This window comes from Thermococcus sp., from assembly GCF_026991495.1.
GTDB lineage: Archaea > Methanobacteriota_B > Thermococci > Thermococcales > Thermococcaceae > Thermococcus.
The window spans coordinates 1-44250 of record NZ_JALXBJ010000066.1; the positions used below are offsets into that span (position 1 = coordinate 1).

Sequence of the window (44250 nt, forward strand, 5' to 3'; positions counted from 1 at the left end):
TACTGTTTGTTTCATTTCAAAGTATGGTATTGTCTTTGGGTTTTAAAATGGTTTGCTTTCTCGCTTGATGGCTTTTGGGTGGTTTATTGCATCCCCGCCCCAAAGGGCAAGGCTTTCAAAAGAAAAATGGAAATGGGCTCACTCCCCTGGCTTGGGGAGGGTGACGTCAACTCCGAGAACCTTCCACATGGCCTTGATCTGCTCGCGCATCTCGTCTATCGCTTCCGGCCTCTTGAAGAGGTGCTTGAACCTGCCCTGTAACTTAAGGTACTCCTCGATGGGCTTCTTGAACTCGATGGCGACGACCTTTCCTCCCTCGCGCTTGACCTTCGCTCCCCCTCCGGGCGGCTGTATCTTTATGTGGAAGAAGTCGCCGTTCTCTATCTCGAAGAGCGGCCAGACACCGGTCTCGATAGCTAAGCGGGCTATCTCAACGCCCTTCTCAAGGGGGCTCTTCCAGCCGGTCGGGCAGGTGCAGTGAACCTGGACGAAGGCCGGGCCCTCGACCTTTGCTGCCTTCTTCATCTTCCTGACGAAGTCGAAGGCGTTCCCTATGCTGGCGGTTGCTGCGTAGGGTATCTGGTGGGCTGCAGCGATCAGAGCAACCCACTTCTTGGGCTTGTCCTCACCGATTGAGTACTTTCCGGGCGGTGAAGTTGTAGTCCAGGCCCCATAGGGCGTTGAACTTGAGCGCTGGATTCCCGTGTTCATGTAGGCCTCGTTGTCGTACATCAAATAGACCACGTTGTGCCTCCTCTCGAGCATTCCCGAGAGGGCCTGCATACCAATATCTGCTGTTCCGCCGTCACCGCCTATAGCCAATATCTTTCCCTTCCTTCCGAGCTTCTTCCACGCTGCCTCAACGCCGCTTGCTGCAGCTGCAGCGTTCTCAAAAGCCACGTGAATCCACGGGGCCCTCCAGGCGGTGTACGGGAAGACCGCCGAGACGACCTCCATGCATCCCGTTGCCTGGGCTATGGCGAAGGCGTTCGGATCACCGTATTTTTCTTCCATGGCCTCGCTGAAGGCCTTGGTAGCTAACTTAAGGGCGGTAGCGCACCCGCAGCCGGCGCAGGCTGCATGTCCAGGCGCCCAGTACTCGCGAGTTGTGATCGGGGGCTTCCTAACGGCCATCTTCATCACCTCACAGTATCTCCTTCCTCAGGCCGATCCAGTTGACCTCATCAAACTCCTCACCGGCGATGGCCTTCTGGGCTATGCCTACCACCTCATCGAGGTTCCCGAAGGTAACGTCCCTGCCGCCGAGTCCGAGGATGAAGTCTATCAGTATGGGCTTCTCCTTCTGGTTCACAAGAGCCCTGCTGAAGTCCTGGAAGAGGGCCCCGCCGACGCTGAAGGTGACGTTCTTCTCAAGGAGCGCTATGACCTTCGCCTTCTTTGCCAGCTTCCTGACCTCCTCCGCCGGGAACGGGCGGTAAACTGTGAGCTTTGCAGCGCCGACCTTCACTCCCTTCTCCCTGAGGTGGTCAACGTACTCCTTCACCGTTCCGGCTAAAGAGCCCATGGTGACGAGCACTATCTCGGCGTCGTCAGTTCTGTACTCCTCCACCTTGCTGTACTTCCTGCCAAAGCGCTTCTCGAACTCCTCAAAGACCTCGTCAATGACCTTCTTGGCGTTCTCGTTGGCCTCCCAGACGGTGTAGCGGGCCTCCATGTAGTGGGCCGGGAACGCTAAGGTGCCCTGGGTTATCGGCTTAGCCGGGTCGAGATAGGCATGTTTAGGCTCGTACTCACCGAGGAACTCGTCCACAGCCTCCTGGTCCGGTATCTCCACGGGCTCGACCGTGTGGGTCAGGATGAATGCGTCGAAGCCTATCATCGCCGGGAGAAGAACCCTCTCGTCTTCGGCAACCTTGAAGGCTATGAGTATGAGATCCAAAGCTTCCTGGTTGTTCTCGGCGTAGAACTGCATCCAGCCAGTGTCGCGCTGGCTTATGCTGTCCTGCCAGTCGTTCCAGATGTTGATCGGTGCCGAGAGAGAGCGGTTTCCAACGGCAACAACGATTGGAAGGCGCATTCCTGCTGCTATGAAGAGAACCTCGTGCATCAGGGCGAGGCCCTGGGAGGCCGTTGCCGTGAAGGTTCTAACGCCGGCCGCTGAAGCTCCAACACAGGCCGAAATCGCTGAGTGCTCGCTCTCGACCTTTATGAACTCGGCGTCGAGTTCGCCGTTGGCGACGAACTCGCTGATCTTCTCGGGAACGAGCGTCGATGGAGTAATCGGGAAAGCCGCTATGACCTTCGGCTTTGCAAGCTTGGCCGCCCAGGCGGCGGCTTCGTTGGCCTTCATAACGGTTCTAATCGGCATCTTCCACCACCTCACTTAGCCTCCCTAACCATAACTATCGCGTTGGTCGGGCACTCGTTGGCGCATATCCCGCAGCCCTTACAGTAGTTGTAGTCGAAGACCGGGTAGTTCTCCTCGTCGAGGTAGATAGCCGGCTCGGGGCAGTAGATGTAGCAGAGGTAGCAGCGGACGCACTTGTCGCGGTTGAACTCGGGCATGAAGACCCTCCACGAGCCCGTTTTGTTTATGACGCTGCTCCCCGGGATACGGGCTATCGCGCCTGGGGTCATCTTTTCGCTGTACTCCCTCTCAACCCTCTCGATGTCGGCCTTAAACGGGCTTTCAGCCATACCTATCACCCCTGTGAGTTTTCATTTGGGACTCAAACACTATCAAACAAGGAAAGGGTCAGCCGAAGACCCCCGCGAGCTTCTTCAGCTTCTCCCACTCGTGGTTGACCCACCGCTGGAGTATCTCAACGTCCTCCTTGGTCATGTACTTGAAGCGGCCCTGGAGCTTGAGGAACTCCTCTATGGGCTTCGGTTCCTTCCTCGTGGAAGGCATGTTTATCCTGTACTTGCCGTTCTCGTACTCGAAGAGCGGGAAGTAGGCGGTCTGAACTGCCAGGCGGGCTATCTCAATGCTCTTGTCTGTCGGGCTTCTCCACCCGGTCGGGCACGGGCTGAAGAGCTGGATGAAGCTCGGTCCGGGTATCTCCTTCGCCTTCCTGAGCTTCCTTATGAAGTCCTCGGGGTAGGCAACGCTCGCGGTTGCCGCGTAGGGAACCTCGTGGGCTATGACTATGTCTATGACCTTCTTCTTGTGCCTCTTCTCCAAAAAGTGCCTCTTTCCTCCGGGGGTGTTGGTCGTCCAGGCACCGTAGGGCGTTGAACCGCTCCTCTGGATCCCGGTGTTCATGTAGGCCTCGTTGTCGTACATTATGTAGACCGCATCGTGCCCCCTCTCAAGGAAGCCGCTTAAAGCTTGGAGGCCTATGTCAGCTGTTCCGCCGTCACCGGCCCAGCCGACCACCATTACTCCATCCTCGCCCTTAACCTTGTATCCCATCGCCTTCAAAGCGGCCTCGATGCCGCTCATAACCGCGCCGGTGGTCTCAAAAGCGGTGTGGAAGAGGTTGGCGTCGAGGGTGTTGTAGGGCCAGGCACCGGCTATGATCGTCGAACAGCAGGCCGGGATGACGACTATCGTTTTCCTCCCGTAGGCCTTGAGGACGTACCTAAGGCCGAGGGAAGCGCCGCAGCCCTGGCAGGCCGTATGACCGGCGTAGAAGTGCTCCTCCGCGGGGAGGGTCAGCCTCTTCTTAACGCTCTCGGGAATCTCCATCTCCCTCACCTCTTGAGGTGGAACCACTCAACCTCTCTATCGAGCTTTCCGCTCTCTATTATCTCCTTCATGTTCTCGGCTATGGCCCTGACGTCTCTGACCGTGAAGTCCCTTCCGCCGAGCCCGACGATGTAGTTCTTCATTATCGGCCTCGCACCGGTGCCGTAGAGCGCTCCTTTGGCCTCGTTGAAGAGTATGCCCTCCTGTCCGAAGGAGAAGTTCCTGTCCAAGACCGCTATCCCCTTGACCTTCTCGGCTATCTCGAGAAGCTCTTCCCGCGGGAACGGGCGGAACCACCTCACCTTCGCGTAGCCGACCTTGTAGCCCTCGCTCCTCAAAAGGTCAACTGCCTCCTTAACGGTTCCCATGAGCGAGCCCAGGCCCATGAAGACGAAGTCGGCATCGTCCACGTGGCCCTTCTCTATCATGTCGCTGTAGTCCCTTCCAAAGCGCTCTCCGAACTCCTTTCCGACCTCCTTGATGACCTTTTTAGCGTCTTCGTGGGCCTTGGCTAACTTGTAGCGGAACTCGTAGTAGTCCGCTGGAGTCGCCAAAGCACCAACCGATATCGGGTTGTCGAAGTCAGTGAGCGTGTAGAGGGGCTTCCTCGGCGGAAGGAACTCGTCAACAAGCTCCTGGGGGATCATCTCGACAACGTCGTAGGTGTGGCTTAGGATGAAGGCGCTCTCGACGACCATTACCGGAACGTTGACTGTCTCGGCCACCTTGAATGCCATCAGAACACCGTCGTAAACCTCCTGGTTGTTCTCGGCGTAGAACTGCATCCAGCCAGTGTCGCGCTGGGCCAAGCTGTCGGTCTGGTCGTCCCAGACGCTCCATGGGGGGGCCATGGCCCTGTTGACGTCTACCATGACTATCGGCAGCCTCGCACCGCTCGCCCAGTGGAGCATCTCGTGCATTAAAGCGAGTCCCTGGGCGGCGGTGGCTGTGAAGGCCCTCGCCCCTGTTGCCGAAGCTCCGATTGTGGCGGCCATTGCCGAGTGCTCGCTCTCAACCGGGACGTACTGGATGTCGGTCTCGCCGTTGGCTATGAACTCGGCTATCTTCTCTATGATGCTCGTCTGGGGCGTGATCGGGTAAGCGGCGACGACCTGAACGCGCGCGTGCTTGACCGCGTATGCAGCGGCGTAGTTGCCGCTCACAACTTTTCTAATCGGCTTGTACTCGACCATTTCACTTCTCCTCCTTCTCCATCGTTATCGCGTTGGTCGGGCACTCGTTGGCGCATATCCCGCAGCCCTTACAGTAGTCGTAGTCCACAGCTACATAACCGTCGGGCTTGATGTAGATTGCAGGCTCCGGGCAGAACTTCCAGCAGATATAGCACTTGACGCACTTACTCTCATCTATAACGGGCATGAAAGTTCTCCAGTCCCCTGTGAAGTTGCTCAAAGTAGTGCCGAGGCTTACCGGGGCCTCCGGATACTGCTCGATAGACCGGAAGGTCAGCTTCCTCGCCTCGGCTTTCTTCTCCCCGAACAGGGTGTTCTCCAATCCCATCACCACCTTTGAGTTAAGGAAGGGAAGAGAAGATCAGAGCTCGTAGACGACTGTCTTGTTGTAGGCCTCTTCGGCGGCCTTGGCGTTCTTCTCGCCGAGTGCCCCGGAGAAGGTCTCCTTTATGGCCTCCTTAACGTAGTCAAGGCCGACTATACCCGTGGCCTTTGCGACGGCACCGAGGATCGCGGTGTTGGTTATCGGCAAACCGAGGACTTCGAGGGCTATTGTCGTCGCATCTACGAGTGCTAACTTCGCCGGCTTCTTCTTGAGCTCCTTCAGAACCTCGTCCTTGCTCTTCTCAGTGTTTACTATGACTGTCCCGCCGTCCTTGAGTCCGGCCGTAACGTCAACGGTTTCCAAGAGGCTCGGGTCGAGAACCACAACTATATCCGGCTCGTAGATCTGGGTCTTTATCCTTATGGGCTTGTCGTCTATCCTTGTGAAAGCGGTAACCGGCGCCCCACGCCTTTCAACTCCGAAGAACGGGAACGCCTGGACGTATTTTCCTTCCTTAAACGCTGAAGAGGCCAAGATGTTGGCGGCCGTAACGGCGCCCTGTCCACCCCTACCGTGAAAACGTACCTCAATCATCTTCCTGCCTCCTTGGAGTTTTCACCTGAAGTTGGCCGGGGGCATTTATTTATGTTTCGGTATCGGTTTAAGCTCCTTCGGATGAAAGATGGGTAGAAGTGAACAGGAAGCGGCATCAGCGCTTTTTAGATGGAGGATTCTAAGGGAACCTCCAGCAAAATCTTTTAAAGGGCGGTTAAATAGTCTATGAACCGCAATATAATCTATATAGCCGGGGTGATCGAATGGAAGCAGTGGGCATCGCCCTCATCGCAACCGCCTTTTACATCGCCTGGAACATAGGCTCCAACGATTCGGCCAACGCTATGGGAACTGCCGTGGGTGCGGGCATCCTGAGCTTCAGGCAGGCCACACTGACGATAGCCATCTTCACGCTGATGGGGGCTTACCTGAGGGGTTATAAAGTCATGAAAACCGTCGGGAAGGGTATAATCCCCCCCGGATACCTTACACTTGAGCTCGCGGTTATAGCCCTTCTCTCCGCCGGCGTCTGGGTTACTATAGCCACCATAAAGGGCCTCCCCGTTTCAACGACCCAAGCGATAGTTGGCGGTGTCCTCGGGGTCGGACTGAGCATAAACGCCCCCATAAACTGGAAAACGATGGAGGAGATAGCGGCCGCGTGGGTCATCTCCCCGATCCTCGCCGGGGTTCTCGCCGCTGTTCTCTACAGGTTCTACGGGGCTGTTGTGTCAAGGATGAAGAGCGTCTCAATGATAGAACTGTTCTACAAAACGTTAGCGATCCTCGGAGGGGCCTACATGGCCTTCAACTTCGGGACGAACGAAGTTGCAAACGCCTCGGGCCCCGTGGTGGGGGCGGGCTTCTTAGAGCCGAGGGCGGCCGGGGTCATCGTAGCCTTAAGCCTCGCCACGGGTTCACTCACCTTCAGCTACGCCGTCATACACACCGTTGGGAAGAAGATAACCGCCCTCGGCCCTATCTCGGCCTTCGCGGCCCAGTTTGGCTCGGCGATAGCGGTCAGCATGGCCAACATGGTCGGCCTCCCCGTGAGCTCAAGCCAGGCGATAGTGGGCGGTGTGGTGGGGGTCGGACTGACGACGGGAGGGGGCGTTGACAGGAAGGTAATCTGGGACATCCTCTTCGGCTGGGTGGCCACCCCGACAATAGCCATAATCATCTCATTCATCGTTTACCGGCTCTTCGCCGTGGTCGGCCTCGTTTAGGGCCTCGACCTTGATGCCGAACTTCCCCAGCTCCTTCAGTGCCCCGAGGGGGAGGAGGGCCTTCACCCTAACAGGATCCGAGTAGTCCACGCCTAAAACCTCCCCCACGGACTCGATGAAGCTGACAACCCTCGCAGGATCCGTCCCGTTGGGCACGACTACCTCAAGGGGCCGGTATTTTGGAAGGTGGGGTATCAGATCCTCAAGGGCTTTGTAGAGCCCTTCCAGCTCCCCCTCCTTTGCCGATGCCGCGACAACACCCCTCACGCTCGGGGCGTAGAGCTCGCATAACTCAACCACCCTGCGCCTTTTCTCCTCGGCCTCCTCCCTACCCAAGAGGTCAACCTTGTTCATCACTATGAGGGTGGGCTTTTGGAGGGCCTTCAGCTCCTTTAGAATCCTCAGGGAGGCGAGGAGCTTCCTCTTGACTTCCCCCCACGGTTCGCTCGCATCGAGAACGAGCAGAACAACGTCCGCCCTGACTATCTCCTCAAGCGTTGAGTGGAAGGCCTCGACTATGAAGGGGGGAAGGTTGTCTATGAACCCAACCGTATCTGTAACCAAGACCCTCCTGCGCCCGAGGCCGAAGCGCCTCGTCGTTGTGTCGAGCGTTGTGAACATCTGGTTCCCGGCTTCGAGTCTTTCCCCGGCGAGGGCGTTGAGGAGGGTGGACTTCCCCGCGTTCGTGTAGCCCGCGAGCGCGACGAGCAGGAACCCTAACTCCTCCCTCCTCTTCCTCCTTATCTCCCTGTCCTCCCTTATCTTCTCAAGCCTCTTCCTGATCCTTCCCATCCTCCTGCGGACGTGCCTGAGGTACTGCCTGGTCTGGTACTCGCCCATGCCCTTGAAGCCCGCCCTGTCTCCGAGGCGTATCCTCCTTATGGCCTCCTTGACGAAGGGGATCTCGTAGTGCAGGGAAGCGAGCTCGACTTGAAGCTTCGCCTCCTTAGAGTGCGCCCTCTTCTCAAATATCTCAAGGACCAGCTGCCATCTGTCTATCACGTCAACCCTGAGCTCCTTCCAGAGGTTGTAGGCCTGACTTGGTGTGAGCCTGTTGGCAAAGACCACCCTATCCGGCCTGAGCTCCCTCACAAGCCGCCTAAGCTCTTCAAGCTTTCCCCTCCCTATGTTGTAGCCGGGATGCTCCTCCCGTTTCTGCTCCACCACGGCTAAAACATCGTAGCCCGCGCTCCTCAGGAGCTCCTCGAACTCCTCCCTGCTGGGGGATTCTCCCCTTGAATACCTGATGACGCCTATTGCTTTCATCCCCTTCACACCCACTCGGGGAGTGCTCAAAGGGCTTCCCAGCTTTCCCTTCCGGTCTATCCTTATAATTATTTCAGCCCCAAACCTTTTTAACGGGGCTTGCCATCAGCCGTTTGTATGATGGCGCTGGGTATAGAGGGAACCGCGCACACACTCGGCATAGGCATCGTCACAGAGAGGAAGGTTCTCGCCAACGTGTTCGACACCCTTACTACCGAGAAGGGCGGCATACACCCCAAGGAGGCCGCGGAGCACCACGCCAAGCTTTTGAAGCCCCTCCTCAGGAAGGCCTTCGAAGAGGCCGGCGTGGGCATGGACGAGGTAGATATCGTGGCGTTCTCCCAGGGGCCGGGCCTCGGTCCATGCCTCCGCGTTGCCGCCACAGCCGCGAGGGCCTTGGCCATAAGGTACGGCAAGCCGATAGTTGGGGTTAACCACTGCATAGCCCACGTCGAGATCACCAAGATGTTCGGGGTTAAGGATCCGGTCGGCCTCTACGTTAGCGGCGGCAACACACAGGTTCTCGCTTTAGAGGGCGGCCGCTACCGCGTCTTCGGTGAGACCCTCGACATAGGCATAGGGAACGCCATAGACACCTTCGCGAGGGAACTCGGCCTCGGCTTTCCGGGCGGGCCGAAGATAGAGAGGCTCGCTCAGAAGGGAGAGAGATACATAGAGCTCCCCTACGCGGTCAAGGGGATGGATCTCAGCTTCTCAGGGGTTCTGACCGAGGCTGTGAGGAAGTACCGCACCGGAAAGTACCGCGTCGAGGACTTGGCATATTCTTTCCAGGAGACCGCTTTCGCTGCCCTGGTGGAGGTCACGGAGAGGGCCGTTGCCCACACCGGCAAGGAAGAGGTAGTCCTCGTTGGGGGCGTTGCGGCAAACAACAGACTCCGCGAGATGCTCAAGGCGATGACTTCTGAAAGGGGAGTTGAGTTCTTCGTCCCGCCCTACGACCTCTGCAGGGACAACGGGGCGATGATAGCTTACACCGGTTTAAGGATGTACCTCGGGGGCGTAAGGTTTAAGATTGAGGAGACCGTAGTAAAACAGAAGTTCCGCACCGATGAGGTTAAAGTAACGTGGGGTTAAGGTGGCCTCGATGAAATTGATAGTGCCCCTCTATCAGCTGGTCTACGACGTTGCCGTCTTAACGGCACTCGTTTACGTGTGGTACTTCTTCCTCAAGAGGTGGAACCGCTACGCCGCCGAACTCAGGACTTTCGTCCGTTATACCGCCTTGTTCATATTCTTTGGGGTTCTCGGAAGGACGATAGACCTTATAAACGACTTCGTTGTGATACCCCACGCCGAGGTTATCTACGCGGTCTGCTATTCGATATCAATAATAGGGGTCATATACACCACCGTTCTGTACGTCCTCCTCTTAGAGCGCTCCTACATCCCAGAGGTCAAGGAGCCCCAAAAGAACATGAAGGAGTCGGAGAAGCTCAAGGGGGCCTTCGTCGTCATGGGCTCCCGGGGGAAGATATTCGAGGTCATAGACCTCATAAGGTCGCTTAAGGTCCCCGCGCTGGTGTTCACGAGGAACCCCTACCTGTACCAGGGACTGGGGGAGTTCGTGGGCGTGGTTTGGATAACCCAGGCCACCGATAAGGGGATCCCACCAACGCACCTGCACGTCATCCAGGATCAGGTCATAAAGTTCATCAAGGGGAAGGAGAGGGCTATAATCGTCCTGGACTGCATAGAGTACCTCCTACTCTACAACGACTTCCCTGCTGTTTTCAAATTCCTGGTGAACCTAAAGGATCACGTCGTTGCCAGCGAAAACGCCCTCGTAATGTTCGTGGAGGAGGGCACCTTAGACGGTAGGCAGAAGGCGCTTATACTGAGGGAGTTTGAACCCCTGTGAGGGTCCGCCATGGGAAGGCCCTACCGGAAGGTCGTCGTCGGGGGAACCTTCGACAGGCTCCACCTCGGTCACAAGGCTCTGCTGAGAAAGGCCTTTGAGATTGGGGAGTACGTCTACGTCGGCTTAACTTCGGACGAGATGATACTCAACAAGCCCTACGCGGAGAAAATCCTCCCCTACGGGCTCCGCCTCCGGGATCTTCTCAAGTTCTTCGAGGTCAACAACTACTCCAACTACCGCGTTATGAAGATCCACAACGCCATAGGTTTTACGGACAGGATAAAAAGTCTGGAGGCCATCGTTGTAAGCGAGGAGACTTACAAAGGAGCCCTAATAGTTAACAGGGCCAGGAGGGAGAAGAACCTCCCGGAACTCGATATAATCACTATAAAACTCGTAAAGAGCAGGATAGGGCCCAAGATAAGCTCATCCCTAATACGGGCCGGCCTCATAGACCCCCTCGGGAACCCGGTAAAAAATTAAAGACCCGTCGGTTCGTCTATGAAGAAGACCTCCAGGCCGAGCTTCTCCCTTAAAAGCTCCATCAGAGCCTTCACCCCGAGGGTTTCAGTCTTGTAGTGGCCGGCAACTAAAACGCTCTGCGGTAGATCCATCGCCGTCAGGTAGTCCGCGTGGCCGAACTCACCGGTTATGAGCAGGTCAATCCCCCTCCTCCACGCCTCTTCAAGGGCGAACGCTCCAGCCCCGCTGACCGCTCCGACGGTTTTAATCTCGCGCTTCCCGAACTCGTAGGTTTTTACCGTTGCATCGAGCTTCTCCGCTATTATCCGAGCGACCTTCTCGATTGGCTGGCTTTCCCCAAACTCTCCCCAGAATCCTATGGAGAGGCCCCTGTAGTCCCCGAAGGAGCCCTTTGGCTCAAGGTCGAGGAGCCTCAAAAGCCCAACGTTGTTCCCGACCTCGGGGTGGGCATCCAGCGGGAGATGAGCGACGTAGAGGTTCAGGCCGCTCTCGAGGAGGGCCTTTAAACGCTTGTAATGTATACCCGTTACGTAGCTCAGCCCACCCCATATCATGCCGTGGTGAACGACGAGCATGTCAGCTTTTCCTTTTGCGGCACGCTCGATAGTTTTCAGCGTTGCATCAACGGCGAAGGCAACGCGTTTAACCTCTTCCTTCCCTTCAACCTGGAGGCCGTTGCTGGACTTGTCTGGATAGGCCGAAACTTGGAGGTAATCGTCCAGGAATGCAACTAACTCGTCGCGGTTCATGGGCATCACCTGTTCACTTTGTGAATAATTCACTAACTGAATGTATCCAGCAAACCCTTTTAAAACCGCACCTTAGAGGTGTCAAGAGGTGTTGGGATGGGCAAGTTTGAGAAGGCCGTTGAGGAGATAGCGAGGGCAGTCTTAGCCGGCGAGATAAAGGGCAGGGAGGAGCTCAACCGCTACAAGATAGTCGTTTCCAGGAAGTATCACCTCTCAAGGATACCGGGCAACTCCGACATCCTAAAGGCCATTCCTGCGGAGGAGCGCGAGCGCTTTAGGGAGCTCCTAAAGAGGAAGCCTACGAGGACGATAAGTGGAGTCGCGGTAGTTGCCATGATGACGAAGCCCTTTCCCTGCCCCCATGGAAGGTGCATCTACTGCCCCGGCGGGCCGAGCGTCGGTTCTCCCCAGAGCTACACCGGGAAGGAACCCTCCGCGCTAAGGGCCGTCCAGAGCGCCTATCATCCTTACATCATCATGATGCGTCGCCTTAAACAGCTCACCGACATAGGCCACGACGTTGACAAGGTTGAAGTGATAATCCAGGGGGGGACTTTTCCGGCCGTTGACCTCGATTACCAGGAGTGGTACGTCAAAGAGGCCTTTAAGGCGATGAACGACTTTCCGTACTTCAGGGAGATAGAGAACCTTGAGGATAAACTTGTCAGGCTGATAGTCAAGGGGGATAAGTCCGTTTTGGAGGAAGACCCCAAGTTCAGGGAAGCCTGGCTTAAAACCCACAGGAAACCCTACTACTACCTTGAGGACGAGCAGAGGAAGAACGAGAAAGCCAGAGCCAGGATGGTGGGTTTAACCATTGAGACGAGACCTGACTGGGCCTTCGAGAGGCAGATAGACAGGATGCTCCGCTTTGGAACGACCAGGGTTGAGCTCGGCGTTCAAACGGTTTTCAACTTCATCCACGAGAGGACCAGGCGGGGACACGGGGTTGAGGAGATAGTCAAGGCCACACAGCTTTTGAGGGACGCTGGTTTGAAAATCAACTACCACATAATGCCCGGTTTGCCGGGGAGCAACTTCGAGAGGGATTTGTACACCTTCAGGACGATATTCGAGGACCCCCGCTTCAGGCCGGATATGCTCAAGATATACCCTACCCTCGTCACCGCAGATGCCCCTCTCTACGCGTGGTATAAGGCCGGCAAATATCGCCCGTACACGACGGAAGAAGCTGTTGAGCTCCTCGTTGAGGCCTACAAGTTCTTCCCCAAGTGGGTTCGCGTCATGAGAATCCAGCGCGACATCCCGGCGAAGCTCATAGTTGCCGGCGTTAAGCACTCGAACCTCGGTCAGTTAGTCTTCAACGAGCTGGTTAAGCGCGGCATAAGGCCGAGGGAGATTCGCTTTAGAGAAGTCGGCCACCAGATGCAGAAGTTTGGGGTTGAGCCCGAGGTGGATCACATAAGGCTCCTCCGCGAGGAGTATGAGGCAGCTGGAGGGAAGGAGATATTCCTCAGCTTTGAAGATGTGAAAAACGACATTCTAATAGGATTTCTCCGCCTGAGGATTCCGAGCGAGAGGGCCCACAGGAAGGAGGTAAACTGCTGCCCCTCAGCTATAGTCAGGGAGCTCCACGTCTACGGCCCCCTCGTGCCAATAGGCGGGAAGCCGAAGTACGAGTGGCAGCACCGCGGCTACGGAAGGGAGCTTTTGAGCGAGGCAGAGAGGATAGCCCGCGAGGAGTTCGAGGTCAAGAAAATGCTCGTCATCAGCGGCGTTGGAGTTAGAGAATATTACAGAAAGTTCGGCTACAGAAAGAACGGTCCCTACGTCGCGAAGAGGCTCGATAGGGGCTACTCAGAATACAAAAAGAGCGGAGAGTTTGACGCGCACCTCAACACCTAAGCCGTTATCATCTCCTCCTGGAGCCTCTTCATCTCGGCTTCCTTTACGGCCTTTTCGTGCTCCATGTCCCCTTTGCTTCCCTTGAGCCTCTTCGAGAGCCTTACCAACGCCTCCTCCGGGCCGTAGCAGATGAGCAAATCGCCGGGAAGGACTACGGTCTCGCCGGTCGGCGCACCGACGTAGACCTCCCCTTTCTCCGTCTTCCTGTATATTCCGAGCACGAGGATCCCTTCCTTATCAAGCTTCAGCTCCTTAAGGCTCTTGTTCGCCAGCCAGCTTCTCCTCCTTACCTTTATCTGGGAGATGGAATAGCCCTTTGTTATGCCCAAGAGCTGGCTGTAGTCGTAAACCCTCAGTTGAGGGAAGGCTTTAGCCAAAAAGCGCTTTATCCAGCGCCTCATCCAGCGCTCAGCCCTCTTGGATGTGAAGATGAGGTAGAGGAGGAGTAAGCTCAGGGTGAGGATTGAGATCGATGTTATGGCCTCGTTCCTGCTCCTTCCTGCGAAGGTCAGGACGAGGGTGGCTACGGCGGAGGTAATTCCCGCGCTCCCCAAGAAGATCAGAACCCTGATTATTTTTCTCCTGACGGGGTGGGAGACAACGTACTCGCTCTCGCTCGTCGTGAATCCCGCACCTGAGAAGGCGGACTGGGCCTGGAACGAGGCGATATCCTTTGAGAGGCCCGTCATTTCGAGGGCTATAGCCCCCACCCTCACGATTGCCATTGAGAGCGTTATGACGAGGATCAACGAGATGAGGGCTATCAAGGAAATCCCCTGCACTATCTCGCGGGGAACGTTTTAAAACTTCTGCCGACTTCGAAAGCCTTTTATGGGGTAAAGGGCTCTGGCCTGAAAGGGGAAGAACTTTTAAGCTGGAGGAAGAGGGATGCGCTTCAAACCGAGGCCCTTCACGGAGCCGGTTTCCTTCAGATGCCTCTACTGCCTCGACTGCTGCAGGGGGAGACACGTCTACCTGACCTTAAAGGACATAGAGAGGCTTATGAGAGCCGGGGAAGACCCCGAGGAGTTCCTCACGATCTTCATAGAGGGGGGCAAGGTCCACTTCGTCCTCAGCGTGAGGGAGTGGGATCTCGGCTGCGTCTTCCACGACCCGGAAACCGGAAAGTGCAGGGTTCACGCCGTTAGGCCAGCGATATGCAGGATTTATCCCTTCATGGTCTCTAAGAGACCCCTCGGGGTTGAGGGCGAGAAGCCTTTCAACTACAGGGGTCAAACGCTGTGGCTCTACTACGACGAGAGCTGCCCGGGGGTAAACGCGGAGGAGCCTGAAACGACGATAGCACCGGAGGAGATAGCCGAACTCGGTATCGAGTTCGAGAGGGAGCTTGAGAGAACTGACGTTGACGGCCTATTGGGGCTTCTCAAATAGAGCGCCTCACTTGAGGTACCCTTCGAGCTCTCCCACTGGCCTCAGCTCCGACGAGAGAATCCCCATGGTCTTTTCGTCCACCGCCTCCCCGTCGGCCACAACGATGAGCATCCCCCTGTTCATGGAGGCTATGTCCTTGAGGTTCATTATGAGCTTGAGGACGGCTTTATCCCCGTTTTCGAGTATCAGGTACTCAAGGCAGTCTATAAGAACGACCTTGTCCATGTTGGTCTCCTCAAAGAACCTCCTGATGTTGTCCCACAGGGGTGCAAGCTTCGTGGGCTCGACCGCGTCCTCATGGTTAACCTTAGAGATCCATATCACGGGCACGAGCTTGAGCCCGAGCCTCCTCCTGAATACGTCCGGGGGATCCCTCGTCACGGCGAGGCCAGGGATCCTCTGCCCCTTGGTCAGCTCAATAAAGAGCCTGTAAGCGGTTTCCCTGTCCCCAAAGTAGCCCCCGTAGGAGAACTTTCCGGTTGGTTCAACGGCGATTGGTACTATGGAGTACCTGTTCTTGGCGAAGGGGATGTAGAGCAGAATCGAGGAAATGAAGAGAAAAAACGCCCCAAAGGTTAGGAGAACGGAACGGACCACCGAAAAAGCAGCGTTCCCGTACAGGACGTCCGTCCTCAGGAGAACCCCTATCACCTGGGCGAGGGCCACGAGGATAAAAGCCCCTAAAAGTGAATTGAAGACGCGGATGAAGTACCTGAAGCGGAGGTTCCTCTTGGTGTTCTTCTCCATCAGAAGGAGGAGGGCGACTATCATGAGCGAGAGGATCAAAACTATCAGGTCCCTCACGAAGTAGCCCCTGGAAACTATGTGCATAATTGAAGTTGGCCCCTCAGGTATTAAACCTTTCGCAGGGTTAAGCTTTTAAGTCCCCCACCGAACTTGGGCGGATGGATGGGCTGAGGTACCGAAGGGCATCGGCATGGGAGTACGAGCTGATACTCCGGGAGGCCGAGAAGTACGGCGAGCTGAGACAGGACACCTTCGCCGTCGTTGAGGGCCGCTTTAGAGACGTTTACGCGGTGAACGATAGGGTGTGGAGGGAGATAGAGGGACTTAAGCTCAAGCCCTACGCCTACGGAACCTTCGTGGGCACGATAAAGGTGGACAACCTCATCGAGAAGTTCTATCCCAACGTCGAGTTCTTCTACTTCGTTAATGTTGAGAGGAACTATGCCGTCCTAACTCCAAAGGCGGGCTTCCTCTTCACCACCGGAAAGGACGTCCCGAGGAGCGGCGTGCGCTCTTACAACTGGCGGGGGACGAAGAAACTCGTAATCTACGACGAGAACGGCGTGATCCTCGGCATAGGCAGAATAAACCCGGAAAGCGGGAAAAAGTTCATCCTCAACGTCGCCGACATCGGGGAGCTCCTCAGGAGGAAGCACTGACTTTTCTTACCCGACGTAACCTTTTTAAGGGGTTGGGGGACAGAACTCAATAGTAACGAAAGGTAACTAAAGGAGGTGGCGCTCATGGTCAGGAGGGTTAAGACGGGCATCCCCGGTATGGACGAGATACTCCACGGAGGGATCCCGGAGAGGAACGTCGTTTTGCTCAGCGGTGGCCCCGGCACTGGAAAAACCATCTTCAGCCAGCAATTCCTCTGGAACGGGCTTCATATGGGCGAACCCGGGGTTTACGTGGCCTTGGAGGAGCACCCCGTTCAGGTGAGGGGGAACATGGCCGGGTTCGGCTGGGACGTCAGGAAGTACGAGGATGAAGGACTGTTCGCTATGGTTGATGCCTTCACCGCTGGCATAGGCAAGAGCAAGGAGTACGAGAGGTACATAGTCCACGACCTCACCGACGTCAGGGAGTTCGTAGACGTCCTGAGGACGGCCATCAAGGACATCAACGCCAAGCGCGTTGTCATTGACTCGGTTACAACCCTCTACATCAACAAACCGGCCCTCGCGAGGGGCATAGTTATGCAGCTGAAGAGGGTCTTAGCAGGTCTCGGCGTTACGAGCATCTTCGTCAGCCAGATAAGCGTCGGCGAACGCGGCTTCGGCGGGCCCGGTGTTGAACACGGCGTCGACGGCATAATCCGCCTCGACCTCGATGAGATAGACGGCGAGCTTAAGCGCTCGCTGATAGTCTGGAAGATGCGCGGGACGAGCCACTCCATGAGGAGGCACCCCTTCGAGATAACGGGAGAGGGGATAGTGGTCTACCCGGACAAGGTGCTCAAGAGAAAAGGGGTTGTCGAGCTCTGACAAAACTGAACGGAGGTGGTGGAGATGGTGGAGGTTCCGCTGAACCCGATCGGGAGGGAGGAGGTACACAGGCTCGAAAGCGTGCTCCTCTTCGCGACCTTGTTTAGGCCAGAGGTCATAGAGCTGATAAAGGATCCATCCGAGAGGCTGACATGGGTTGACAGCTTAGCAGTAGCCGCTGGGGCGATAGCCAGGGAGAAGGCCGGCATGACCGTTCCGGAGATAGCGGAGGAGCTTGGAAGGACGGAGGCAACGATAAGGAAGCACCTCAAGGGAGAGACCAAGGCGGGCCAGCTCGTCAGGGAGACCTACGAGCAGATTAAGCAGGGAAAGCTCGACGAGCTCGTTAAAAACATCGAGGTTCTGGCCAAGGGCGGCGAGTTAGTTCCCGCAGAGGAGTGCGAGAAGCTCAGGCGGGAGAAGGAAGAGCTCGAGAAAGAGAAGAGGCAGCTTGAGGCCAAGGTAGAGAACGTCCGCAGGGCCCTCAGGGATCTCCTTGAGAGAATGGGGTAAATCCCCCTATTTCCCATTTCTTCTGAGAGCCTCCTCCCATGTCATTATCATGTGGGTGTACGTGTCGTCGTCCTCGTAGATGCCGCGCTTTATCTCGGAGACGTGGGCGTACTTGGCCTTTATCTTGTCGAGGATGTAGTCAACGGCACCCTCGGGGTCGGCCTTCGTGCCGCAGGTGTAGACGTCTATCGCGGCGTAGCCCCTCTCCGGCCAGGTGTGTATTGAGAGGTGGCTCTCGGCAACGACTACCATACCACTCACACCGGTTGGGGAGAACTTGAAGAAGTGCGTCATCTTGACCTCCATCTTCCCGAGTCTCGCAGCCTCAAGAAATATCTCCCTCAGCCTGTTGGCATCGCCCAAAATGCCGGGATCGCAGCCAGCAGCTTCAACAACGTAGTGGAACCCGATGGTGTCTACCTCCCCCATGGCCCTCACCCCCCTTCTCTCTCCACCATCCCCTTTTAAACTTAAGCCCGCGAGACTGCAACCTGTCCATCCTCAGGGCACCACTAATTTTAAAACCCGATGGCGTTATTATGTCGGTAGACTGAACTGTGAGGAACGTCCTCAAAAGCACAGCGGGGTGTGATCATGGCATCGAAAAAGAAGGCTCAAAACGTCCCCCCCAGGGACATGACGATCGAGAAGCGAAGGAGGAGGCTGTCCTTTCTTATTAAAATGAACTACAGGAAGATGATAGTCTACCCCCTGTTGGTGTTTTTGGCGGCGGCCCTGATACTCGCCGTCCACCCCCCCGGGATGGGGATAGACCTCAAGGGAGGCGTTGTGGTAACGGTTTACCACGTTGACGCAACCCCCGGTTCCCTTGCCAAATACGTCCAGAGCCAGACTGGCTTTCAGGTACGTGGTGAGGGCTTTTCCGATCCAATAACAAGGGTCAGCGGGATAAGGCTGTACGCACCTGCTAACGCCAACATAGACTCCATAATATCGGCAATAAAGGAGAAGTACCCCAACGCGGACATAACCCCGAGGAAGGTAGATCCGACCTTCGGCCGGATAGCCCAGAGGCAGGGGATAAAGGCGGTGATATACGCTTTCTTAGGTATGGCCGTGGTGGTGCTACTGTTCTTCAGAGACCTCGTTCCCTCGGGCACGATAATCTTCTCGGCCTTCTCGGACATGACTATAGCCCTCGCAACGATGGCCCTCCTCGGAATCGACCTGACGACGGCTACCATAGCGGCGCTCCTGATGCTCATAGGTTACACGGTAGACAGCAACATACTCCTTACGACGAGGCTCCTCAGGAGAAAGGAGGACACCATGGAGGACGCCTACCTGAGCGCGGTTTCAACTGGGTTCGCCATGAGCACGACCACACTGGGCGCCCTGACGGTTCTCTGGCTCATCTCGACGTCGCAGGTGATAGACAACATCAGCATCGTCCTCATCTTCGGCCTCTTGGCGGACTTCATGAACACATGGATACTCAACGCGGGTGTGCTGAGGTGGTACCTCTCAGGGAGCCACAGGTTCACAATAAAGCTCGGGAGGGGTAGGTAATGGCTAAGAGGAGAAGGAAGAGCCTCAAAAAGCTCCTCTTGAACTGGAAGGTTCTCCTGCTTATCACCTTCCTTGTCGGCTCACTGGCGGCATTGGCCGCCAACGGGCTAACCTATGGAATAGACATAGGCGGCGGGGTTGCCTTAGTGGCAAAACCAGAGAAGCCCATAAGCGGGGATACAGTCAACGGCATAATAACCTCCCTCCAGAACAGGCTGAACACCTTCGGCGTGAAGGATATAACGATAGAGGCCCAGCACGACCCGGAGACCGGGCAGAGTTTAATAGTGGTCAAAGTTGCCAACGTGACCCTTGAGGAGGCCAAGCAGATAAAGGAGCTGATAGAGAGTCAGGGTGTTCTTTACATGGAGTTCAACGGGGTGATCTTTGCGACTGGAGCGGAGGTGAGCGTCCCCTCCGGACAGTGGGGGCTCGACCCCCAGAAGTGCCCAACCTGCTGGCACGTTGGCTTTACCCTCTCAGGAAAGGCCCAGGAGAACTTCAAGATGGTGGCGAGCGGCAAATTCGGCTGGCCGGTTGATATATTCCTCGACCCACCAACCAACGCACTCATAGTGGTCTCGGGGAGAGCTTACAGAGAGATGAACTCAGCGGATTTCATGGGCAACGTCGCTCAGGGCCCCCTTCCACTTCCCGAGAGGCTGAAAAAGGCCTTCAACGATACGGTGATTCCGTACACCAACCAGAGCGCTGAAGAGATAGTCTCCAACGCGACCAAGCTTGGAAAGGAGGGGGTAGTCTTGGCGGACGTCCCAAAGGGTCTCTACGATGGGGTCAGGGGCATAACCCTAAAGGACGGCTTAAAGCTCCGCGTCTTATACTTCACCCCCAAGCCAAAGGAGAGCATGAAAAACTTCATTACGAGGATTCTAAACCTCTACGGGCCCTACACTCTGGCCTTCGACCCTGCCCTGAAGTCGCCGGAGCTCTTGGAACTGACGGGATCAGCGGCCACGAAGGAAGCGGCTTTAGCGGAGGCGAGGAGGATACACAGCGTCCTCCGGAGCGGCTCTCTGCCCGTAAAGCTTGAGGTTACCGGGTGGAGGGTTCTCGAAAGCACGCAGTCAACCGAGAGTCAAAGCCCATCTAAAACTTCCCCTGGGACAAAAGCCAAAAGTTCAACAGCGGCCACAGCGTCTAAAGCTGGGAAGACCATCTGCGGACCGGGCTTTTTATTGCCATTGGCTTTGGTTGTCCCATTGCTTAAGCGGCGTTAGTTTTTCAGTGTTTTTACTGCCCTCTCATAGTCCCTCTCCGAGTAAAGCACCAGGTAGATTCTCTCAACGCTCTTCGCTTCCCTCTCGAACTCCTCAACAGTTTCCCTGAAAGTTTTAACGACCTCCTCAAGCGGACAGCCGTAGATTCCAGCGCTTATCGCTGGAAATGCTATGCTCCTAGCCCCAAGCTCCTCCGCCTTGCTCAGTGCGCCGAGGATGGCCTTTTTCAGCTTTTCTTTCTTATCCACACCCCAGACCCCACCGCAGTACGGGCCAACGGTGTGGATGACGTACTTAATCCCAAACTTCTCAAGCCTCATCGCTGGAGTTACGACGACCTCCCCGTGCCCCATTGAGTCCTTCCCGAGCTGCTCGCGCATCGCCTCCTTGCTTATCCTGACGTATTCGTGAACGTTTCCCGCTGCGGCTTTGGCTATGGCGTAGGCGACCCCGCCCCCGTGTTCTAAATAGCGGTTCGCCGCGTTCACTATCGCCTCGGCAGAGAAGCGCGTTATGTCCCCGCGGACGATTTCAAACATCCCCACCACCGGAGCCCTTTCTTCCATCCCCCCTTAACTTTAACCATTGGTGATGAACACATTGAGACATTAGAGTTTCCGTTTCGACAAAAATCTATATATAGCAGTTTTTCCATAGGTCTAAATTGGGGCCTTTTCACGTTAAAATAAGGTCTGGAGGTTATGGTTGTGGCGTCAAAGAGGGCAAAGCGAAAGGAACTCCTTGAACTCGCAAGGGAGATAGGCGGGGACGAGGCCGTTGAGGTAGTCAAGGCCTTGGAGAAGAAAAAGGAGACGACGGACGAGGAGCTCGCCGAGATAACAGGCATCAGGATAAACAACGTCCGGAAGATACTCTACGCCCTCTACGACTTGGGTGTCGCGGACTTCCGGAGGATACGGGACAAGGAGACCGGCTGGTATTACTACTACTGGTTCCTTGAAACGAAGAGGCTCGACGAGATAATACGGAGCAGGAAGCTCAAAGAGCTCGAAAAGCTCAGGAAGATGCTCGAGGAGGAGAAGAGCACGACCTACTACTGGTGCGGTACAGCTGGCCATCCGAGGCTTACGTTTGACGAGGCCATGGAGTACGAGTTCCAGTGCCCAATCTGCGGCGGCATACTGATGGAGTACGACAACAGCGAGATAATAGCCGACCTGAAGCGGAGGATCGAGGAGCTTGAGAGGGAACTCGGCATCCGGAAGAAGCCAAAGAAGAAGGGTTCCTCTAAGTCTTCGAAGAAGAGCGCCCTCGCGGCGGCCTGATGAATGGATCTGAACCTCGGGGATGGGAGAATGAGGGAAGTCGTTATTCTTGAGAAGGTTTACGGTGACAGGAGCGGTTTTCACAAGCTGAATAGAAAGCTCAAGGCGCTTGTTGGAGAGCTCGACGTTGAGTGGAAGCTCTCCGCGGTTGAGAAGAACTGGGTTAAGGTCTCCCTGAAGGGGGAAGACGAGGAGGTAGCCGGCAACCTCGTGAGGGATGAGTTCGGGGAGGTTCCCTACAGTCTGAGGGCCATCGGGGAGGGGATGACGTACGAGGGCCGCCTTATCGACCTCGGAAAAGTTGGGTACGGGGTTTACGCTGACGTCGGGGTCTTTAAACCCAGGCCCAAGGACGCCCTTATCCCCCTCCACTACCTTAAAGAGTGCTTCGGCGACATGCCGGTCAGGGAGATGATAGGGAAGTTCGGCTGGGTTGACAACCTGCCCGTCGAGCTCACGGTTTCCTCAGTTCAGTTTGGTGCCAGGGAGATCGAGGCGAGGTTCAGCGATGCACAGCTGAAGAGGATCAGGTCATGGATCAGTGACGGCTACGACAAGCTGTTCATAGCGGGCACAGTCAGCGAGAACGTCGAGAGGGCCCTTATTGAGACGGGTCACGGCAGGGACGTTAGGAGGATGGAAGAGCTCGGACTCATGGAGACCCTCCTCGTTTTGAAGAAGGGAACGCAGGCCCCGGGCATAATCAGAGAGATAGGCCCCCTGATCCGGGGTGCCGTCATAGGGGCGGTTAAATTCTGATGCCCCTTCTCTCCATGTTCCTCGTGTGGTAGAGCGACCTCGACGCGAGGGCGGCGGCGGTCAGGAGGAGGTAGGGAAAAACGGCGGGCTCGAAGGGCGTGGCCACGAGGTAGGCCAGTGAGAGCAGGAGGAGAAAGGGAGTTGGCCCCTTGGTGTTTCTTATGATCTTTTTCATCCCGGACGAGTACCCGGCGAAGGCGTAAGCTAAAACCAGCACGGGGAGGAGGCTTTGAACGAGGGCCGTCTTGGGGGGGACGTGAAGGGCTGTCCTCGGGAGGAGCAGTCCAAGTTTTCCGACGGCTATTATTCCGAGCGTTACGAGAGTTATATACGTCAAATCCCGTCTCTTCCTCGGGAAGGTGAGTACGAAGGCTATGGGGAGGGCGACGTTCCAGGGCTCGGCCACTATCGCTACGACGGTGAAGAAGGAGAGCGCAAGCGTCTGCAGGAATGACTTCACAGGGTTCACTGAGAAGACGAGTGTGGTGCTTATCGCGAGGGAGAGGGCAAAGGCGGTCACCCCGATCGCGAGAGTTGAGGGCTGGTAGAGGGGGTCCCTGAACGCAGGCATCGTGAAGGTCATCCCCACTGTGAGGAAACCGAACTCCCTTGAGTGCCGGGGGGATGCGTAGAAGAGGGCCGTGATGAGGAGAAGGAGGATGTACAGGTGGGTGTAAAAGAGGGTCTCCTTGGATAACGCGATGCCAAAGTTGGAGAGCGAGGAGTTTATGAAGGAGAGGAAGCCGTTAGGTACCCTGGGGGGAGAGTTCGCCACCCAGAGGGAAAGGGCGGAGACGGCCGTGAGGTAGAGAACGTCGGCGTACTCCCCTTTGCTGCCGAGTTCGTAGGTGACCAGCGTTACCGTCGCTATGAGGGCCGCCAAGAATACCAGGGTTCTGGCGGGCGTGAAGGCTATTCCGGCCCCAGCGGAGGAGCCCGCCTGAAAGGAGGGAGCCTCTATCATGGCCACTGTGCTAACGGCTGCCGTTGTTACCAACGCTATCGAAAGGGTTGTCCTGCCCATCTTCCCCACCGGCGATCGGGCTCATGCCGGGCATCTCATTGATAGGCATCGAGAAAAGCCCTTAAGGGGTTTTCGGGTTAATAAACATTAAAGAAAGGAACCTTCATGATTCGGGTTCTTTGGCCTCTTCCTTGGCCTTTAACTCTTCGAGCTTCTCGACGAGTTTTCCGGCGAGTTCCATGAACGCCTTTGCCGCCACGGTGTCCCCGTAGAGAACTATTGGTATTCCAGCGTCGCTGGCTTCCCTGGCCTTCAGGTCGATGGGTATGCCCCCGAGGAACTCGACGCCCTCCTTCTCGGCAAGTTTCTTTCCGCCGCCCTTTCCAAAGACGTCTATCTCGTTCCCGCAGTACGGGCAGATGAGGTAGCTCATGTTCTCTATCACGGCAACGTACGGAACTTCCATCTCCTTCATCATGTTGACCGCTTTGCCGGTGTCGAGGAGGGCAACCTCCTGGGGGGTCGTGACAACTATGGCCGCGTCGAGCTTGACGGTTTGGACCACCGTAAGTATCTCGTCGCCCGTTCCGGGCGGGAAGTCTATTATCATGAAGTCCAGCTCACCCCACTTGACGTCCCCGAGGAGCTGCTTTATGGCCTTCGTTACGAGGGGGCCGCGCCATATCACCGGCTGATCCTCGGACACAAGGAAGCCCATGCTCATTACTTTGATCGGCGTTATCTGCCCCAAGAAGTCGTTCATAGGGGGGATCATCTCGAAGCGTCCGTCCTCCATTCTCTCGGCCAAAACCTCTGCCTTGTCAACCCCGAGCATCTTGGCGACGTTGGGGCCGTGTATGTCCGCGTCCAGAACCCCGACGTGGTTTCCCATCTTTGCCAGGGCGGCCGCGAGGTTGACCGCGACCGTGCTCTTTCCGACGCCTCCCTTGCCGCTCAGGACCGCTATCTTGTACTTCCACTTCTCCTGTTTGGCCTTTATCCTCTCCTCAAGCGGGTCCGTGCCGAGCCCGCTGATGTTAACGGTGGGTGTTTTTATCGCCATTTTATCACCACCCAAAATAGGTGCCCCATGCTTAAAAGTCTTATCCAGGAAGCGGTATTAGGGGACATATTTGGGTATTGAAGCTAGAACCGCCTGGTGGGCCCGCGGGGATTCGAACCCCGGACCTCCACCTCGTAAGGGTGGCGTCATGACCGTCTAGACCACGGGCCCGCTAAGTTTTGGAAGGCCTGTGGAGATATAAAGGTTTCGCCGGCCCCTAAGCCCGTTCAAGCACCTCCTCGGGGGCGCCGGCGAACTCGACCAGGTACTCCGCCTCGACTATGTGGAGCCTTCCCGGGACTATGAGGACGTGCGGCTGTCCCCCGAAGTCCTCCCCAATCATCTCCCCCACGTAGCCTGCCCTGAGCGTTGGCCTCAGCGATCCCGCCCTCGCGAGAACCACCACGAGGGTCTCGGGCGTGAAGATTCCCGCCCCTTTCACCCCCTCGACCTTTAGGAGCAGTTCCATAGCCTCGTTGGCGGTCATGTATCGCTTTTCCCGGGCTTTTATGTCAAGGAACAGGAGAGTGTGGAGGCCCCGCTCCAAGTTTTCCCTTATCACGTCGTAGTAGCTCGTTGGAAACCAGTTGCCCTCGGGGTACGCAACGGTGGCGCTCTTCCCGAACTTGTATATCTGGAGCCCGGTTACTCCAACGGCCGAGTAGATGCTGGGGGCGTGTATGACGTAGCTCTCGACGCCCGCTTTTTTGGCCCTTATCCTCAGGTCTGCGTGGGTCGTCGCGACCATGGGGTCGCCCGCGGTGAGGAAGGCCACCTCCTTTTCTCGGGCCTCTGGGAGAACCACCTTCTCGAAGTTAAGCTCAACGTCTTCCCTGCTGAGCCTTCTTACCGGTTTCCCTATGAGCTCCTCTATTTTCTCTATTGTAGTCCCGGCCAGGAGGGACGTGTAGAACTCGGCGAAGACCCTGTCGCACCTTCTAACTGCTTCAAGCCCCTTGAGGGTTATATCCTTTTCATCGTGGAGGCCGAGGCCTATGAAGTAGAGGGCCATAGCACCACCTGAGCCCGTTGGAAAAGGCCTTTAAAAATTCTCGGGAACTGCCCCCCTAAGGGAGACTTTCAAAAGAAAATAGGGGGCTCAGACTATCAGGGAGACGAGATCCCAGATGGCCTTCTCCGGGTCCTTGGCCTTCGTAACGCCGCTCGCGAGAAGAACGCCAACGCTTCCCAACTCAAGGGCCTTCTTCACGTCCTCACCGGTGCTTATGCCTGCCCCCGTGAGCACTTTAACGTCTGGGTTCACCCTCTTGACGAGCTCTACCGTATCGGTTATCACCTCAGGCTTTGCCTTGCTGACCGGGATCCCAGTTCCGATGAGCTCAGGAGGTTCCACGGCGACGTAATCCGGGTTGAGGGCGGCTACGGCGGCGCTGACGGCCGGGTTGTTGGAGCAGACCATCGTCATGAGACCTACCTCCTCAGCGCGCCTTATCGCAGCTTCAAGGTTCGCCAGGACCATCCTGTTCTCGGAGTGGTTGAGAAGCGTTCCAACGGCACCGGCCTCTTTAACGGCCTCCGGGAGGACGTGTCCGGTGTGGCTTCCAGGCGTTACCGGGTCTACGTGCTGGGCGAAAACTGGTATCTCGACGTTTTCCGCTATCATCCTTAGGTCAACGGCCTGGGGGGCCACCATTATCGTTATCCCCGTCTCCTTCCAGACCTTCTCGGCTGCCTTGGCTATCCTGAGGGCCCCCTTTCCAGTGGCCTGGGCGTAGGTCTTGAAGTTTATCGCTATTATCGGCTCCTTCATCTTCCCCATGGGTATCACCACTGGTGTTAGGTGCCTTCCCCTATAAACATCTTTTGGAACCTCCCGGATTCTGAGTATAAATCGTAATCACCTACACAAAAGCATTAAGTATCGTTCCGCCGTTATCCAAAGGGGAGGTGTACGGATGAGCAAGGTACTCGCGGCAATGATGGTTGTAGTGGTGGCACTCCTTGCATACGCAATCGAGACCGCCCAGATACCCCCTGCCAGTCTGAGCTACCACGAGGTCTTCTACATAAACAACCAGTCCTCGGTTTTCGTTGAGAAAGATGGTTGGGGGCTCTTTGAGATGGACATCAAACCCAAGGTCAAGGGGTTCGAGCTTACCATCGACTTTCCCCAGGGGAGCTCCTACCTCGTGGAGTTCAACGGGAAGCAGTACAGCGGCACCGGCAGCTTCAAGCTCACGGTCTCCTCGGCGGGAACTATGTACATCCACTTCCGCGTTCCAAATGCCCTCGTGAACGAGCTCTACCACAAGAAGGGGACGGCCGAGATCAGGGTCAACCTTGAGAAAATGCCCTTCTGGAGGGATCACTACACCCTTCACCTCGTTCCGAGGAAGTCGGACTGAGGGCGGCCATCTCCTTTTCAACTTCCTCGGGAGAGAGGATCTTTATGGCCAAATTGAGCTCCCCGGCGTATTTTAGGATCCAGCCGGCTTTGGAGCTTCCAAAGGGTGTCACGACCCAGAGCTTGGGAAAGCCGGCCCTATGAGCTTTCACAACGTCGTAGAGGAGCCTCTGAGGAAACCATTTGAAAGATGCCTCAAGCTCGATGGCGAGGAGCTTTTCTTCTCCGTCGAGGATCGCCACGTCTATCCTCGTCCCGTCCGGCGTTCTGTACTCGGCAACGGCCTTTAGGCCGAGTTCTCCCGCCAGAGAGATGATTTCCCGCGTTAGGCTTTTGACCTTGATTTTAAACACCTCCGCAGAGCCACAGGAAGGCCCCAACACCCATGTCTTCAAGTCTGCTGAATGCGCTCCAGAATGCGAAACAATCCCCAATGGCCCTTATGTAAACGCTGACTTTGCCTGATATGGGGCATTCTAAGAGTTTCTCCCCCACGGGATCCAATACTGCCCCGGCTGTCCGAATAAACTTCCCAACTAGGCATGGGTTGTCAACGTCTCTGAGGGTCATATCGAATACCTCGTAACCCCCGGAGGATCCTGAATATTTCAAAAGAACGTACCTGCCATCGAGAACATCAGAATAGACCATCTCCTTGAGGCAACGCACTGTGTTCGGGTCGTTTGCATAAATGCGCAGTTCAACATCTACCATGGAATCTCCCCGGGGAAATAAAAAGAGGCTCAGCCGAGCCTCCTCTTCACCTCTTCAATGGCTTCCTCCGCTTTCAGCGGGTTCTTTATTCTTCCCTGCGCTAACTCCCTCCTTCCGCCACCGCCGCCGCCTGCAACAGAGGTTATCACCTTCGCCAGCTCTCCCGCTTTGAGGTCAAGGCCATCGCCAACGGCAACGACGAAGTGCCCTTCCCTCGTGATCAGAACCACAACGCGCTTTTCCTTCCTTAACCTGTTCGCCGCCTCGCGGAGGTCGTCGGGGCTGCCTTCAACGACCCTGCCGATGAACTCCACCCCGGTGATCCTCTCGACCTCGTTCTCAAGCTCGTAGACGAGGAGCTTTGCAAGTTCCTTCCTCAGCTTCTCGGCCTCTTTCTTAGCCTGCTTCCACTCGTTGAAGAACCGCTCCGCCGTCTCTGGAACTTTCTCTGGCGGAACGCGGAAGACCCCTGCCGTCTTTTTGAGGAGCTTTTCCGTCTCCTGCATCCAGTTTATAGCAGCTTCTCCAGCGGCGAAGATTATGCGCTCAACGCCGTCCTGTATGCGCTCGGTGCGGAGGATCTTTATCGGCCCGATTAAGCCTGTGTTTGGTAAGTGCGTCCCACCGCAGGCCTGAACGTCCCAGTCCTCTATTTTCAGCACGCGAATAACCCTTCCCGGGACAACTCCGCCCTGGTAAAGCCTGAAGCCGTACCTCATCTCCGCTTCCGTCCTTGGTAGCCACTCCCACGTTACCCTCCTGTTCTCCATGACGACGCGGTTAGCTAAGCGTTCAATCTCCCTCAGCTCCTCCTCGCTTACCCTCTTGTAGTGGCTTATGTCGAGCCTCGCCCAGTCTGTGCTGAGCTGTGAACCTGCCTGCCAGACGTGCTTTCCTAAAACGCGGACGAGGGCACCCATGAGGACGTGGGTTCCGGTGTGGTGGCGCATGTGCTGGATCCTCCTGCCCCAGTTAAGCTTTCCGTGAACCTTCGCGCCGGCTTTGAAGGGCTCTGGCCTCTCGACTCTGTGGAGGATGACCTTCCCGACCTTCTGGACGTTGGTTACTTTAACTTCCTCGCCGTTGAGGATCAAAACACCCGTGTCGTAGGGCTGCCCACCGCCTTCCGGATAGAACGCCGTCTGATCGAGCACGACCCAGCCGTCTATGACCTTGAGTACCTCGGCGTCGAACTCCCTCATGAAGGGGTCTTCGTAGTAGAGCGTTCTCGTGTCGGGTAAATCCTTAACCAGCTCGAAGTCAACGACGTACTTTCCGGCCTCCTCCCTCTCCTTTTCGGCCTCCTTCGCAACGATGGTGTAGAAGTTGTCGGGGATCTCGACCTTTACTCCCTCTTTCTGCGCCACTTCCGCCACTATCTCCGGCGTCAGTCCGTGGCTCTCGTAGAATAGGATGAGCTTGTCCAGCGGGAGTTCGTTAAGCCCTTTCTTCTTTAGCTTCGCTATCTCGCGCTTCACGAGGTCGCTTCCGCGCTTGAGGGTCTCCTGGTAGCGCTTCTCCTCGACGTTGATTATGTCGAGGATTACACCCTCCATCTCCTTGAACTCGGGGTAGGTCGGTGAGAGCTCCTTTATGTGCATGGCGACGATCTCGGCGAGCGGCATCTCAAGGCCGAGCTCTCTAAGATGTCTTATGCTCTTCCTTATCAACAAACGCGCCAGATATCCGGCCTTGACGTTGGACGGGATAACACCATCGGCGAGCATGAAGGTCAGAGCTTTAGTGTGGTCCGCTATCGCGTAGATGAGCTCGTACGGTCTGACGGCTTTTTCGAGCTCCTCAACGGTTATGCCCACCTTGCCGGCGACCTGCTCGCGGAGGTAGCGCAGGTCACCCATGTCCTCGATGTCGAACATTCCAGCTAAGCGGGAGTTCTCCATCAGGATTTTCTCGTCTATCCTCTCTATTCCGGCGAGCTTTTTGAGCGGCTCGACTACGTAGCCTAAGACAGCGTCGTAAGCTGTGGGCGTTCCGTGGCTCATCCACACCAAACGCTCAAGCCCGTAGCCGGTGTCAACAACGCGCGTCTCCATCGGGACGTAGAAGTCGCCCTTTATCTCGACCACCTGGCTTGGGTCGGCGTTTTTCGGCGCTTTCTTGTACTGCATGAAGACGAGGGTAGCAACTTCCAGACCGCGGTAGAGCACCTCGAAGGCCGGTCCAGCGTTCCCACCGCCTGCCCACGGGTTCTCCTTGAAGGTTATGTCCTCGGCCTTCATTCCGAGTTCCTTGGTGAAGAACTCGAAAGCTAATTCAACGGTCTCGTCCATCCAGTAAATCGGCTTGCCCGGGTAGTTGAAGGCATGATGCGCCATCATCTCGAATATCGTGAAGTGTCTGCCGGTTATTCCGACGTTGTCTATGTCAGTGAAGCGGATCGACGGCTGACTTATGGTGAGCGGGTTCGCCGGTGGATCGGCCTCGCCGCTTATGACCCAGGGCTGGAAGTCCATTATTGAAGCCCCTACGAGGAGAACATCGTCGCGCCAGCGGGGCAGGACAGGATAGCGTTTAACGCGGCCGTGGCCGTGCCTTTCAAAGAACCCCAAAAAGGCCTCGCGCATCTCGTCGAGCGTGTACTTCCTCGGTATCCCGGGCTTTCCTATGAACCCGTACTCGTCGCACGGCGGGTCGCCGCAGGTCTCCCTGTCCGGATCGAGCGTCCAGAAGAACTTCCCGCACTTGGGGCACTGCTTTCTCATCCATCCCTCTTCCTTAAACATCCTCGTGGTCATGTCCATGCCCATAATCCTCACCCCTTCGGCTAAACCTAAGAGAAGGGAAGGCCTAATTAAGGTTTTTCCCCGGCCTGCTTGGGGCCCGTGCCAGGCCGCATTTCATTCTTCTTAGTTTCTCCTTCTCCGATTTCATTGCCTTCTATTATCACAAAGGGGAACTTTGCTTTCTTTAGAAAATCCATTATGGCCTTCTCCCTCCGTTCAAGAACCTCTACCCTGTGCCTGAGGCTTGTGTTCTCTATGCTCAGGCTCGTGACCTCTTCAGTTTTCCTCCTCAGCTGAAGCCTCAGCTCGGTTATCTCGTCCTCAAGTTCCATTACCGAGCGTTCGAGCCTCGCTATCTCCTCGATGTACTCCCGGCACAGCCTCTCCCTTATCATACCGGTCAGCCCCGCGAAACCTCCTCACCCATCAGGGGGCTCCAGACTCATCATCCCAGCCCTTTCAACTTACCCCTTAACAGTTATAACGTTTTAGATGTGCTGGACGCGTGAGTTGCCCTTAATAGGATTACAAAAATCAAGTTTAATGCCGGGATATTCTGGATATTTATCCCACTTAACCTTCACAAACCTTAAAACCTGAAATGCACATTAAATAACTTGTAAATACATTGATGTCAGTATACCGCCTTTAACGACGCTCAGAGATCGGCAGTATACATACCTATCCCTGAGGAGGTGTGCGCATGGGTGTAATGGACTTTGTCAACTGGCTTGACGGGCTGGTCTGGGGTCCCCCTATAATGATTTTGCTCCTCGGTACGGGGATTTTCCTGACTATTTTGCTCAAGGGGATCCAGGTCACCCGCCTTGGCTGGGCCCTCAGGTATACTTTCGGTAAAGAGGGGAGAAAAAGACGAGGGGAGGGCGATATCAGCCCCTTCCAGGCGTTGATGGCAACCCTCTCCGGAACCGTTGGCATAGGCAACATAGCCGGTGTGGCAACTGCAATCTACCACGGCGGCCCCGGTGCCCTGTTCTGGATGTGGATGACGGCGCTCTTTGGCATGGCCACGAGGGGCTCTGAGGGTCTCCTTGGTGTCGCTTTCAGGGACAAGCTCCCCGATGGGACAATGATCGGAGGAACGTTCAACGCCCTGGAGAAGGGCCTTGCGGAGGTGAAAATCCCGGCTCTGGCCAGGTACTTGGCCGCAACTTTCATGCTGATATTCGCAGCGTTCATAGGGGCCGATGCCATGAAACTTGGTACGGGCCCTGCGATAGGGGCGTGGATCATAGCGATTCTGTTCCTGGTATTGGCCTACTACCTCGCAAGGGGCCACGCCATGGCTTCCCTGGGAAAAATCTTGGCTATACTGTTCTCGACCTTCGCTGCGATAGCGGCCTTTGGAATAGGCAACATGACCCAGTCGAACTCCCTCGCCCTGGGAATGAAGGTTGCCTTCCACGTCCCCTACTGGGCAACGGGGGTGGGGTTCGCAATCCTGACGTTCCTCGTCACGATAGGCGGCATCAAGAGAATCGGTGAGTTCACGGGATACTTCGTTCCCTTCATGGCAATAGTCTACTTCATATTCGCCATCGGCGTGTGGATAAAGTTCGCCGGCCAGCTCCCGCATGCCATAGGCCTGATCTTCGAGGACGCGTTTACAGGAAAGGCCGTCGCCGGCGGGGCCATAGGAACCGTCATAAGGTGGGGTGTTGCCAGGGGCCTGTTCTCAAATGAAGCCGGTCTCGGAACCGCAACAATGGCCCACTCGGCCGCGAGAACGGACAACCCGGCCAGGCAGGGCCACGTCGCAATGCTCGGCCCGCTCATCGACACGCTCATAATCTGCTCGCTGACCGGAATCTCGATAGTTGCCACGGGGGCTTGGAAGACCGGAAAGACCAGCACAGCGCTGACTCAGGAGGCCTTTGCGAGGGCCTTCGGGCACCTCGGTGAGGTTATGGTCATCATCGGCGTCATTTTCTTTGCGTACTCGACGGTTATCACCTGGAACTACTACGGAAGGCAGAACCTCATGTACCTGACCAAGTGGATCACAAGGGATCCTAAGAAGTTCGCGAAGGTGTACCATCCGCTCCACGTTGGATACAACATCTTCTGGGTGATCTTCATATACATCGGGGCAGTCGGCGGCCTTGAGAGCGTCTGGAACTTCTCGGACATGATGAACGGCCTGATGGCCATACCGAACCTTCTGGCATTGATACTGCTCTATCCAGTTATCAAGAAGTACATGGACAAGTTCATACAGGAGAATCCATAGCCTTTCGTTTTCTTTTTACCCATTCGAGGCGATGGGAATGCCTTCTGAGTACCCGAGAATCGTTGTAAAACCTCCAGGGCCGAAAGCCCGGAAACTGATAGAGAGGGAGAAGCGCGTTGTTTCCCCAGGCTTGGGCGTCAAGCTCTTTCCGGTTGTCCCCGAGAGGGGCTATGGGGCGCTTATAGAGGACGTCGACGGGAACGTCTTCATAGACTTCTTGGCTGGAGCGGCCGCCGCTTCCACCGGCTACGCCCATCCAAAGCTCGTGAGGGAAGTCCAAGAGCAGGTGGCCAAGATGCAGCACTCCATGATGGGCTACACCTACAGCAAGAGGGCAATAGAGGTCGCCGAAATCCTTGCCGAGAAGGCCCCCGTAGACAACCCGAGAATCCTCTTCGGCCTCAGCGGAAGCGACGCGATGGACATGACGATGAAAGTGGCTCGCTTCGCCACGAGGAGGCCCTGGATTTTGGCTTTCATAGGGGCCTACCACGGCCAGACCTACGGGGCGACATCTATAGCCGCGTTCCAGAGCTCCCAGAAGAGGGGCCTCTCGCCGCTCGTTCCAAACGTCGTCTGGGTACCCTATCCAAACCCCTACCGGAACGTCTGGGGAATAAACGGCTACGAAGAACCTGACGAGCTGGTAAACCGCTTCCTTGACTACATGGAGAGCTACGTCTTCTCCCACGTCCTGCCCCCGGACGAGACTGCCGTTCTTATAGCCGAGCCGATACAGGGCGACGCTGGAATAGTGGTGCCGCCGGAGGGCTTCTTCGTAGAGCTGAAGGAGCTCCTCGACGAGTATGGGGTTCTTTTAGCCATGGACGAGGTGCAGACCGGGATGGGACGGACGGGGAAGTGGTTCGCGAGCGAGTGGTTTGGGGTTAGGCCAGACCTCATAGCCTTCGGAAAGGGCGTCGCCAGCGGAATGGGGCTAAGCGGGGTCATCGGAAGGGGTGAGCTGATGGATCTGACGAGCGGTTCGGCCCTGCTTACTTCGGCCGCGAACCCCGTGGTATCTTCGGCTGCATACGCGACGCTGAGGATAATTGAGGAGGAAGACCTGCTCGGCAACGCGCTGCGCGTTGGGTCTTTCATCCAGAAGCGCTTGATAGAAATGAAAGAGGAGTACGGGGTCATAGGTGACGTCCGCGGGAGAGGGCTCATGATAGGGGTGGAGATTGTCGGACCAGACGGAGAGCCGGATCCCGAACTTACCGGGAAGATATGCTGGCGCGCCTTCGAGCTCGGGCTCATCCTCCCGAGCTACGGCATGTTCGGAAACGTCATCAGGATAACACCTCCGCTCGTGATAACAGAGGAGCTGGCTGGGAAGGGCATGGAGATAATGGAGACCGCCCTGAAGGACGCCCTCGCGGGGAAAGTCGCCCGCAGGGTCGTAACGTGGCACTGACCCTGCATTTTCTTTTATCTCACTCCCGCCATTTTCAGAAAAACCTTTAAAAACCTGCGCGGTAGAATAGACGGTGCCGTTCATGAAACACCGGTTAAAGTACATCACAGCCCTGTTCTTGGGGTTGCTGATCCTTTCGGTTTCCCAGCTTCCGGGCACTGAAGCGGGCTCTCTAAGCACTGACTACCGTGAGTTCACCTACGCCGCCACCCACTACTTCGACGCGACCTTTTACGGCCACTACGTCTACTTCCCCTACTGGGCCCAGGAGCACATCTGGGACAGGCACGTCTTGGGCTACGACATGAGCTACAAACACGAGACAACCTTCTACCCCGTTGGGGAATACGTGGCGGGAAGGCACCTCCCGGAGACGATGGACGGCTATGAGATGGTTTACCTCATCGAGGACACCATAGAATACGGCCATGTGCACTTCAGCGGGGATAAGGTTGTGATAACCTACTACCTCCCATACTGGGAGTACAGGGACTACGGGATAAGCGAGATGAAGGTCGTCCTTGAAAAGGAGTACTACTATGGTCACCCGTACTACGAGGTCTTAACGGCCTACCCGGTCTCAGGGCCGGACGTTGCGGTCTACGAGGACGGTCACTGGGTGGATTGAATCAGAGGCCGAGGAGCTCGGTCAGCTCCTCTACAACCCTTTCAATTTCCACCGCCCTCTGCTCCCCGCTCTCCATGTCCCTGACAGTGAGCCTTCCCCCTTCGAGGTCTCTCTTTCCTATGAGGACAACGAAGGGAACACCGAGTCTTCCAGCGTAGTCGAGGGCCTTCCCGAGCTTTCTCCCAGTGAGCTCAACGTCCGCCTCAACTCCGGCCTCCCTTAGGGCTGTAACGACCTCTATGGCAACTTTCTTAACCGCCCTCTCCCGGCCGATCGGGATGACGTAAACGTCGGGCCTGAGCTTCGGCTCAGGAATCAGGCCCCTCCATTCGAGTACTGGGATTAGCCTTTCAAGGCCTATGGCGAAGCCAGTGGCTGGCGTTGGCTTCCCGCCGAAGACCTCTATCAGGTTGTCGTACCTTCCGCCACCGCCGATGGAGCCTATGCCGAGGTCGTTGGGGGCTATCGCCTCGAAGACTATGCTCGTGTAGTAGTCGAAACCGCGCGCTATTCCGAGGTCAATCCTTATCCACTTGGAGACGCCGTAGGCGTCGAGGAGGTCAACGAGTTCGTAGAGCCTGGATATCTCATCTTTCGCTTCTCCGCTCCCGAAGAGCTCCTCCGCCATCGGGAGAACTTCATCAGGCTTTCCTTTGATTTCAACCAGCGAGAGAACCTTTTCAACGCCCTCGTCGTTAAGCCCGAACTCCTTCAGGGCTTTAATGAAATCCTCCCTTGAGAGCTTGTCCTTCTTGTCTATGAGCCTCATGAGGCCGATGTCGTCGCTAACGCCAAGCATCTTGGCGAACTCGTCGAGGAGAACGCGGTCGCCGATGTTGACTGTGAAGCCCTCAAGACCGGTCGCGAGGTAGCTCTGAACGAAGAGCGCTATAACCTCGGCGTCGGCTTCAACCTTATCGCTCCCGATGAGCTCAACCCCTGCCTGCCAGAACTCTCTAAAGCGGCCGCTCTGAGGTTCTTCATACCTGAACATGTTGGCTATGTAGTACCACTTTACCGGCTTCGGTGCGTTCTGGAACCTGTTGACGTAGAGCCTCGCAACACTTGAGGTCATGTCCGGCCTCAGCGAGACGTCCCTTCCACCCTTGTCAATGAAGGCGTAAAGCTCTTTAACAACCTCCTCACCGCTCCTGAGCCTGAAGAGGTCTGTGTACTCGAAAGCTGGGGTTAGCACCTCGCGGAAGTTGTAGCGCTCGAAGACCTCGCGTACCCTCTCGAAGACCCACCTTCTCTTCGCCATCTCCTCGGGTAAAAAGTCCCTCGTCCCCTTAACCCGCTCAAGCCTCATTTCCATCCCCCAAATAAAGGCTCCCCGGAGGTTAAAAGCTTAGCCTCCGGCCTTCATCATGAGCAGATAAATGCCGATAACGCCCTCCACCATCATTTGGGCTCCGATGGCCATAATGAAGAGACCCATTATCCTTATCGTGACGCTGAGCGCTGTTTTGTTCACGGACTTCATCATGTAGAGAGCCACGAACATCGAGATGGCAACAGTTGCTATCGCTATCGCCGTTGCAGAGAGGGAGACGGCGTAGCCGTATTCAGCGGTCAGGGTTATGACAGCTGTTATCGCGGCGGGTCCAGCTATTAGGGGCATCGCAACCGGAACCGCGGCCAGAGTCAGGATGTCCTTCTCCCTCCTCAGTGTGAATATGCCGCCGCTCTCAAGGGCCTCAAGGCCTATCTTGAATAGGACGAAGCCCCCGGCAACGCGGAGGGCGTTGATGTCAATGTGGAAGATCTCCTGCAGGATTATCTGGCCTGCAACTGCAAAACTCGCGAGAAGGAGGAAGCCTATGAGGTTGGCCCTTACGATGAGGGCCTTTATGTCCTCTATCCCGAAGTCCTCGCGGAGGAATGTAACGAGGAGTATCTTGTCGCTCGGGTCTATCATGATGAGCATGAGCAGTGCGGAGCTGAGTACCGTGGAGAGCTCGCTCATGTTCGGAAGTGCCGAGACAACCTTAAAAAGCTATGCTAATTCCAAGGGGCGATGACGAAGCGGCACTGGCTGAGATGTGATGAGTGCCCGGTTGGCCGAGCCTTCTACTCCCTTGAGAAAGCCCACTTCAGGAGGAAGGGTGTTACGACGGTCGTCACTATGACCGCTGTAACGGGTATTGAAAAGGTCCCGCTGTTGAACACGCCCTCGTCCAGGGCAACGTTCGCCATTATCAGAGCAACTTCCATGCGCGGTATCATGCCGATGCCGACCTGAAGTGACTCGACCGGCTTGAACTTGGACACAAAGGCACCGAAGCCGCAGCCGAGTATCTTGCCCACTATCGCTATCAGGGAGTAGACGAGGGCGAAGGTTCCCGCGTGGGCCAGAACCCTCACGTCGCTCTCAATCCCGATGCTCACGAGGAATATGGGGATGAACAGGGAGTAGCCGATGGTTACGAACTTTTTGTCTATCTCCCCTGCTTCCTTGGTTCCCGCCACGAGCAGGCCGGCTAAGTAGGCACCCGTTATGCCCGCTATCTGGAACTGCTCGGCAAGGTAGGCGAAGATCAGCATTATCGCTATCGCGAAGGCCGTCACCGTCTCGGGAAGGGTTATCATCTCCGAGAGCTTGAGCGTCTCCTTGACGGCCGGATTTCCTACGAGGAGTCCTATGGCGAAGTAGACCGCAACCTCGCCGAGGATTATGAGGAGGTCTTCCATGTAGACGCTCCCGCGGGTGTTTATGCCGACCAGTATGGTTAGCACGATTATGCCGAGGACGTCATCAACGACGGCAGCGGCTAAGATGGTCGTCCCGACCTTCGTGCGGAGCTTCTTCATCTCCATCAGGATGCTCGTGGTTAAACCGACGCTTGTGGCCGTTAGAACACCACCGAGAAAGAGGGACTCCACGTTCGAGTAGCCCCAGGCCATGGCCCCGAGGTAGCCGAGGATGAAGGGGGTTAGGACGCCAAGGGAGGCAACTATAAAAGCGGGTATCCCAACGTGTTTGAACTCCTCGACGTCGGTTTCGAGGCCGGCCAAGAAGAGCAGCATGACAACTCCCAAGTCGGCGAGGAGCTTAACGCCCTCATCGTAGCCAACGAGGTCGAGAAGGGAAGGGCCTATCACTATCCCCCCAATGAGCTGGCCGAGCGCCGCTGGGAAGCCGAGTTTTACGGTGAGGTACCCGAAGAGCTTTGCCGTGATTAGGATAAGGGCCAGCTCAAGGAAGACGTCCATGCTATCATCCCGCAGACCTTTAAGACGAAACTATCCTTATCAGCCTTATTATGTCTTTAACCTCGAGGACTCCGTGCACGCGATTTTCATCGTCGATTACCGGAAGGTGGTGTTTTCCAGCCTCTAACATGATTTTTACTGCCTTTCCAAGGTTCTCCCCGATCTTTATCGTCACGGGCTTCCTGACCATTATGTCCTTGACCTTTGAAGTCCTGTTCAATGAGTACCTGCGGAGGAGGCTTCCCCCCACTATCGAGTACCCCCTCGGGGGCTCAAAGAAGTGGAGGAGGTCTTTCATGGTGACGAAGCCGAGGAGCCTTCCTTGCCCATCGACGACGACAGCTGAGGTCTCCTCCCCGCGGAGGTTCTGGATCAGGACGCTCAGAGGATCATCGGGGGAGACCATGAGGAAGTCAGTGTCCATAACTATCCTAACCGGGACCTTGGAGATGTAGTGAATGTTGTGGCTCAGCTCCTCCTTCTTTCTGAGCTGGAGCATCTTCCTCTTCCCGTGGACGAGGTGCGCCTTCTGGGCCCTGCTCGCTTTGGTACCTGAGCTCGTGCTCGCGTCCTCCATGGGGTTCACTAAGTTAGGTTCCGCTTCCCTAGGTTTAAACATTTCGGAGAATTTTTGACATAAATAGGTCATAATTTTGGGTGTTCCTTAAAGGTTTTAGCATGAAGGTGCCAAAAACCTTTTAAGGGTCCGGTTGGAGACCCAGGCAAGGGAAATATGGTTTCTGAGAACGGAAGCGGAAAGGCATACGACGTTGTGATTATCGGAGCCGGTCCTGCAGGCCTCTTCGCGGCCTACGAGCTCGCTGAAAGGAGCGATTTTAAAGTTTTGGTGATAGACGAGGGGGGAGACGTTGACCAGAGAACCTGTCCGATGTACGAGCTCGGCTACTGCATAGGCTGCCAGCCGTGTCACATAATGAGCGGCGTTGGAGGAGCCGGGGGCCTAAGCGACGGCACGATAAACCTCAGGCCGGACATAGGAGGCGATTTAAGCGAGCTGACTGGCGATGAGAACTACGCCTGGCAGCTCGTCTGGGAGGTTGATCAGATTTTCCTGAGGCACAAGGCTCCGGGGAACCTCTTCAAGGGCGATCCCGAGCAGGTTAAATACTGGGAGCAGAGGGCGGCACAGGCTGGTGTTAAGTTCATCCCGATAATCCAGAGGCACATTGGCTCCGACAGGACGCCTGAAGTAATCGGTGACATTAAGAGGCACCTTGAGGGCAAAGGCGTGGATTTTCTTCTCTGGACTAAGGCTTTAGAATTCGGCAGGGGCTGGGTCAGGGTTAGAAAGGGCAAGGACGTCTTCGAGATCAAAGCAAAATACATAATCGTGGCCCCTGGAAGGGGAGGGGCCGACTGGTTCCACGACGTTGCCGGGAGGATAGGCCTGAAGGCGGGACACGGGCCGATTGACGTTGGCGTTCGCGTCGAGGTTCCGGCGATAGTGATGGAGCCGGTAACGAGCATAAACCACGACCCCAAGTTCCACATCTACACCGACACCTACGACGACTTCGTTAGGACTTTCTGCACCAACCCGAACGGTTTCGTCGTCGAAGAGCGCTATGACGGCTACGTTGGCGTTAACGGCCACTCCATGCACGGGAAGAAGAGCAACAACACCAACTTCGCCTTTCTGAGCAGGATAGAGCTTACCGAGCCGGTGGAAGATACAACAGCCTATGGCAGGAGCATAGCACAGTTAGCAACGACCATAGGCGGGGGAAAGCCGATAATCCAGCGCCTCGGCGACCTCAGGAGGGGAAGGAGGAGCACCTGGGCGAGGATAAGGAGGAGCGACGTCGAGCCGACTCTGAAGAACGTCACCCCCGGTGACGTGGCGATGGCCCTGCCTCATCGCGTCGTGACGAACATCATAGAGGGCCTTGAGAAGCTCGACCGCGTTCTTCCGGGAGTGGCGAGCGACCACACCCTCTTATACGCTCCGGAGATAAAGTACTACGCGATAAAAGTTGAGGTAAACGGGAACCTTGAGACGAGCATCGAAGGAATTTTTGCGGCGGGAGATGGAGCCGGGCTCAGCAGGGACATAGTCAACGCCGCCGCGACGGGCCTCTTGGCGGCGAGGGGGGTACTCAAGAAGGAGGGCCTCTACACCGAGAGGGACTTCAGGAAGCCTGGGAACTGGAGGAAAGCAGTTGAGGGTCTGTGAGCTCCATCCAAAACTTATTTATGGGTTGAGACCTTTTATAATATGGGGGTCTGTATGGGGGGAAAAGCAGACGAGATACTGTCAAAGGAAGGCGGCGTCGTTCTCATCGAGTACCCATCGCTCTCCCATCCGGAGAGGGCCTTCGCGCGGATCGTTGAGGGGTTTAGGGGAAGGGGGATAAGGCCGCTAATAGTGGACGTCTTTGACACGCTCCACATATTCTTTCAGAACCTGAGGTTCGCTGGGGTTGAGATAGACCTCGGCGACATCCCCGTTATTAAGGAGAGGGGCTTCGTGAAGGTTGGAAACGTTCTCGGAAGCGTTGAGGTCATAGAGGACTTCGAGTACCACCTTGCCCTCTACTCAAGTATAGCGAGGAAGGTTCCGGAGGAGAGCAGGAGGCACACCATAGTGCTTGGAGTGGAGAAGTTTGCCTTCCCCTTCATGGAGGAGCCCCCGAAGCTCGAGAGGTACTTCGAGACCGTTCAGAGAAGGTACCTCCAGCTCGTCGACAAGACCAACTTCCTCTTCCTCAACACCGACGTTGCCTCAGAGTACCTGAAGAAGGGTCTTGAGCAGGACTCCGACTACGTTTTCCGGGTAGAAAAGGGGAAGCTCTACCCCGTAAAGACAATCCAGGAGGGTGTTTGAGGTGAAGTTCAGCGAGTACGTGTTGGGCGTGAAAGCCGGGGAGAGCGTCCTTATCGAGCACACATCACTCTCAGCGTACCCCGTGCTCTTCTACCTCATCGGGAGGGCCTACGGCTGGGAGAGGCTCATCCTGGTTGACGTCATAGACTCAAGCCTCCCGATCCTCAGGTGGGCAAGGCACGCGGGTGTCGAGCTGCCTTCGGGGCTCGTGCGGATAAAGGCCGGCGGAACGTCTGAATGGGGGAGGGTAATCCTTGAACTGGACCCCCACAGGGACCCGGGGATATTCCTGACGAAATTTGAGAGCTTCGTTAAGAACTACTACGAGGAGCACTCCAGGGAGGAGATGGTAACCGTCATCATGAACTCCGAGAGGCTCGTGCCGATACAGAACAACAGGAGAGGCTTCATACTGACCCTCACCAACTTTGCAACTTCCTTCATAGGCAACCCCCGGAGGAGGAGCTTCCACTTCGTGAACGTTGACCTGGCAGACGGGCGCTACGTTGCGCTCCTTGAGGAGGCCTTCACGAGGGTTATCAGGATCGATGACAGAACCCCTAAGGTCTTAAAGTCCCCTAACTCTGGTGAGGAGGGTAAGGAGCTTAAGCTTAAATGAGTACGCCGCCTGAATGAGAGGGAGGTGATGATGTGGGAGCCATCGGAAAGGCCTTCGGTATCTTTTCGATACTGCTGCTCCTGTGGGGCTCTTACGTTGCCTACGCCGTTCTGACATCAAGTCCAAGCTTTTCCGCCAGGTGGGGAAGAGTTGATCCTCAGGAAACGGAGATACTCATCAGCGGTTCCTACTCAAGGCCCCTCCTCGTGCCCGTGACGCTCAAGAACGTCGAGGTATCCTTTATGGGCAGGGAAGTTGCCCGGCTTGGGAAGTTCACGTACACACCCACGGGGAGGAACCTCGACGTTGGTCTGGTCATAAACAACACCCAGCTGGTGGACGCTTTCCTCTCCTACTTCGCGGCGGGTGAAAGGGGGAGCATGAAGATAACGGTGGTTCCGAAGCTCTTCGGCCTGCTCTCATTAAAGCTCAACGTCACCGTTCCGGTGCAGCAGAAGATACTCGAGGAAATCCACCTGCAGGCTGAGAGCCAGCCGATAGCCGGCGTTCCCTTCCTGAAGACCCCGGCCCTCTTGGACACCAGGGTAAGCTACAGCGGTTCGTCCAGCGGGGTTGCGAGGTTCAGGACGGAGCTCGTCCTCCGCAACCCGAACCCGTACCCCCTGCCCGTCCTCAGGCTCGCCTACGTCCTCCGGGCCAACGGCCTCGACGTCGGCAGGGGCGAGATGGAGAAGGGCCCGCTCGTGATCCCAGCCGGCGGAACCGTCAGGGTGCCCCTCACGACTGAAGTAAACACATCGTCGCTGAGGGAAGCCTGGGCCAGGCACGTTAACAACGGGGAGGAGAGCGTGGTGCAGGCTGAGCTCTACCTGAGGCTCAGGATAGAGGTTCAGGGCTTCAGCACCGTTAAGGACGTCAAGGTGACCACAATCAACAAAACCGTAAAAACCAACATAATGGAGTCCATAAACGAGGCCCTCGCAAGCATCAACAACCCTTAAAAACCCCTCCCTCCTCTATCTTCAGGTGGGGTTCATGGCACTGAAGGCGAGGGAAGTCCATGATTTCCTCAACTCCCTTTGGGGGGACATCTTCAAGCTCAACGAGGAACTCAGGGGGGAGCTCTCCGGGAGGGGGTTCACCGTTGAGGATGTTGAGGCGGTTTTCGGTGCCTACCTTTTCATAGACGGAAAGTGGGAGCCTATGAAGTACCCCCACCCGGCCTTTGAGGTGAGGCCCCAGATAGAGGTGGGGGCGACGCCCGAGGCCTACTACTTCGTGGTCGCCGTTCCAAAGGATAGGGTGGGCGAGAACTTCTTGGGCCTCTTCCTTGAGATCTTTCCGAGGTCTTTCATCTACGGCTCTGAGGAGTTTCTGACGGATCTTTACAACTGGAGGCGCGACGGCCGCCTCCCCCCTACCGAAGTCCTCGACAGGATCCTTGGGAGCCGTGAGGCCGTCCTTCAGTTCGAGGCCAACTTCGGGAGTGCTGAAATGCTGAGGAGGGGCCTGCTAAGGCTCATCACCCTCGGCAACAGGTTCGGGATCTTCGAGATGTAAGAAATCTTGCCGTACCTGAAAAAGTTTAAATCTCTGGCGGTGGAGTTTCAGCCCGTTGTTGAGGGACTGGGTCGGTGGTTTTAGGCGGGATCCGGTGGGCTCTGGAAGGTGTGGGACGTGGAATGGAAAAAGTTCATTCCCTTCGCGGCTGGAATCGTCCTGATCGCGGGTCTGATCTGGTGGGCCGGTACGGAGGGGATAGTCAGGGTTATCTCGCGTAGCAGTCCCTTCTGGCTCACGATGGCCTTTGTGGCCTACTTTTTCGGGGTCTTAACCTGGGCACTCCGCTGGCACGTTCTCCTCAGGAGCCTTGACGTCGAGGTCTCGTTCAAGGACACCTTCGTCGCCCTCTTCGTTGGGATACTCTTCAACAACCTGACCCCCGGGGCGAGGGGGGGAGGTGAGGCCGTGAGGATGTACTACCTGAAGAAGCGCTCCTCCTCGACCTACGGAATCGTCCTGGCGACCATAACCGCCGACAGGATACTCGACCTCTTTCCGGTTGTTCTGATGCTCCTTCTCTCGGCCGTTTACGCCTACCTCTGGCATTACCACGGGCTCTTCGTTCTCCTGATAATCCTGAACGTTCTCCTCCTTGCGGCCACCGGAATTTTCACCGTCATAATCACGAGCGAGAGGAGGGTTAAGAGGACGTCCTACGCGCTCTTCAACTTCCTGGCCAGGCTAATCCCATCGAGGATGAGGAAGTACGAGGAGAAGTTCAACAGGCTCATAGAGGTCAACGTCCCCCACTTCACGAGTGGACTCAAGCTTGTCATGAAGGACAGGGAGGCCTTCTGGATAGCCACAGGCTACTCCTTCCTAACCTGGTTCTTCGTGATCCTCAGGAACTACTTCCTCTTCCTCAGCCTCCACGTCCACGTCAGCCTCGTTGATATAACTGTCGTTCAGATGATAGCTACGGCCGTAGGCCTTGTTAGCATCATTCCCGGCGGCGCGGGACTGATCGAAGCCACCTCCGCCGGCCTCTTCGTTGCCCTTGGCATCAGCAGGGAGGTTGCGGTTACCGTTAGCATAGTTGACAGGATCATCTCGTTCTGGCTTCCGATGATACTGGGCTTTATCGTCATGGGGCACTTCGGCCTGAAGCCCCAGGAGCCTAAAACCTCTTCTTGATCCTGAGGGGGTACTTCGGGTATATGTCCCTTGAGAACCTCACGAACTTGGCCTTCCTCGGGGACTTCTTCACAACTATCTCCGTTTTGGGCTCTAACCTCGTGTAGAACTGCCCGTCCACGGTGAGTATGAGCTCCCTCTCCGGGGGCAGGGGGAGCACCTCAACCCTGCTCGATGCAGGAACCACCATGGGCCTTGAGCTCAGGGCTATCGGGTTCAGGGGGGCTATAACGAACAGGTCGAGCCGCGGATCGACGAAGGGCCCCCCAGCTGACAGTGCGTAGCCCGTGGAGCCGGTGGGGGTCGAGACTATCAGCCCGTCGGAGCGTATCTCATCGGCCAAGCCCCCGTCTATGTAATAGCGGAGGTGGATGATCTTCCCGGGGGCCCCTGTCAGGATCGCGTCCTCGTTGAGGGCATCGGGGATGACGTTCTCGCCGTTTATGTACGTCCTCAGCTTCATCCTCTCGTCTATGCTGTACTCCCCTTCGAGCAGTCTGCTCAGGGAGAAAAAGGCCTCGTGCGGCTCGACCTCCGTCAGGAAGCCTAAGGTTCCCATGTTGATGCCGAGTATTGGAAAGTCCCTCTTGGTCTTGTGCTCCACCCGGAGTATCGTGCCGTCC

The 44250-nt window shown here is 56.3% G+C and carries 49 protein-coding genes and 1 tRNA gene; 23 read left to right on the forward strand and 27 right to left on the reverse strand.

Going from position 1 to position 44250, the window contains the following annotated elements; genetic code table 11:
• Positions 1-138: 138 nt before the first annotated feature.
• Genes porB through MVB78_RS07945 form a run of 7 tightly spaced genes read right to left on the reverse strand, consistent with a single transcriptional unit; the run spans position 139 to position 5764 of the window.
• The gene (gene porB / locus MVB78_RS07915; protein WP_297490154.1) at positions 139-1134 is read right to left on the reverse strand and encodes a pyruvate synthase subunit PorB; all 996 of its coding nucleotides are present in this window, start codon (positions 1132-1134) and stop codon (positions 139-141) included.
• Positions 1135-1144: 10 nt separating this feature from the next.
• Positions 1145-2329 carry a pyruvate synthase subunit PorA gene (gene porA, locus MVB78_RS07920; RefSeq protein WP_297490085.1) on the reverse strand — a complete coding sequence of 395 codons (1185 nt, stop codon included), beginning with the start codon at positions 2327-2329 and terminating at the stop codon, positions 1145-1147.
• A gap of 11 nt (positions 2330-2340) precedes the next feature.
• Positions 2341-2658, reverse strand: coding sequence for a pyruvate synthase subunit PorD (gene porD, locus MVB78_RS07925; RefSeq protein ID WP_297490156.1), 318 nt, complete (start codon positions 2656-2658; stop codon positions 2341-2343).
• Positions 2659-2716: 58 nt separating this feature from the next.
• Positions 2717-3652 carry a 3-methyl-2-oxobutanoate dehydrogenase subunit beta gene (locus MVB78_RS07930; RefSeq protein WP_297490087.1) on the reverse strand — a complete coding sequence of 312 codons (936 nt, stop codon included), beginning with the start codon at positions 3650-3652 and terminating at the stop codon, positions 2717-2719.
• A 5-nt stretch (positions 3653-3657) separates the two neighbouring features.
• Complete coding sequence (porA, locus tag MVB78_RS07935) at positions 3658-4845, reverse strand: pyruvate ferredoxin oxidoreductase (RefSeq protein ID WP_297490089.1); 1188 nt, start codon at positions 4843-4845, stop codon at positions 3658-3660.
• 1 nt (position 4846) lies between these two features.
• The gene (locus MVB78_RS07940) at positions 4847-5173 is read right to left on the reverse strand and encodes a 3-methyl-2-oxobutanoate dehydrogenase subunit delta (protein WP_297490091.1); all 327 of its coding nucleotides are present in this window, start codon (positions 5171-5173) and stop codon (positions 4847-4849) included.
• A 33-nt stretch (positions 5174-5206) separates the two neighbouring features.
• Positions 5207-5764, reverse strand: coding sequence for a pyruvate/ketoisovalerate ferredoxin oxidoreductase subunit gamma (locus MVB78_RS07945; protein WP_297490093.1), 558 nt, complete (start codon positions 5762-5764; stop codon positions 5207-5209).
• 224 nt (positions 5765-5988) lie between these two features.
• Between MVB78_RS07945 and MVB78_RS07950 the strand changes: the two genes are divergently transcribed.
• Complete coding sequence (locus MVB78_RS07950; protein WP_297490095.1) at positions 5989-6951, forward strand: inorganic phosphate transporter; 963 nt, start codon at positions 5989-5991, stop codon at positions 6949-6951.
• Here the strand turns inward: MVB78_RS07950 and hflX are convergent.
• Positions 6907-8217, reverse strand: a complete 1311-nt coding sequence (gene hflX / locus MVB78_RS07955) for a GTPase HflX (protein WP_297490158.1) — start codon at positions 8215-8217, stop codon at positions 6907-6909. The genes MVB78_RS07950 and hflX overlap by 45 nt on opposite strands.
• A gap of 117 nt (positions 8218-8334) precedes the next feature.
• Here hflX and MVB78_RS07960 point away from each other — a divergent pair, with 117 nt between their 5' ends.
• From MVB78_RS07960 to coaD, 3 genes are read left to right on the forward strand one after another with little or no spacing between them, the layout of a single operon-like run.
• Entirely contained in the window at positions 8335-9312 is a 978-nt protein-coding gene (locus tag MVB78_RS07960) for a bifunctional N(6)-L-threonylcarbamoyladenine synthase/serine/threonine protein kinase (RefSeq protein ID WP_297490097.1), read from the forward strand.
• Between the two features lie 10 nt (positions 9313-9322).
• Positions 9323-10096, forward strand: a complete 774-nt coding sequence (locus tag MVB78_RS07965) for a DUF835 domain-containing protein (RefSeq protein WP_297490099.1) — start codon at positions 9323-9325, stop codon at positions 10094-10096.
• A 9-nt stretch (positions 10097-10105) separates the two neighbouring features.
• On the forward strand, positions 10106-10579 hold the full coding sequence (gene coaD / locus MVB78_RS07970; RefSeq protein ID WP_297490101.1) for a phosphopantetheine adenylyltransferase: 474 nt from the start codon (positions 10106-10108) through the stop codon (positions 10577-10579).
• Here coaD and MVB78_RS07975 read toward each other — a convergent pair.
• A complete protein-coding gene (locus tag MVB78_RS07975) occupies positions 10576-11328 on the reverse strand; it encodes a Nif3-like dinuclear metal center hexameric protein (protein ID WP_297490160.1) in 753 nt (250 codons plus the stop codon). The genes coaD and MVB78_RS07975 overlap by 4 nt on opposite strands.
• Before the next feature lie 96 nt (positions 11329-11424).
• Between MVB78_RS07975 and MVB78_RS07980 the strand changes: the two genes are divergently transcribed.
• Complete coding sequence (locus MVB78_RS07980; protein WP_297490103.1) at positions 11425-13194, forward strand: tRNA uridine(34) 5-carboxymethylaminomethyl modification radical SAM/GNAT enzyme Elp3; 1770 nt, start codon at positions 11425-11427, stop codon at positions 13192-13194.
• Here MVB78_RS07980 and MVB78_RS07985 read toward each other — a convergent pair.
• A complete protein-coding gene (locus MVB78_RS07985; protein WP_297490162.1) occupies positions 13191-13961 on the reverse strand; it encodes a potassium channel family protein in 771 nt (256 codons plus the stop codon). The genes MVB78_RS07980 and MVB78_RS07985 overlap by 4 nt on opposite strands.
• Before the next feature lie 121 nt (positions 13962-14082).
• Between MVB78_RS07985 and MVB78_RS07990 the strand changes: the two genes are divergently transcribed.
• Entirely contained in the window at positions 14083-14586 is a 504-nt protein-coding gene (locus MVB78_RS07990; RefSeq protein WP_297490105.1) for a YkgJ family cysteine cluster protein, read from the forward strand.
• A gap of 6 nt (positions 14587-14592) precedes the next feature.
• Here the strand turns inward: MVB78_RS07990 and MVB78_RS07995 are convergent, their stop codons facing one another.
• Positions 14593-15417, reverse strand: coding sequence for a DUF835 domain-containing protein (locus MVB78_RS07995; protein ID WP_297490107.1), 825 nt, complete (start codon positions 15415-15417; stop codon positions 14593-14595).
• A gap of 74 nt (positions 15418-15491) precedes the next feature.
• Between MVB78_RS07995 and MVB78_RS08000 the strand changes: the two genes are divergently transcribed.
• The 3 genes from MVB78_RS08000 to MVB78_RS08010 all read left to right on the forward strand — a co-directional run bounded on the left by MVB78_RS08000 (position 15492) and on the right by MVB78_RS08010 (position 17333).
• On the forward strand, positions 15492-15992 hold the full coding sequence (locus tag MVB78_RS08000; RefSeq protein ID WP_297490109.1) for a hypothetical protein: 501 nt from the start codon (positions 15492-15494) through the stop codon (positions 15990-15992).
• Positions 15993-16076: 84 nt separating this feature from the next.
• Positions 16077-16820, forward strand: coding sequence for a KaiC domain-containing protein (locus MVB78_RS08005; protein ID WP_297490111.1), 744 nt, complete (start codon positions 16077-16079; stop codon positions 16818-16820).
• Positions 16821-16844: 24 nt separating this feature from the next.
• Positions 16845-17333 carry a hypothetical protein gene (locus MVB78_RS08010; RefSeq protein WP_297490164.1) on the forward strand — a complete coding sequence of 163 codons (489 nt, stop codon included), beginning with the start codon at positions 16845-16847 and terminating at the stop codon, positions 17331-17333.
• A 6-nt stretch (positions 17334-17339) separates the two neighbouring features.
• Here the strand turns inward: MVB78_RS08010 and speD are convergent, their stop codons facing one another.
• Positions 17340-17762, reverse strand: coding sequence for an adenosylmethionine decarboxylase (gene speD / locus MVB78_RS08015; RefSeq protein ID WP_297490166.1), 423 nt, complete (start codon positions 17760-17762; stop codon positions 17340-17342).
• A 165-nt stretch (positions 17763-17927) separates the two neighbouring features.
• Here speD and MVB78_RS08020 point away from each other — a divergent pair, with 165 nt between their 5' ends.
• Both MVB78_RS08020 and MVB78_RS08025 read left to right on the forward strand, forming a co-directional pair.
• The gene (locus tag MVB78_RS08020) at positions 17928-18863 is read left to right on the forward strand and encodes a protein translocase subunit SecF (RefSeq protein WP_297490113.1); all 936 of its coding nucleotides are present in this window, start codon (positions 17928-17930) and stop codon (positions 18861-18863) included.
• Positions 18863-20101, forward strand: coding sequence for a preprotein translocase subunit SecD (locus MVB78_RS08025; RefSeq protein WP_297490115.1), 1239 nt, complete (start codon positions 18863-18865; stop codon positions 20099-20101). Before MVB78_RS08020 ends, MVB78_RS08025 begins: the two co-directional genes overlap by 1 nt.
• Here the strand turns inward: MVB78_RS08025 and MVB78_RS08030 are convergent.
• A complete protein-coding gene (locus MVB78_RS08030; protein ID WP_297490168.1) occupies positions 20098-20640 on the reverse strand; it encodes a [protein ADP-ribosylglutamate] hydrolase in 543 nt (180 codons plus the stop codon). The genes MVB78_RS08025 and MVB78_RS08030 overlap by 4 nt on opposite strands.
• 162 nt (positions 20641-20802) lie before the next feature.
• On the opposite strand from MVB78_RS08030, the gene tfe reads away from it, so the two are divergent.
• Positions 20803-21387 carry a transcription factor E gene (tfe, locus tag MVB78_RS08035; RefSeq protein ID WP_297490117.1) on the forward strand — a complete coding sequence of 195 codons (585 nt, stop codon included), beginning with the start codon at positions 20803-20805 and terminating at the stop codon, positions 21385-21387.
• Positions 21388-21417: 30 nt separating this feature from the next.
• A complete protein-coding gene (locus MVB78_RS08040) occupies positions 21418-22146 on the forward strand; it encodes a DUF2110 family protein (protein ID WP_297490119.1) in 729 nt (242 codons plus the stop codon).
• Here MVB78_RS08040 and MVB78_RS08045 read toward each other — a convergent pair.
• The 5 genes from MVB78_RS08045 to tpiA form a co-directional block, all read right to left on the reverse strand.
• Positions 22136-23170: a hypothetical protein gene (locus MVB78_RS08045; protein WP_297490121.1), complete on the reverse strand. Its 1035-nt coding sequence runs from the start codon at positions 23168-23170 to the stop codon at positions 22136-22138. The genes MVB78_RS08040 and MVB78_RS08045 overlap by 11 nt on opposite strands.
• 103 nt (positions 23171-23273) lie before the next feature.
• A complete protein-coding gene (locus tag MVB78_RS08050) occupies positions 23274-24173 on the reverse strand; it encodes an Mrp/NBP35 family ATP-binding protein (RefSeq protein ID WP_297490123.1) in 900 nt (299 codons plus the stop codon).
• Positions 24174-24267: 94 nt separating this feature from the next.
• Positions 24268-24344, reverse strand: a tRNA-Val gene (locus MVB78_RS08055).
• 46 nt (positions 24345-24390) lie between these two features.
• Positions 24391-25185 (reverse strand): diphthine synthase, encoded by a 795-nt coding sequence (gene dph5 / locus MVB78_RS08060; RefSeq protein WP_297490125.1) that lies wholly within the window; start codon positions 25183-25185, stop codon positions 24391-24393.
• 87 nt (positions 25186-25272) lie between these two features.
• Positions 25273-25953 (reverse strand): triose-phosphate isomerase, encoded by a 681-nt coding sequence (gene tpiA, locus MVB78_RS08065; RefSeq protein ID WP_297490170.1) that lies wholly within the window; start codon positions 25951-25953, stop codon positions 25273-25275.
• Between the two features lie 136 nt (positions 25954-26089).
• Between tpiA and MVB78_RS08070 the strand changes: the two genes are divergently transcribed.
• Positions 26090-26539: a hypothetical protein gene (locus tag MVB78_RS08070; protein WP_297490126.1), complete on the forward strand. Its 450-nt coding sequence runs from the start codon at positions 26090-26092 to the stop codon at positions 26537-26539.
• On the opposite strand, the gene MVB78_RS08075 is transcribed toward MVB78_RS08070, so the two are convergent.
• The 4 genes from MVB78_RS08075 to MVB78_RS08090 are packed head-to-tail and all read right to left on the reverse strand — an operon-like array spanning position 26469 to position 30391.
• Positions 26469-26891, reverse strand: coding sequence for a hypothetical protein (locus MVB78_RS08075; protein WP_297490128.1), 423 nt, complete (start codon positions 26889-26891; stop codon positions 26469-26471). The two genes, MVB78_RS08070 and MVB78_RS08075, sit on opposite strands and share 71 nt — an antisense overlap.
• Positions 26884-27252: a hypothetical protein gene (locus tag MVB78_RS08080; protein ID WP_297490130.1), complete on the reverse strand. Its 369-nt coding sequence runs from the start codon at positions 27250-27252 to the stop codon at positions 26884-26886. Before MVB78_RS08080 ends, MVB78_RS08075 begins: the two co-directional genes overlap by 8 nt.
• A 29-nt stretch (positions 27253-27281) precedes the next feature.
• Complete coding sequence (gene alaS, locus MVB78_RS08085) at positions 27282-30020, reverse strand: alanine--tRNA ligase (protein ID WP_297490132.1); 2739 nt, start codon at positions 30018-30020, stop codon at positions 27282-27284.
• A gap of 44 nt (positions 30021-30064) precedes the next feature.
• Positions 30065-30391, reverse strand: coding sequence for a hypothetical protein (locus tag MVB78_RS08090; protein WP_297490134.1), 327 nt, complete (start codon positions 30389-30391; stop codon positions 30065-30067).
• A gap of 308 nt (positions 30392-30699) precedes the next feature.
• Here MVB78_RS08090 and MVB78_RS08095 point away from each other — a divergent pair, with 308 nt between their 5' ends.
• The 3 genes from MVB78_RS08095 (at position 30700) to MVB78_RS08105 (ending at position 34292) form a co-directional block, all read left to right on the forward strand.
• Positions 30700-32247 (forward strand): sodium:alanine symporter family protein, encoded by a 1548-nt coding sequence (locus MVB78_RS08095; RefSeq protein ID WP_297490135.1) that lies wholly within the window; start codon positions 30700-30702, stop codon positions 32245-32247.
• A gap of 37 nt (positions 32248-32284) precedes the next feature.
• Positions 32285-33664: an acetyl ornithine aminotransferase family protein gene (locus MVB78_RS08100; RefSeq protein WP_297490172.1), complete on the forward strand. Its 1380-nt coding sequence runs from the start codon at positions 32285-32287 to the stop codon at positions 33662-33664.
• A gap of 73 nt (positions 33665-33737) precedes the next feature.
• Positions 33738-34292, forward strand: a complete 555-nt coding sequence (locus tag MVB78_RS08105) for a hypothetical protein (RefSeq protein WP_297490137.1) — start codon at positions 33738-33740, stop codon at positions 34290-34292.
• 1 nt (position 34293) lies between these two features.
• Here the strand turns inward: MVB78_RS08105 and hisS are convergent, their stop codons facing one another.
• The 4 genes from hisS to MVB78_RS08125 form a co-directional block, all read right to left on the reverse strand.
• Positions 34294-35601: a histidine--tRNA ligase gene (gene hisS, locus MVB78_RS08110; protein ID WP_297490175.1), complete on the reverse strand. Its 1308-nt coding sequence runs from the start codon at positions 35599-35601 to the stop codon at positions 34294-34296.
• 39 nt (positions 35602-35640) lie between these two features.
• Positions 35641-36258 (reverse strand): MarC family protein, encoded by a 618-nt coding sequence (locus MVB78_RS08115; protein ID WP_297490139.1) that lies wholly within the window; start codon positions 36256-36258, stop codon positions 35641-35643.
• A gap of 104 nt (positions 36259-36362) precedes the next feature.
• The gene (locus tag MVB78_RS08120) at positions 36363-37505 is read right to left on the reverse strand and encodes a cation:proton antiporter (RefSeq protein WP_297490141.1); all 1143 of its coding nucleotides are present in this window, start codon (positions 37503-37505) and stop codon (positions 36363-36365) included.
• A 19-nt stretch (positions 37506-37524) separates the two neighbouring features.
• The gene (locus MVB78_RS08125) at positions 37525-38082 is read right to left on the reverse strand and encodes a CBS domain-containing protein (protein ID WP_297490177.1); all 558 of its coding nucleotides are present in this window, start codon (positions 38080-38082) and stop codon (positions 37525-37527) included.
• Positions 38083-38238: 156 nt separating this feature from the next.
• On the opposite strand from MVB78_RS08125, the gene MVB78_RS08130 reads away from it, so the two are divergent.
• The 6 genes from MVB78_RS08130 to MVB78_RS08155 all read left to right on the forward strand — a co-directional run bounded on the left by MVB78_RS08130 (position 38239) and on the right by MVB78_RS08155 (position 43627).
• Positions 38239-39699: an NAD(P)/FAD-dependent oxidoreductase gene (locus MVB78_RS08130; RefSeq protein ID WP_297490143.1), complete on the forward strand. Its 1461-nt coding sequence runs from the start codon at positions 38239-38241 to the stop codon at positions 39697-39699.
• A gap of 54 nt (positions 39700-39753) precedes the next feature.
• The gene (locus MVB78_RS08135; RefSeq protein ID WP_297490145.1) at positions 39754-40350 is read left to right on the forward strand and encodes a DUF257 family protein; all 597 of its coding nucleotides are present in this window, start codon (positions 39754-39756) and stop codon (positions 40348-40350) included.
• 1 nt (position 40351) lies between these two features.
• Positions 40352-40969, forward strand: coding sequence for a DUF257 family protein (locus tag MVB78_RS08140; RefSeq protein WP_297490146.1), 618 nt, complete (start codon positions 40352-40354; stop codon positions 40967-40969).
• Between the two features lie 32 nt (positions 40970-41001).
• Entirely contained in the window at positions 41002-41931 is a 930-nt protein-coding gene (locus MVB78_RS08145; RefSeq protein ID WP_297490148.1) for an LEA type 2 family protein, read from the forward strand.
• A 40-nt stretch (positions 41932-41971) separates the two neighbouring features.
• Positions 41972-42490 carry a DUF3201 domain-containing protein gene (locus MVB78_RS08150; RefSeq protein WP_297490179.1) on the forward strand — a complete coding sequence of 173 codons (519 nt, stop codon included), beginning with the start codon at positions 41972-41974 and terminating at the stop codon, positions 42488-42490.
• Between the two features lie 117 nt (positions 42491-42607).
• On the forward strand, positions 42608-43627 hold the full coding sequence (locus MVB78_RS08155; protein WP_297490151.1) for a flippase-like domain-containing protein: 1020 nt from the start codon (positions 42608-42610) through the stop codon (positions 43625-43627).
• Here the strand turns inward: MVB78_RS08155 and MVB78_RS08160 are convergent.
• Positions 43611-44250, reverse strand: a 640-nt coding sequence (locus MVB78_RS08160) for an NAD(+) kinase (protein WP_297490152.1), incomplete at its 5' end; no start/stop codon positions are given. The genes MVB78_RS08155 and MVB78_RS08160 overlap by 17 nt on opposite strands.

What these genes read in the sequence shown, in the direction of transcription:
- porB (WP_297490154.1), bottom strand. Translation starts at nt 1,134, where the DNA reads ATGGCCGTTAGGAAGCCCCCGATCACAACTCGCGAGTACTGGGCGCCT.
- porA (WP_297490085.1), bottom strand. Translation starts at nt 2,329, where the DNA reads ATGCCGATTAGAACCGTTATGAAGGCCAACGAAGCCGCCGCCTGGGCG.
- porD (WP_297490156.1), bottom strand. Translation starts at nt 2,658, where the DNA reads ATGGCTGAAAGCCCGTTTAAGGCCGACATCGAGAGGGTTGAGAGGGAG.
- MVB78_RS07930 (WP_297490087.1), bottom strand. Translation starts at nt 3,652, where the DNA reads ATGGAGATTCCCGAGAGCGTTAAGAAGAGGCTGACCCTCCCCGCGGAG.
- porA (WP_297490089.1), bottom strand. Translation starts at nt 4,845, where the DNA reads ATGGTCGAGTACAAGCCGATTAGAAAAGTTGTGAGCGGCAACTACGCC.
- MVB78_RS07940 (WP_297490091.1), bottom strand. Translation starts at nt 5,173, where the DNA reads ATGGGATTGGAGAACACCCTGTTCGGGGAGAAGAAAGCCGAGGCGAGG.
- MVB78_RS07945 (WP_297490093.1), bottom strand. Translation starts at nt 5,764, where the DNA reads ATGATTGAGGTACGTTTTCACGGTAGGGGTGGACAGGGCGCCGTTACG.
- MVB78_RS07950 (WP_297490095.1), top strand. Translation starts at nt 5,989, where the DNA reads ATGGAAGCAGTGGGCATCGCCCTCATCGCAACCGCCTTTTACATCGCC.
- hflX (WP_297490158.1), bottom strand. Translation starts at nt 8,217, where the DNA reads ATGAAAGCAATAGGCGTCATCAGGTATTCAAGGGGAGAATCCCCCAGC.
- MVB78_RS07960 (WP_297490097.1), top strand. Translation starts at nt 8,335, where the DNA reads ATGATGGCGCTGGGTATAGAGGGAACCGCGCACACACTCGGCATAGGC.
- MVB78_RS07965 (WP_297490099.1), top strand. Translation starts at nt 9,323, where the DNA reads ATGAAATTGATAGTGCCCCTCTATCAGCTGGTCTACGACGTTGCCGTC.
- coaD (WP_297490101.1), top strand. Translation starts at nt 10,106, where the DNA reads ATGGGAAGGCCCTACCGGAAGGTCGTCGTCGGGGGAACCTTCGACAGG.
- MVB78_RS07975 (WP_297490160.1), bottom strand. Translation starts at nt 11,328, where the DNA reads ATGAACCGCGACGAGTTAGTTGCATTCCTGGACGATTACCTCCAAGTT.
- MVB78_RS07980 (WP_297490103.1), top strand. Translation starts at nt 11,425, where the DNA reads ATGGGCAAGTTTGAGAAGGCCGTTGAGGAGATAGCGAGGGCAGTCTTA.
- MVB78_RS07990 (WP_297490105.1), top strand. Translation starts at nt 14,083, where the DNA reads ATGCGCTTCAAACCGAGGCCCTTCACGGAGCCGGTTTCCTTCAGATGC.
- MVB78_RS07995 (WP_297490107.1), bottom strand. Translation starts at nt 15,417, where the DNA reads ATGCACATAGTTTCCAGGGGCTACTTCGTGAGGGACCTGATAGTTTTG.
- MVB78_RS08000 (WP_297490109.1), top strand. Translation starts at nt 15,492, where the DNA reads ATGGATGGGCTGAGGTACCGAAGGGCATCGGCATGGGAGTACGAGCTG.
- MVB78_RS08005 (WP_297490111.1), top strand. Translation starts at nt 16,077, where the DNA reads ATGGTCAGGAGGGTTAAGACGGGCATCCCCGGTATGGACGAGATACTC.
- MVB78_RS08010 (WP_297490164.1), top strand. Translation starts at nt 16,845, where the DNA reads ATGGTGGAGGTTCCGCTGAACCCGATCGGGAGGGAGGAGGTACACAGG.
- speD (WP_297490166.1), bottom strand. Translation starts at nt 17,762, where the DNA reads ATGGGGGAGGTAGACACCATCGGGTTCCACTACGTTGTTGAAGCTGCT.
- MVB78_RS08020 (WP_297490113.1), top strand. Translation starts at nt 17,928, where the DNA reads ATGGCATCGAAAAAGAAGGCTCAAAACGTCCCCCCCAGGGACATGACG.
- MVB78_RS08025 (WP_297490115.1), top strand. Translation starts at nt 18,863, where the DNA reads ATGGCTAAGAGGAGAAGGAAGAGCCTCAAAAAGCTCCTCTTGAACTGG.
- MVB78_RS08030 (WP_297490168.1), bottom strand. Translation starts at nt 20,640, where the DNA reads ATGTTTGAAATCGTCCGCGGGGACATAACGCGCTTCTCTGCCGAGGCG.
- tfe (WP_297490117.1), top strand. Translation starts at nt 20,803, where the DNA reads ATGGTTGTGGCGTCAAAGAGGGCAAAGCGAAAGGAACTCCTTGAACTC.
- MVB78_RS08040 (WP_297490119.1), top strand. Translation starts at nt 21,418, where the DNA reads ATGAGGGAAGTCGTTATTCTTGAGAAGGTTTACGGTGACAGGAGCGGT.
- MVB78_RS08045 (WP_297490121.1), bottom strand. Translation starts at nt 23,170, where the DNA reads ATGGGCAGGACAACCCTTTCGATAGCGTTGGTAACAACGGCAGCCGTT.
- MVB78_RS08050 (WP_297490123.1), bottom strand. Translation starts at nt 24,173, where the DNA reads ATGGCGATAAAAACACCCACCGTTAACATCAGCGGGCTCGGCACGGAC.
- dph5 (WP_297490125.1), bottom strand. Translation starts at nt 25,185, where the DNA reads ATGGCCCTCTACTTCATAGGCCTCGGCCTCCACGATGAAAAGGATATA.
- tpiA (WP_297490170.1), bottom strand. Translation starts at nt 25,953, where the DNA reads ATGGGGAAGATGAAGGAGCCGATAATAGCGATAAACTTCAAGACCTAC.
- MVB78_RS08070 (WP_297490126.1), top strand. Translation starts at nt 26,090, where the DNA reads ATGAGCAAGGTACTCGCGGCAATGATGGTTGTAGTGGTGGCACTCCTT.
- MVB78_RS08080 (WP_297490130.1), bottom strand. Translation starts at nt 27,252, where the DNA reads ATGGTAGATGTTGAACTGCGCATTTATGCAAACGACCCGAACACAGTG.
- alaS (WP_297490132.1), bottom strand. Translation starts at nt 30,020, where the DNA reads ATGGGCATGGACATGACCACGAGGATGTTTAAGGAAGAGGGATGGATG.
- MVB78_RS08090 (WP_297490134.1), bottom strand. Translation starts at nt 30,391, where the DNA reads ATGATAAGGGAGAGGCTGTGCCGGGAGTACATCGAGGAGATAGCGAGG.
- MVB78_RS08095 (WP_297490135.1), top strand. Translation starts at nt 30,700, where the DNA reads ATGGGTGTAATGGACTTTGTCAACTGGCTTGACGGGCTGGTCTGGGGT.
- MVB78_RS08100 (WP_297490172.1), top strand. Translation starts at nt 32,285, where the DNA reads ATGCCTTCTGAGTACCCGAGAATCGTTGTAAAACCTCCAGGGCCGAAA.
- hisS (WP_297490175.1), bottom strand. Translation starts at nt 35,601, where the DNA reads ATGAGGCTTGAGCGGGTTAAGGGGACGAGGGACTTTTTACCCGAGGAG.
- MVB78_RS08115 (WP_297490139.1), bottom strand. Translation starts at nt 36,258, where the DNA reads ATGAGCGAGCTCTCCACGGTACTCAGCTCCGCACTGCTCATGCTCATC.
- MVB78_RS08120 (WP_297490141.1), bottom strand. Translation starts at nt 37,505, where the DNA reads ATGGACGTCTTCCTTGAGCTGGCCCTTATCCTAATCACGGCAAAGCTC.
- MVB78_RS08125 (WP_297490177.1), bottom strand. Translation starts at nt 38,082, where the DNA reads ATGGAGGACGCGAGCACGAGCTCAGGTACCAAAGCGAGCAGGGCCCAG.
- MVB78_RS08130 (WP_297490143.1), top strand. Translation starts at nt 38,239, where the DNA reads ATGGTTTCTGAGAACGGAAGCGGAAAGGCATACGACGTTGTGATTATC.
- MVB78_RS08135 (WP_297490145.1), top strand. Translation starts at nt 39,754, where the DNA reads ATGGGGGGAAAAGCAGACGAGATACTGTCAAAGGAAGGCGGCGTCGTT.